The organism is Thalassobius sp. Cn5-15, from assembly GCF_022347685.1.
Classification (GTDB): domain Bacteria; phylum Pseudomonadota; class Alphaproteobacteria; order Rhodobacterales; family Rhodobacteraceae; genus Thalassobius.
In genome coordinates, this window is record NZ_JAKRGF010000001.1 from 914,513 (window position 1) to 970,811 (window position 56,299).

At 58.8% G+C, this 56,299-nt stretch carries 56 protein-coding genes (2 of these 56 cut by a window edge); 25 read left to right on the forward strand and 31 right to left on the reverse strand.

Annotation, left to right across the window (positions count from 1 at the left end):
* Positions 1-443, reverse strand: the 5' portion of a protein-coding gene (locus MHM86_RS04365; protein WP_239196242.1) for a nuclear transport factor 2 family protein. 334 nt of this gene lie to the left of the window's left edge; 443 of the gene's 777 nt are visible here — the first part of the coding sequence; its start codon is at positions 441-443; the stop codon falls past the left edge of the window.
* 191 nt (positions 444-634) lie between these two features.
* Here MHM86_RS04365 and MHM86_RS04370 point away from each other — a divergent pair, with 191 nt between their 5' ends.
* On the forward strand, positions 635-1,015 hold the full coding sequence (locus MHM86_RS04370) for a helix-turn-helix domain-containing protein (RefSeq protein ID WP_239196244.1): 381 nt from the start codon (positions 635-637) through the stop codon (positions 1,013-1,015).
* Positions 1,016-1,099: 84 nt separating this feature from the next.
* On the opposite strand, the gene MHM86_RS04375 is transcribed toward MHM86_RS04370, so the two are convergent.
* Complete coding sequence (locus MHM86_RS04375) at positions 1,100-1,693, reverse strand: hypothetical protein (protein WP_239196246.1); 594 nt, start codon at positions 1,691-1,693, stop codon at positions 1,100-1,102.
* 184 nt (positions 1,694-1,877) lie between these two features.
* Between MHM86_RS04375 and MHM86_RS04380 the strand changes: the two genes are divergently transcribed.
* Positions 1,878-2,633: a hypothetical protein gene (locus tag MHM86_RS04380; RefSeq protein ID WP_239196248.1), complete on the forward strand. Its 756-nt coding sequence runs from the start codon at positions 1,878-1,880 to the stop codon at positions 2,631-2,633.
* On the forward strand, positions 2,630-3,376 hold the full coding sequence (locus tag MHM86_RS04385) for a hypothetical protein (protein WP_239196250.1): 747 nt from the start codon (positions 2,630-2,632) through the stop codon (positions 3,374-3,376). Before MHM86_RS04380 ends, MHM86_RS04385 begins: the two co-directional genes overlap by 4 nt.
* Before the next feature lie 123 nt (positions 3,377-3,499).
* Here the strand turns inward: MHM86_RS04385 and rpoN are convergent, their stop codons facing one another.
* Positions 3,500-4,828: an RNA polymerase factor sigma-54 gene (rpoN, locus tag MHM86_RS04390; RefSeq protein WP_239196252.1), complete on the reverse strand. Its 1,329-nt coding sequence runs from the start codon at positions 4,826-4,828 to the stop codon at positions 3,500-3,502.
* Between the two features lie 183 nt (positions 4,829-5,011).
* A complete protein-coding gene (locus tag MHM86_RS04395; RefSeq protein ID WP_239196254.1) occupies positions 5,012-6,505 on the reverse strand; it encodes a flagellin in 1,494 nt (497 codons plus the stop codon).
* Between the two features lie 255 nt (positions 6,506-6,760).
* On the opposite strand from MHM86_RS04395, the gene MHM86_RS04400 reads away from it, so the two are divergent.
* The 3 genes from MHM86_RS04400 (at position 6,761) to fliD (ending at position 10,726) form a co-directional block, all read left to right on the forward strand.
* Positions 6,761-7,522 carry a motility protein A gene (locus MHM86_RS04400; RefSeq protein WP_239196256.1) on the forward strand — a complete coding sequence of 254 codons (762 nt, stop codon included), beginning with the start codon at positions 6,761-6,763 and terminating at the stop codon, positions 7,520-7,522.
* An 82-nt stretch (positions 7,523-7,604) separates the two neighbouring features.
* Positions 7,605-8,963: an OmpA family protein gene (locus tag MHM86_RS04405; RefSeq protein ID WP_239196258.1), complete on the forward strand. Its 1,359-nt coding sequence runs from the start codon at positions 7,605-7,607 to the stop codon at positions 8,961-8,963.
* A gap of 95 nt (positions 8,964-9,058) precedes the next feature.
* Positions 9,059-10,726, forward strand: a complete 1,668-nt coding sequence (gene fliD, locus MHM86_RS04410) for a flagellar filament capping protein FliD (RefSeq protein WP_239196269.1) — start codon at positions 9,059-9,061, stop codon at positions 10,724-10,726.
* A 198-nt stretch (positions 10,727-10,924) separates the two neighbouring features.
* Here the strand turns inward: fliD and MHM86_RS04415 are convergent, their stop codons facing one another.
* Entirely contained in the window at positions 10,925-12,172 is a 1,248-nt protein-coding gene (locus tag MHM86_RS04415) for an MFS transporter (RefSeq protein ID WP_239196271.1), read from the reverse strand.
* Between the two features lie 72 nt (positions 12,173-12,244).
* Here MHM86_RS04415 and MHM86_RS04420 point away from each other — a divergent pair, with 72 nt between their 5' ends.
* Complete coding sequence (locus MHM86_RS04420) at positions 12,245-13,111, forward strand: LysR substrate-binding domain-containing protein (RefSeq protein ID WP_239196273.1); 867 nt, start codon at positions 12,245-12,247, stop codon at positions 13,109-13,111.
* A 279-nt stretch (positions 13,112-13,390) separates the two neighbouring features.
* Here the strand turns inward: MHM86_RS04420 and MHM86_RS04425 are convergent, their stop codons facing one another.
* The 13 genes from MHM86_RS04425 to flgB all read right to left on the reverse strand — a co-directional run bounded on the left by MHM86_RS04425 (position 13,391) and on the right by flgB (position 25,805).
* Positions 13,391-14,461, reverse strand: a complete 1,071-nt coding sequence (locus tag MHM86_RS04425) for a sigma-54-dependent Fis family transcriptional regulator (RefSeq protein ID WP_239196275.1) — start codon at positions 14,459-14,461, stop codon at positions 13,391-13,393.
* Positions 14,462-14,626: 165 nt separating this feature from the next.
* Positions 14,627-15,484, reverse strand: coding sequence for a hypothetical protein (locus MHM86_RS04430; RefSeq protein ID WP_239196277.1), 858 nt, complete (start codon positions 15,482-15,484; stop codon positions 14,627-14,629).
* Positions 15,485-15,488: 4 nt separating this feature from the next.
* Positions 15,489-16,763: a flagellar hook-associated protein FlgL gene (gene flgL, locus MHM86_RS04435; protein WP_239196279.1), complete on the reverse strand. Its 1,275-nt coding sequence runs from the start codon at positions 16,761-16,763 to the stop codon at positions 15,489-15,491.
* A 15-nt stretch (positions 16,764-16,778) separates the two neighbouring features.
* The gene (locus MHM86_RS04440; RefSeq protein ID WP_239196281.1) at positions 16,779-19,106 is read right to left on the reverse strand and encodes a flagellar basal body rod C-terminal domain-containing protein; all 2,328 of its coding nucleotides are present in this window, start codon (positions 19,104-19,106) and stop codon (positions 16,779-16,781) included.
* The gene (locus MHM86_RS04445; protein WP_239196283.1) at positions 19,106-19,462 is read right to left on the reverse strand and encodes a rod-binding protein; all 357 of its coding nucleotides are present in this window, start codon (positions 19,460-19,462) and stop codon (positions 19,106-19,108) included. The genes MHM86_RS04440 and MHM86_RS04445 overlap by 1 nt, the downstream gene beginning before the upstream one ends.
* A gap of 32 nt (positions 19,463-19,494) precedes the next feature.
* Positions 19,495-20,628 (reverse strand): flagellar basal body P-ring protein FlgI, encoded by a 1,134-nt coding sequence (locus tag MHM86_RS04450; protein ID WP_370644030.1) that lies wholly within the window; start codon positions 20,626-20,628, stop codon positions 19,495-19,497.
* Between the two features lie 52 nt (positions 20,629-20,680).
* Positions 20,681-21,349, reverse strand: coding sequence for a flagellar basal body L-ring protein FlgH (locus MHM86_RS04455; RefSeq protein ID WP_239196285.1), 669 nt, complete (start codon positions 21,347-21,349; stop codon positions 20,681-20,683).
* A gap of 11 nt (positions 21,350-21,360) precedes the next feature.
* A complete protein-coding gene (flgG, locus tag MHM86_RS04460; protein ID WP_239196287.1) occupies positions 21,361-22,149 on the reverse strand; it encodes a flagellar basal-body rod protein FlgG in 789 nt (262 codons plus the stop codon).
* A 99-nt stretch (positions 22,150-22,248) separates the two neighbouring features.
* Entirely contained in the window at positions 22,249-23,016 is a 768-nt protein-coding gene (locus tag MHM86_RS04465; protein WP_239196289.1) for a flagellar hook-basal body complex protein, read from the reverse strand.
* A 42-nt stretch (positions 23,017-23,058) separates the two neighbouring features.
* Positions 23,059-24,309, reverse strand: a complete 1,251-nt coding sequence (locus MHM86_RS04470) for a flagellar hook protein FlgE (RefSeq protein WP_239196291.1) — start codon at positions 24,307-24,309, stop codon at positions 23,059-23,061.
* Between the two features lie 40 nt (positions 24,310-24,349).
* Positions 24,350-25,015 carry a flagellar hook assembly protein FlgD gene (locus tag MHM86_RS04475; protein ID WP_239196293.1) on the reverse strand — a complete coding sequence of 222 codons (666 nt, stop codon included), beginning with the start codon at positions 25,013-25,015 and terminating at the stop codon, positions 24,350-24,352.
* Complete coding sequence (gene flgC, locus MHM86_RS04480; RefSeq protein ID WP_239196295.1) at positions 25,012-25,416, reverse strand: flagellar basal body rod protein FlgC; 405 nt, start codon at positions 25,414-25,416, stop codon at positions 25,012-25,014. The genes MHM86_RS04475 and flgC overlap by 4 nt, the downstream gene beginning before the upstream one ends.
* A 5-nt stretch (positions 25,417-25,421) precedes the next feature.
* Positions 25,422-25,805, reverse strand: coding sequence for a flagellar basal body rod protein FlgB (gene flgB / locus MHM86_RS04485; RefSeq protein WP_239196297.1), 384 nt, complete (start codon positions 25,803-25,805; stop codon positions 25,422-25,424).
* 158 nt (positions 25,806-25,963) lie between these two features.
* Here flgB and MHM86_RS04490 point away from each other — a divergent pair, with 158 nt between their 5' ends.
* Complete coding sequence (locus tag MHM86_RS04490; RefSeq protein WP_239196299.1) at positions 25,964-28,504, forward strand: hypothetical protein; 2,541 nt, start codon at positions 25,964-25,966, stop codon at positions 28,502-28,504.
* Between the two features lie 27 nt (positions 28,505-28,531).
* Here the strand turns inward: MHM86_RS04490 and MHM86_RS04495 are convergent, their stop codons facing one another.
* Both MHM86_RS04495 and MHM86_RS04500 read right to left on the reverse strand, forming a co-directional pair.
* The gene (locus MHM86_RS04495) at positions 28,532-29,170 is read right to left on the reverse strand and encodes a tetratricopeptide repeat protein (RefSeq protein ID WP_239196301.1); all 639 of its coding nucleotides are present in this window, start codon (positions 29,168-29,170) and stop codon (positions 28,532-28,534) included.
* Positions 29,167-29,553: a hypothetical protein gene (locus MHM86_RS04500; protein ID WP_239196303.1), complete on the reverse strand. Its 387-nt coding sequence runs from the start codon at positions 29,551-29,553 to the stop codon at positions 29,167-29,169. Before MHM86_RS04500 ends, MHM86_RS04495 begins: the two co-directional genes overlap by 4 nt.
* A 266-nt stretch (positions 29,554-29,819) precedes the next feature.
* Here MHM86_RS04500 and MHM86_RS04505 point away from each other — a divergent pair, with 266 nt between their 5' ends.
* Both MHM86_RS04505 and MHM86_RS04510 read left to right on the forward strand, forming a co-directional pair.
* A complete protein-coding gene (locus MHM86_RS04505) occupies positions 29,820-30,338 on the forward strand; it encodes a hypothetical protein (RefSeq protein ID WP_239196305.1) in 519 nt (172 codons plus the stop codon).
* A gap of 71 nt (positions 30,339-30,409) precedes the next feature.
* Positions 30,410-30,604, forward strand: coding sequence for a hypothetical protein (locus MHM86_RS04510; protein ID WP_239196306.1), 195 nt, complete (start codon positions 30,410-30,412; stop codon positions 30,602-30,604).
* 81 nt (positions 30,605-30,685) lie between these two features.
* Here the strand turns inward: MHM86_RS04510 and MHM86_RS04515 are convergent, their stop codons facing one another.
* From MHM86_RS04515 to MHM86_RS04565, 11 genes are all read right to left on the reverse strand, one after another.
* Entirely contained in the window at positions 30,686-30,943 is a 258-nt protein-coding gene (locus MHM86_RS04515; protein WP_239196308.1) for a hypothetical protein, read from the reverse strand.
* 32 nt (positions 30,944-30,975) lie between these two features.
* The gene (locus MHM86_RS04520) at positions 30,976-31,311 is read right to left on the reverse strand and encodes a DUF4175 domain-containing protein (protein ID WP_239196310.1); all 336 of its coding nucleotides are present in this window, start codon (positions 31,309-31,311) and stop codon (positions 30,976-30,978) included.
* Positions 31,308-31,703, reverse strand: coding sequence for a flagellar export chaperone FliS (fliS, locus tag MHM86_RS04525; protein WP_239196312.1), 396 nt, complete (start codon positions 31,701-31,703; stop codon positions 31,308-31,310). Before fliS ends, MHM86_RS04520 begins: the two co-directional genes overlap by 4 nt.
* A gap of 414 nt (positions 31,704-32,117) precedes the next feature.
* Positions 32,118-36,374: an Hpt domain-containing protein gene (locus tag MHM86_RS04530; RefSeq protein WP_239196314.1), complete on the reverse strand. Its 4,257-nt coding sequence runs from the start codon at positions 36,372-36,374 to the stop codon at positions 32,118-32,120.
* A gap of 92 nt (positions 36,375-36,466) precedes the next feature.
* Positions 36,467-36,871 carry a response regulator gene (locus tag MHM86_RS04535; protein WP_239196316.1) on the reverse strand — a complete coding sequence of 135 codons (405 nt, stop codon included), beginning with the start codon at positions 36,869-36,871 and terminating at the stop codon, positions 36,467-36,469.
* Positions 36,872-36,941: 70 nt separating this feature from the next.
* Positions 36,942-38,702, reverse strand: a complete 1,761-nt coding sequence (locus tag MHM86_RS04540; RefSeq protein WP_239196318.1) for a methyl-accepting chemotaxis protein — start codon at positions 38,700-38,702, stop codon at positions 36,942-36,944.
* Positions 38,703-39,031: 329 nt separating this feature from the next.
* Positions 39,032-39,556, reverse strand: coding sequence for a chemotaxis protein CheW (locus MHM86_RS04545; protein WP_239196320.1), 525 nt, complete (start codon positions 39,554-39,556; stop codon positions 39,032-39,034).
* Positions 39,557-39,569: 13 nt separating this feature from the next.
* Positions 39,570-40,706, reverse strand: coding sequence for a chemotaxis response regulator protein-glutamate methylesterase (locus MHM86_RS04550; RefSeq protein ID WP_239196322.1), 1,137 nt, complete (start codon positions 40,704-40,706; stop codon positions 39,570-39,572).
* Positions 40,707-40,708: 2 nt separating this feature from the next.
* Complete coding sequence (locus MHM86_RS04555; protein WP_239196324.1) at positions 40,709-41,530, reverse strand: protein-glutamate O-methyltransferase CheR; 822 nt, start codon at positions 41,528-41,530, stop codon at positions 40,709-40,711.
* Positions 41,530-42,750: a chemotaxis protein CheA gene (locus MHM86_RS04560; protein WP_239196326.1), complete on the reverse strand. Its 1,221-nt coding sequence runs from the start codon at positions 42,748-42,750 to the stop codon at positions 41,530-41,532. Before MHM86_RS04560 ends, MHM86_RS04555 begins: the two co-directional genes overlap by 1 nt.
* Positions 42,751-42,822: 72 nt before the next feature.
* Positions 42,823-43,128, reverse strand: a complete 306-nt coding sequence (locus tag MHM86_RS04565; protein ID WP_239196328.1) for a hypothetical protein — start codon at positions 43,126-43,128, stop codon at positions 42,823-42,825.
* Positions 43,129-43,476: 348 nt separating this feature from the next.
* Here MHM86_RS04565 and MHM86_RS04570 point away from each other — a divergent pair, with 348 nt between their 5' ends.
* The 15 genes from MHM86_RS04570 to fliR form a co-directional block, all read left to right on the forward strand.
* Complete coding sequence (locus tag MHM86_RS04570; RefSeq protein ID WP_239196330.1) at positions 43,477-44,652, forward strand: sigma 54-interacting transcriptional regulator; 1,176 nt, start codon at positions 43,477-43,479, stop codon at positions 44,650-44,652.
* 27 nt (positions 44,653-44,679) lie between these two features.
* The gene (gene fliE, locus MHM86_RS04575) at positions 44,680-45,024 is read left to right on the forward strand and encodes a flagellar hook-basal body complex protein FliE (RefSeq protein WP_239196332.1); all 345 of its coding nucleotides are present in this window, start codon (positions 44,680-44,682) and stop codon (positions 45,022-45,024) included.
* 53 nt (positions 45,025-45,077) lie between these two features.
* Positions 45,078-46,796 (forward strand): flagellar basal-body MS-ring/collar protein FliF, encoded by a 1,719-nt coding sequence (fliF, locus tag MHM86_RS04580; protein WP_239196334.1) that lies wholly within the window; start codon positions 45,078-45,080, stop codon positions 46,794-46,796.
* Positions 46,797-46,804: 8 nt separating this feature from the next.
* Positions 46,805-47,821, forward strand: coding sequence for a flagellar motor switch protein FliG (gene fliG / locus MHM86_RS04585; RefSeq protein WP_239196336.1), 1,017 nt, complete (start codon positions 46,805-46,807; stop codon positions 47,819-47,821).
* 27 nt (positions 47,822-47,848) lie between these two features.
* On the forward strand, positions 47,849-48,676 hold the full coding sequence (locus tag MHM86_RS04590; protein ID WP_239196338.1) for a FliH/SctL family protein: 828 nt from the start codon (positions 47,849-47,851) through the stop codon (positions 48,674-48,676).
* Entirely contained in the window at positions 48,673-50,022 is a 1,350-nt protein-coding gene (locus MHM86_RS04595; protein WP_239196340.1) for a FliI/YscN family ATPase, read from the forward strand. The genes MHM86_RS04590 and MHM86_RS04595 overlap by 4 nt, the downstream gene beginning before the upstream one ends.
* A gap of 11 nt (positions 50,023-50,033) precedes the next feature.
* Positions 50,034-50,405: a hypothetical protein gene (locus MHM86_RS04600; RefSeq protein WP_239196342.1), complete on the forward strand. Its 372-nt coding sequence runs from the start codon at positions 50,034-50,036 to the stop codon at positions 50,403-50,405.
* Positions 50,406-50,505: 100 nt separating this feature from the next.
* Positions 50,506-52,098, forward strand: coding sequence for a flagellar hook-length control protein FliK (locus MHM86_RS04605; RefSeq protein WP_239196344.1), 1,593 nt, complete (start codon positions 50,506-50,508; stop codon positions 52,096-52,098).
* Between the two features lie 11 nt (positions 52,099-52,109).
* Positions 52,110-52,673, forward strand: a complete 564-nt coding sequence (fliL, locus tag MHM86_RS04610; RefSeq protein WP_239196346.1) for a flagellar basal body-associated protein FliL — start codon at positions 52,110-52,112, stop codon at positions 52,671-52,673.
* Positions 52,674-52,683: 10 nt separating this feature from the next.
* Positions 52,684-53,664, forward strand: a complete 981-nt coding sequence (gene fliM, locus MHM86_RS04615) for a flagellar motor switch protein FliM (RefSeq protein WP_239196348.1) — start codon at positions 52,684-52,686, stop codon at positions 53,662-53,664.
* Positions 53,665-53,709: 45 nt separating this feature from the next.
* A complete protein-coding gene (fliN, locus tag MHM86_RS04620; protein WP_239196350.1) occupies positions 53,710-54,051 on the forward strand; it encodes a flagellar motor switch protein FliN in 342 nt (113 codons plus the stop codon).
* A gap of 170 nt (positions 54,052-54,221) precedes the next feature.
* Positions 54,222-54,530, forward strand: coding sequence for a flagellar assembly protein FliO (locus MHM86_RS04625; protein WP_239196352.1), 309 nt, complete (start codon positions 54,222-54,224; stop codon positions 54,528-54,530).
* Positions 54,527-55,288 carry a flagellar type III secretion system pore protein FliP gene (fliP, locus tag MHM86_RS04630; protein ID WP_239196354.1) on the forward strand — a complete coding sequence of 254 codons (762 nt, stop codon included), beginning with the start codon at positions 54,527-54,529 and terminating at the stop codon, positions 55,286-55,288. Before MHM86_RS04625 ends, fliP begins: the two co-directional genes overlap by 4 nt.
* Before the next feature lie 3 nt (positions 55,289-55,291).
* Positions 55,292-55,558 (forward strand): flagellar biosynthesis protein FliQ, encoded by a 267-nt coding sequence (gene fliQ, locus MHM86_RS04635; protein ID WP_058319607.1) that lies wholly within the window; start codon positions 55,292-55,294, stop codon positions 55,556-55,558.
* A protein-coding gene (gene fliR / locus MHM86_RS04640; RefSeq protein WP_239196356.1) for a flagellar biosynthetic protein FliR crosses the window boundary here: on the forward strand, positions 55,558-56,299 show its 5' portion. The gene runs 80 nt beyond the window's last position; only the first 742 of its 822 coding nucleotides appear in the window; the start codon lies at positions 55,558-55,560; its stop codon lies off the right edge, out of view. Before fliQ ends, fliR begins: the two co-directional genes overlap by 1 nt.

Sequence of the window (56,299 nt, forward strand, 5' to 3'; positions counted from 1 at the left end):
AACCCCAGAACCAGCTGTTTGTTCTCCTCGGTCTTGTCCAGATCGGTGATGTCGACCGGACCGTCAGTCATGCCACGGCCCGATGCTGTGACCTCTGGGATCGGTTGCAGGTTGTCCCAGTGTTCAACCACCTTGCCATCCGCCACGCGGAACACGTCAAAGGCAGCAAGGCTGGGGGCGCCGAACGCTTCGGCGTTGTCAAATGTGCTGTGCAGCACCACCAGATCGCCTTCGGCAATCGTGCGGTGGGTGGTGACGGTCATGCCTGATTGTTGCACCAACGGGATCAGCGCTGACAGGCCATCGGCGCCGGTGGGCACCTGCGGATTGTGCTGGATGTAGTCGGGCGTCACCAGTTTACGCGCCGCCTCTGGATCGTGATCGATGAAGGCGGCGGTGAACAGAGCAAGGACAAGTTCTTTTGCGGTCTCAATTGCAGACATGGTGGTTTCCTCCGATGCATATCTGATTCGTATTCGATAGATACGTGGTAGCATATTGATACCACATCGCAATTACGTACCTTGAAGTGACCTAGTATGCTTGACCCTACCAACCCTTGTTTACAATGATTGCATTGACCTGTGCCCCGCTCTATGCTCGCACCAGTTCACAGCTAAAACCAGATATCAAAATGCTACCAATTGGCGTCGCCAACAAAGCCGAAGCGTCCAACTGCTCGATCCGCTCGATCCTGTCCAATGTGACGGGCAAGTGGCGAATGATCGTCATTTTGGCGCTAGAGGATGAACCGAAACGCTTCGGCGATCTGAAGCGTTGCATCGGCGACATCACGCAAAGCGTGCTGACCGAAAACCTGCGCGGATTGCAGCGCGACGGCTATCTGACGCGATCGGTCGATCCCGGCCCGCCGGTGGCCGTGTCCTATGAACTGACCCCGCTGGGGCGCAGCCTGCTGGCGATGCTGAAACCGCTTGTTTACTGGTCCCATGAACAGATGGACGAGGTGCGCGCGCAACGAATGAGCTATGATCGGGACCAGAAAAACGGCTAATCCAGTCGGCCGCTCTGCAATAAAAAACCGGGGCACGTGACCCCGGTTTTCTGTTTTTAGGGTGTGGTCCGCAGTACGCCCGGATCACCCCATGATCGGCATCACCTGCGCGCCCGCAGCCAGGCGCCGCGACCAGGCCTCTACATCATCTTCGAACACCTTGTGGATCGACGGGCTAAACCGCAAGAGCGAGGCGATCGCCAGTTCGCGCTTGTCCTCAAACTGCGTCATCAGGGTACGGTCCACCTCGGACCAGTTCGTATCCGGCATGCGCACCTGTGCACGGCTGCCATCGCGCGAAAACCGCAAATCCCACTCAAAGCCGAACAGCGTCAGCGACACCATATTGCCCGGCTCAAACGCACCGGAGCGGCGGATCATATGCATACCCACATAATCATGCAGTGCGTCAGAGGTATTGCGCAGCACCTCTGCCCCCACCTGACGCCAGCCTTCGTCCACATTGTGTTCCAGAACCTTCCACGCGCCATCACCAGTTTCGCGGAAGGCAAGCACCTCGCGGCCATCTTCCCGCTCTGCCTCTGGCTGTCCGGCTTTCACCGTACCGACATCAAAACTGCCCTCCCCGATGGTCAAACGGGCGAACGGTGCCACCTCCAGATCCGGCCGCGTGGCCACCGGTTCAGCATCATTGAATGCCGGCTCATGTATACTCATCACCAAACTCCTTGGGGCAAATTGAGGCACATCGCGATAACAAAAGACAAGATACGCCTGTCCCCCTCTCCAACGACGCAGATCATTTGCGTTTTATGCCTCCTAGAGTTTTCGCCTGCCCAGCACGATGGCAAGATGGCACGGAAGATGCACTCACCCTGCCAAGAGAGTACGGAGTGGCCGCATGAGCACCGAAACGCCAGATATTCAGGACGCGATCAAAATCGCCCTTGCCTCGGCAGATACCGCCGGGGACGCCGCCGTGATGGCGGAAAAAGAAGCTAAATCCATGTCGAACAAGGCCGAATGGGTGGACCGTAAACTGGTGCCCTTCGGCATCGGCACGCTGGTCGCTGTGGTGGTCTGCACTGGCCTCAGCGGTCTGGTGTATTTCCGCACCCTTGCGGATCTGCGCACCGCACGCGACACTCATGTGGAGGCGCTGCATCTGTTCACCCAGAAGGTCAACGACCTCAGCGAAACAGTGGCCCGCACCGAAGATCTGATCAACGGGCAAGAGGCGACCAAGACAGAACTGGCGGCCTCACTCGACGGGATGTCGAAACGGATGGCCGCGATGGAAGAGACGCTGCGGCAAAGCTCTGACGCAACACTCGCGGCCTTTGGCGCCGGTGCCGAGGGCTTTGCCGAGAAGTTGAGCCAAACAATGGATCCACGCGTGGACTCGATCCGCGATGAGGTGATGGCGGGCATGTCCGATCTGCATCTGGCCCTAAGCCAGAAACTGTCGGCGCTGTCAAAACAAGTGGGCGATAGCGCAAAAATGGCCAGTCAGCGGCCGCAGACCGCGGCGGACAAACAGGCCCGCGCCAAAACCGCAGCCAAACCGCGTCCGAAACCAGCGCCCAAGAAAAGCAGCACCGCGACCAAAAAGGTCAAAAAAGCCTCCGCCCCTAAGAACCCGTTTAGCTACCCATGATCCCCCTCTCCCCTACCCCGCCGCCGGAACCCAGCGACGTGCATCTGGAATTGCGCAAAGTGGGCGCCGCTGGTCACTCCCTTGGCCTGCGTTCCGGTGACAAACTGGTCGGGCTGGAGGGGCAGGCCTTCACCGGCGGTGGCGCGGAACTGAGAGCACGGTTTTCGGTGCGTGAAGACAAGCCGGTTGCAATGCACTTCAAACGCGCGGATGTGGATCTGACGGTGATTTCCCTGACGCCCAATCTGGGGCGCTGGGTCACCTGCCCCATTGCCGGAGAGGCCCACATTCCCCCCGTCGATGCCAGCCAGCTGGACAACTGGGAAATCCTGCGCAGCCGCGATGGCACCTATGATCTGTTCCGCCACCGCCCGTCGCCATTGGTTTGGATGATAACCCCCTTATGGATGGCACAAATGCGCCTGTGGCCGCATCTGGCGTCCTTTGTGGGCATGGTGGGCGTCTGCCTGCCTGTCGGCATGTGGATGAGTGCAACACTCTGGGTGCTGGCCTCCTACTACATTCACAAGAACTATATGCAGGTGATCCGCGCTGACCGGATTTCACGCGGCATGTTTCCCTATGCCATCATCGCCTCGCGGGGCGAAATGGGTGCACATGCAACATATCTGGCGATTCAGCCGGATGATGAGTTTGCCTTTGGTAAGATCATCCTGATGAACCAAAAACAGGATCCCACGCCCGAACCAGAGGGTGAGGATTACGACTATGTGCCGGTCTAGAGACCCGCGCAAAGGTCTAAAAACCATTTGAAATCAGCGCAATAAAACCAAAGAAGGGAAGTGGCGAACCACTCCCCTTCTTACTGCCCACCCGTCCCAGGTTGACCTTGAATTTTAGCGTCTTCAGCTTGCTTGCAACACGGCGTTACGGCGGCGCTGGAAGGACGACGGAATTTTCAGAATATCACGGTATTTCGCCACCGTGCGGCGCGCCAGATGGGTACCTTCGGAGGTGATGACCTTGGCAATCGCATCATCGCTGAGGGGGCGTGCGGGATCTTCATCCCTGACCAATTGTTGAATACGGTGACGCACGGCAGCGGCGCTTTCCCCCTCCTCGCCTTCTTCTTTGCGCAGCGAGGCAGAGAAAAGGTATTTCAGCGGGAAAGTGCCCTGCGGGGTCTGCATCAACAGATCGGTGGTCACCCGGCTGACGGTGCTTTCATGCACGCCGATCGCCTCTGCCACATCCTTTAGCGTCATCGGGGTCAGACCTGCAGGCCCCTGCTCCATAAACCCTGACTGACGGCGCAGAATTTCAGCGCCAACGGCCAGCGTGGTTTGGTTACGGTGTGCCACCGCACGACGCAGCCACAAAGCCACAGACAGGGTGTCGTTTACATAGTCGCCATGCGCTGGTTTCAGCTGCTGAGCCTTCTTTTCATTGACCAGAACACTGGGCAGCGTCGATTTGTTCAGGTCGACCATCCAGCCCTCTTCGCCTTTGGTGACGATCAGATCAGGGGCGCGCTGCGGCACCACAGGACCGTTAAAATCCGCGCCCGGTTTGGGGTTCAGGCTGCGCAACAGTTTCAGCGCCGGGCGCAGCTCGTCCATATCGCAATCACAGGCGCGCATCAGCGATTTCAGATCCGCGGCGGCCAGTTTTGGCAGATTGTCCAGAAGCGCGGCAAAGATCGGGGTCATCACCTCTTGATCAATCGCCTGCAGCTTCAGGCATTCTGCCAGCGAGCGGGCGAAAAGACCCGAAGGTTCAACCTGTTGCACACGGGTCAGCCATTCTTCGGCTTCCTCAGAGGTCAGACCGGTGCGCATGGCGATCACATCCAGCTCTTCACCCAACCAACCGCTTGGCTCCAGTGCTTCAAGAAAGGCGTCAGCAATCATACGGTCGCGCTGATCAGGGAACAGCATGTCGAATTGTGCCGACACATGTGCATAAAGGGAAAGGTCATGTTCTGCGATCCGGGCCAGAATATCGCCCTGATCAACCCCCGACCCGCCGCTGCGACTGCCAATACCGCGCATCGACTGCTGTTCGGCGCCGGGGCCGGGCTTTACGTCCACAAAGGGATTGTCTTCTGCTTCACTCTCAATAACCGAGGTCAGATCGACATTGCTGTACTGCAGCAGACAGATCGCTTTTTGCAGCTGCGCTGTCATGACGATCGATTGACGCTGACCAAGGTGTTGTACTGTTGAAATTTGCATGAGCATCTCCTTGTCGACAAGGATGCTCTCCATTTTAGCCCCAAACAACGTAAATCGTTTGACTTCACCTTCAGGGGGTATAACAGACGAAAGTATGGGTATTTAAGTCATTGAAAAACAAAGAAACCGGCGCTGAAACGCCGGTTTCCTGTCGGGCTGTCAGTTTCCTGACGCCATCCCTTATTAACCACGCAGCAGCTGCATTACGTTCTGCTGGCTGGAGTTGGCTTGCGCCAACATCGCGGTGGCAGCCTGGCTGAGGATCTTACCACGCGCCAGCGAGGTGGATTCCTGAGCGAAGTCCGCATCTTTCACCCCCGAACGGGCCGCTTCCACGTTTACCGTGATGTTGGTCAGGTTCGAGATGGTGCTGTCCAGACGGTTGGAAACCGCACCGAGGTCAGAACGCGATTGGTTGATCTTCTGCAGAGCCACGTCGATGGTCTTGATCGCTTTCGAAGCGCCCGCCGCAGTGGTCAGGTCGATCCCTGCAACGCTTTCCAGTGCAGAGCTGTTCGCATCAGCGCCGAAGAATTCGGTACCGTCTGCTGCACTCGAGGTGGTACCAACCGAGAAGCCTTTGGTCGAAGTCATTTCAACCTGACCGGTGATCACTGCCGAGGTCACAGCCGAAGTGGTGTCGGTCAGGGTCACGGCCGGAGTACCAGCGGCGGTGACACCGTCAGATTCCAGTGCGGTCACGGTCATCGTGGTGTCGTCAACGCCGGTGTCATAGCCGGTCAGTTCAATGTTGTTACCCTGGGTGTCGGTCAGGATAATTTCACCGTTGTTGTCACCCATGGTGGCCGAAACGCCAGTCTGACCTGCCTGTGTGTTGATCGCGTCCCGCAGACCACGAAGGTCGTTGGTGTCCGAGATGTTCACGTTCCCAATCGAGGTGCCGTTGACCTCAAAAGTGACGGTCGATGCGGCCGAGAAGCCCGACAGTTTTGCCTTCGACACTGCGGTCGCTTCAACACCGGTCGATGCCGAGGAAGAGTTGATCGCGTCTGCCAGCGATTTGGCCGACTGGCTGGCGGTGTTGGTGATGCTTGCCGAACCTGCGTGACCGGTTACGGTCAGAACCGCACCTGCTGCGATTTCCGATACAGCCGAACCTGCCGCCGCGGTGCCGCCAAAGGCGTTGACCGACGTGGATACAGTGTGAGCACCGATGTCGGTCGCTGCCGCGCTGTCCACGTCAATGTTCATAACCTGACCAGAGTCAGCACCGATCTGCAGCTGACGGCCGGTGAACGAACCATCAAGGATCTTCATGCCGTTGAAGGTGGTGTCTTTGGCAACGCGGTTGATCTCGGTGATCAGCTGGGTGCCTTCTGCCGCCAGGTTGTTACGGTCGGAAGAGGTGTTCGTGTCGTTCGCGGACTGAACAGACAGTTCACGCAGACGCTGCAGCATGTTCGAGATTTCGACGTGCGCGCCTTCGGTGGTGTCCACCAGGTTCTTACCGTCGGTGGCGTTGCGAACCGCTTGGCTCAGGCCTTTGATCTGGGCGGTCATCTTTTCCGAGATGGCCATGCCTGCCGCATCGTCTTTCGCTGCGTTGATGCGCATACCCGAGGACAGGCGCTCCATTGCAGTGGATTGTTCCATGTTCACGCGGGTCATTGTCGCTTGTGCCGACAGCGCGCCAATATTGGTATTAATGGTAGTCATGGCCGTCTCCTTGGCTGTAAATCAGTTTGCGCTCAGTTGCGCTTGTAATTGGGAACGTCCGGTGGCGAAAAAGTTTAAAGAAAATCGCGAAAAAGAGATTTAGCTACTGTTTTTAAACGATTTTTTATAGAACCCAAAAACAGCGCCAGAATTCAGGGGCGGTTTTTCCTATATATATGTATCGCAAAATCAGCCGCTTTGACGGTTGGTACGGCTCTTGCAGACCCAATCGCGTACAGTGATTGGAGCAATAGCATGGATCTCGCATCCCTTATCGGACTTCTGGGGGCATTGGGCATGATCGCCGGCTCGATGATCGCCGCAGGCGGTATCGGTCCTTTTATCGACGTCCCCTCCCTTCTCATCGTTTTCGGCGGTTCCTTCTTCGCCGTGATGTTCACCGCCCCGATGGGCACCTTCCTTGGCAGCTTTGGGTCGATGGCCAAAGCGTTCATGCCAAAGGCCCCCAAACACCCCGCCCTAGTGGAAACCATGGTGGAGCTGTCAGACGTGGCCCGCAAAGAGGGCATGATGGCACTGGAAAGCAAAGAGGTGCCGGACAAGTTCTTTGAAAAGGGTTTGCAGATGCTGGTGGACGGGGCGGATGAATCCAAAATGGTCAAGCAGCTGGAAGCAGAAATCAAGGCGATGAAAACCCGCCATGAAAATGCTCAGTCGGTGATCAAATCCTGGATCGACATCGCACCCGCGATGGGGATGATCGGGACGCTGATCGGTCTGGTGCAGATGCTTGGCAACATGGCCGACCCCAAGGCGATTGGCCCCGCGATGGCGGTTGCGTTGCTGACGACGCTTTATGGTGCGTTTCTGGCCAACGTGATCTTCGGCCCGATCAACTCCAAGCTGGAGGTCTACAGCGCAGATGAGGTGATCTACCGCGAATTGGTGGTTGAGGGTCTAACCAACATCGCCCGCGGAGAATCTGGGCGCAATGTGCAGGATCAGATGGTGGCCTCGCTGCCGCCCAAGGTCGCCGCCAAGATGTTAGCCGCTTAGCGATCCTAAATCCCCCCTGCCCGCCTGACACTGATCCGGCGGGCAACACCGCCCCTGATAAGAGACACCAAAGGCACGTATCATGGCAAAGAAACCCATCCCCCTTCCCGTGCTCCCGGTAGAGGAACCGAAACAGGAAGAACCGCCCAAGTGCCCGCCGGTGGGTGCGCCTGCGTGGATGGCAACCTTTGCCGACATCGCTATCCTGCTAATGGCGTTCTTCGTGCTTATTCTGTCCTTTGCGGAATTTAACCAGCCCAAGTTTAAAATGATCGCCGGCTCCCTACGCGAAAGCTTCGGTGTGCAGCGGGATATTCCAGTGGTCGAACAGCCGCGCGGTACAACTGTGCTGGAACTGAAATTCTCTCCCTCCTCGGAACCATCTATCACCAAAGAGCTGACGCAGGACACCACCACCACCGAGCAACCCAAGATACGGTCAGACGTGGATGATCAACAAAGCCGCTCGGATCACGATTCCAAACAGGCTGGCGAAGAAGGCAAAAGCGATGAGGAAAAGCGCGATGAAATGCGTCAAGAACTGGCGCAGCTGCTGAAACAGGCGCTGGAGCAGGGTGAGCTGACCGCTAAGGTCGAGGATGATCAGGTGGTTCTGGACTATCAGCCCGCCTCAGGTGGCGAAGGATCGCTGGATCAAACTGCATCAGGCGAAGGCGGCACTGATCAGTCGATTTCCGAAAACCGCTTCCTCGCCGAGGAACGTGCGCTGCAACAGCAACAGGCCCAACAGGCCGCCAACAATAGTGCGACAGATCAGCAGGACGGGTTGCCGCAAACGGATCCGCTGACCGGCCTGCCGCGCAGTGATGCCGACAGCGGCCTGCCCCAAACCGCCGACGCCACCACTGCCCAGCAAAGCGAAGAGGCCCTGATGGCCGAATTGATTGATCGTCTGAACGATGTGGCCCGCGACGCGATGCAGGCCACGGAGGACGGCGATCAGGGTGGGACCGCCGGGGATGGTGGCCGCGAACAGGCAGGCATTGCCGCTGAACGCCTGGCCGCATCGCTGCACCGTGAATTGGGCGAAGGTCTGGTTGAGGTGGAACAGCGCGACGGCAAGGTCTTTGTCACCGTGGGCGCAGGCGGCGCCTTCCCCTCCGGCACCGCAGATCTAACCCAGGGTGCACGAGAGATTATGGACCGTATCGCCTTTGCCGCGATGAATGATGCCTCCAGCATCACTGTCACGGGGCATACAGATGACGTGCCTGTCTCTGCCGGGTCGCAGTTCCGCGACAACTGGGGACTTGCCGCGGCACGTTCCGCCAGCGTGGTGCGCGAACTGGCCGGATCCGGTCTGATTGATCCGGCGCAACTGACCGCCACATCGATGGGCGAAAGCCAACCAGTTGCCGACAACGCAACTGCGGCAGGCCGCGAAGAAAACCGCCGGATAGAAATTGAGATCAGCTATTGATCCGCCACCCCACCCCCGCGCCGAAAGCTTGCGTGCGGGGGCGGATTTAAACAAAACACCACACCGGTCGTTTCTTAAGGAAACCGGAGAGCACCATGTCTGATATCCTATCAGCCCTTAATACCAACGGGTCGGGCCTGAACATCTCAGAGCTCGCACGCAATCTTGCCTCGGCCGAGGTAGAGCCGCGCAAAAACATTATTGAGCGTCGCCAGACAGAAACCGAGGTCTCGATCTCGGCGCTCGGCGAAGCACGGATGAAAATGCAGGAGTTGAACGACGCCCTCGGTGTGATCAGCCGCGACCCGATTTTGCAAACCAAGTCCTCAAATGATGGCATCAATGCAATTGTCGCCGACACCACCAAAGTCGAAGCCGGTAGCGAAAGCATCAACGTGCTGGCATTAGCACGGGAACAGGTGCTGGAATTCAAAGGTTTCTCTTCCGAATCTGCCACGGTGCAGGCGGGCACCGTCACGATTGATTTCGGCGTCTGGACCGCAGATGATCCGCCGGTCTTCTACGCAGGCGAGCGCCCCGGTTTTGACATGATTGTGCCCGAAGGTGGCACACTGCAGGATCTGGCGCAGCAATTTGACAGCATCAGCGGTGTCACCGCATCGGTGATTGATGTGGGTGACGGCACCTATACGCTGGGTATTCTGTCAGACACCGGCGGCCAAAACAGCATGCGTTTCACCGTCAATGCAACTGGTGCGGCGGCAGACGCGGCGCTGGCGGATCTGGATACATCAACCACCATCAGCGACCATCAGGTGCGCGCTGCCTCTGACGCGGTTCTGGAATACAACGGCATTCAGGTGTTCCGCTCGACCAACCGTGTGGACGATCTGATCGACGGCGTCGAACTGGAACTGCTGGGCGTGACCGGCGGAGCGGCCACCATCACCACCGACGTTGACGCCGAAGACATCTACGCCCGTGCCGAAGTGTTGATCGCCAAGGTAAATGAGACACTAGAATGGTTGGACGAACAGACCACCCGAGGCGTGATTGAAGGCACCGAGGCTGGCGCTCTTGCGGGGGAAAGCTCGATCGAGGGGATCAAAAATTCGCTCCGTTCCTATCTGCGCACTGAGATCGAAGGCTTTGGCGACGACAACGGCTATCTGTCTAACTTCGGCATCACCATGCAGCGAGACGGCCGCCTCGCGCTGGAGAAGGACAATCAGGACAATGAACTGATCAAACAGTATATCGCCGACGATCCACAACGTTTTGCCGCGCTGTTTGAATCGCAAGTCACAACCGACAATGGCGCCGTCACCGTGGCAGGCCGCCCAACGTCCACCGCGACCAGCGGCACCTTTGAGTTTACCCGCGACCCCAACACTGGCGACGCCTATCTGGGCACCGCCAAACTGGAAAGCCTGTTTCCAGGGGATGGCGTGACATTCTACATCGTGCCCTCGGGGCCGATGTCAGGCCTGTCGCTGACCGTGCCCGATGGCACCGACGAATTTGAACTGACCTACGGGCGCAACTTCACTTCGGGCCTGATTGAGCGGATCAACGGCCTCTTGGACAGCGACAATGCGCTCAGCTCCCGCGAAGCCGAACTGGAAGCGTCGGTCGAAGTGAACGAGCTGGAAATCGAGCGGATGGACGCCAAATACGAGGCACTGGAAGCCCGCTACCGTTCCCGTTTCACCGCGATGGAGCAAATGGTGACACAGCTCAACAGCACCGGTTCGTATATCACCGCCCTACTGGACGCACAGGCAGCTGCCGCGCGTGGGTAAATAGCACAAGCGGCTAGGTGGGCACGCCCCGCAGGGTAGTGTGTGTGACAGGCGAACAAAGTTTCTATAGCCGCCGCATCTACGAATGGCAACATTGGCCTGAACCGGTCATTTATTCCGATGACTAAATAGCCGTAGAGCGGGACGAAGCACCATTTCGCTGCAGCGGCCCCAAGGTCCGCTTTCGGTGAGATGCCTTCAATCGAGCCTCACTGTGGTATCGGCCTTGAGGCACAAATTCCAGTATCCGATCAACGCTGCTCCAATCACTGCCGCCATGCAGCCAAATGCAATCTGGAAGGCGTTTTCCTCGGTAACGCCGATACCACGCGCGAGGTCCAGTACGAGACCGAATGCAGTCTGCATCACCGGAATTGCTCCGGTCGCTATCAGGAGCTTGAGCGCATTTGCGCGGCCAAAAGCTGCGGCGGGAACTGCATCTCTGAGTTGGACCCCCAACGGTATGTAAAACTGCTGAAGGAAAACGGAGCCTCCCATCAAGATAAGCGCCGCCCAAACTGGCGGTGATGGTAATAACGCAAGCGTGACGAGACATGTCGCTGATCCAAGAGCCGTCAGTAAAACGACACCGCTACGCCCTCGCCCTATGCGATCTATCCGACCGAAGACGAAACCGGCTGCGATTGTCGTAGCGAACAATCCCATGAGAGCTTGGCCCGAAGTCTCAGGACTGAGGCCGTGAACATCCTGAAGATATGGCCCGCCCCAAAGTCCCGTAATCGTGACAATCGGCGCATAGGTCACTGCTCCGAGGCACAACACACCCCGGAGTTTGCGGCCTCGCAACAGAGCGAAGAAGCTAATATCAGAATGAGTATGGTCGGGTGATGCTGGCTTCGCGTCCGGCAATAAAGTGGACACAATGATCATCACAAAAACGGCCAAACCGGCACCAACACCGAAGACCAGCCGCCATGAAAAACTCTCGAGGGCAACGGCCAATGGCCAGGTTCCAACCAGACCTCCAATTCCGCCCAAAGTTACAAGGAGTCCGGAGGCATACCCATAATCTCCTGATGGCAGATTCTGTGCCAATGCCATCTGGACGCTTGCACCAGTCGCGGCAAGGCCTGCACCAATCAGAACGCGGGCTAAGATAAGTGTTGGCCAAGTGCCGTTGTTCAGATCAGGTGCAATCGCAAAGAGCGCAGTCCCGAGAGCGACAAGGGCAAGGGCGTAGAGCAGGACATGTCTAGGGCCGAAGCGGTCAAGCGCGACTCCAGCGGGCGCTTGAGATACCAAGGTAGCGGCAAACATGGCTGCAACCAACACACCCAACGCCGTCGCGGGAATACTCAAAGTCTCAGTCAGAACGGGTCCAAACACACTTCCCGATGCCCGTTGAAACTGCCCTAAGGCGAATACAGAAATGCAGGCGACAAGAAGCGGAATTGCATTTTTCGCAGAGTTCATCTCGGATTTCATGTTGCGGGTCTATCGCAGTCTCCGAGACCAAGATAATATCAATAAAATCTCAGATGATATAATGGTTGGATCATGTGTTATGTGCTCGATCACCGTCTCCTCCGTCATTTTGTTGCCGTGGCTCACGCGGGTGGGCTCAGAGCGGGCGCTTCCGCGTTGAACATGAGCCAACCGCCACTGTCACGGACGATCAGTGAATTGGAAGCTGGATTGGGGGTCGCGGTTTTTGAACGTTCGAAAAGTGGCGTATCACTTACCGATGCTGGCCGCATTCTATTGGAAGAGGCCGAAGATATTCTCGCTGCACTTGACCGCGCAGAAGCCCGCGTAAGCCGTATGGGGAGGCAGGCGCGGCCATTGCGCGTTGGTTTCGTGTCGGCTGCGCTTGATGCGCACTTGCCGGACCTTCTGTCGCGCATTGCCGGGAAAGGCTGGCCCGCCCCGCAACTCATAGAGGTTTCTTCCGACCCGCTGGCAAAAGCCATCGCGCGCGCGGAACTGGATCTGGGGTTTCTACACCCGCCTGTTGATGTCGCGGCGGGTCTTACCATTGCCCCTCTCGGTGAGGAGGGATTTTGCGTCGCCCTTCGGAAGGGGCACCCCTTGAGCGAATGCGACAGCATTCGGACATCTGATCTGACGAAGTATCCACTTGTCCTTTTCCCAAAGTCGCAAGGGCCGGTACTACATGCAGCAATCAAAGGAGCTATTGCTCCCGACAGCGATCTGGAAGTGGCGGCAGAGGCAGCACGCAGCCATACCCAACTGGCTCTCGTCGCTGCCGGAGCAGGGATTGGCCTGATTGGCGACTCTGTTGGACGAACGATCAGTTATGATGGCGTAGTAACACGCCGCTGGACTGATCGGCCAAAGGCGGTTGCACTACAAAACGCGATCTTGGGGGCGGACGCCTTAATGGCTGATCTCGGATACATCTGATTTCCCAAGACCGGACATTGGTGCGCCGTGCAGCATTGGTCACTCTGGGCTCGAAGCCGACATTTTCTGCACCATCACGATTGTCTGCTGGTCGAGTACAGCACCAAGCTTTGCTAAGTCCGCTTCCCGCGGGCGAAAGCTATTCAAACACCCAAAGGCATCAAACGAAACAAACCTACCGCCCCCTTCCCAAAAAAAGCCCCACCTCTTTGCAGAGGTGGGGGTGTCAGGTGACAAGTGCTGATGCAACCACGCATCAGCTAGGGGAAAGGGGTGGGATCAGGCGTTTTTGTTGATCCCGTATTTCTTGATCTTCTCGATCAGTGTGGTGCGTTGCAGGCCCAAAGCCTGTGCGGCGCCAGTCACGTTGCCTTCGACCTTTTTCAATGCCGCTTCGATCAGGCTGATTTCCAGATCCCGCAGGATCAGACGGATGTCGATCTGGCCAGTGTCTTCCAACATTTTCAACACCGCCGCCTGATCACCCCCCATGCCCATGCCGGGGGTCGCGCCAGCGCCCTGCCCGTCATTTTCACTGAGCAAGAGGAAGTTATCCACCTCTGCCGCGTGCAGCATGCGACCGGGGAACATCACGATCGCACGGTCAACGACGTTGCGCAGTTCACGAATGTTGCCAGGCCAGCTGTGGCCCTGCAGGCGTTCAATTGCGTCCATGGCAAAATGCGGCAGGTTGGCCTGCGGGTTCTGGCGGGTGTGGTCTTTCAGCATCCGGTCGATCAGTTCGGGGATCTCTTCCAGACGTTCGGACAACGACGGAACAGGCACTGGCAGCACGTTGATACGATAGTAAAGGTCAGCGCGGAATTTGCCCTCGGCCACTGCTTCGGTCAAATGGCGGTGGGTCGCGGTGATCAGGCGGAAGTTTACTGCGATATGTTCGCGACCGCCGACACGCTGGATTTCTCGCGCCTCTAGAACACGCAGAAGTTTTGCCTGCAATGCCAGTGGCATATCGCCGATTTCATCCAGAAACAGCGTGCCGCCATCAGCCATTTCGATCAGGCCGACGCGTTGTTCATCGGCGCCCGTAAAAGCGCCCTTTTCGTAGCCAAACAGTTCGGATTCCAGCAACTCCCCCGGAATGGCTGCACAGTTCACCGCCACCAGTTTACCCGCCCGCCCCGAGGCCGCATGAATAGCCGTTGCAGCGCGCTCCTTACCGGATCCCGTGTCACCAGACAGCATCACCGGCGCGTCACTGGGCGCCACGGCGGTCAGCATCTGTTTCATCCGCCGCGTCGCAGGGGCAGAACCGACAACATGCGCGTCGACCTCATAGAGGATCGGCGCTTCGGCATCGAAAAACAGGTTACTGTACTGGTTGGTCATAATTTGGTCTGCCTTGGGGTGTAAGACGCAACTGGGCCGCGTCTGATTTCCCTCTCAGACTAGTCAAAATGCCGACGTACCGCCACGTATCGGACGGCGACGTGACGCTCTCTTTCGGGCGCGCATACATACTTTGGTCTATGTTAATTCGGTCTATACTGCCTCTTAGCGGGCGAATTCACGGCGCAAGTGCTGGACCAAATCCTGACGGGCGCTTGACGCACGGCTGTAACGGTTTTGACGTTTCGTCTTTCGGGCGCTTGTCTGTAAGACGGTCAGCTCCGGGCGTGGACTGTCAGGAAGAACGACACTGCGCCGCGCGCCCATCCAGGCCGTCGGCGTTTTCGGCAAGCTGACCAGCACGGAATCCTGTGAATGCCGGCCTCTCCCCTGCCCACCGCGAGCCACCTGTGCCCCCGTCGCGCCAGCCGCCGTCGAGGCAACGAAAGAAGGCTGCACTTGTGGCAATCGCGCCAAGACGCGGTGTACGCGGCCAAGGTAAGCGGTGCCACGTGTCCGATCCGAGGAATGATAGTATTTCGTCGCCACCTCCCAGCTGCCATGACGATTTTTCAACCGTGTCAGGAACTTGGCAGCATAGGCGGTGTTAGCCTCAGGCGACATCATCTCTTCGACCGAGGCGAAGTTTTCCGCGTGCCAGCGATAGTTGATCTGCATGCAACCGACATCGACGTTGCGCACGCCAGCATCCAGCACCGCACGCAGTTTCGCCAATGCCTCTTCCCGCGTTTTGAAATAGTAGCCCTTGCCCTGCACATTCAGCGTCCAAGGCCAGCCGCGCACGCCGCGCTCGCCCTGCTTGAGCCCCGTCTCCACACGTGAAATCGCGGGCAGCAAGCCCTCTGGCAGTCCAAAACGCGCACCGGTCTGTGCCGCCATGCCTTCGCAATCGGGAACGCGGGCCAGCGCGGCGCTGCTGATTGCTGCCAGCGCAATCAGCAGCGCCGCGCCCTGCCCAAAACAACGCAGCACCACGTCCATACGCTGGCGTCTCCTGTTCATCCGGTTAGCCTAGAAAGTCAAACAGTGTGCGCGAGGAGATTTGCGCATAGGTCTGCTGCGCGGCCTCGCGACTCATCATCATTGCCTGCAACTCTGTCACGGCGGCCGCGATATCCAGACCCTCGTATCCGGCAAGAGCGCGCTGCACCATTTCGAACCGTTTATCGAGGCCAACCCGGTGGCGTTCGCCCACCTGTTGCAAAGCACCGATCTCCCCGCGTGCATCCGCAATGTGATCGAGGGTGGAGTTGATCTTGTCGATCATGGCGTTCGACGTCTCATCCGACGGCACAATGATGAAAGGTGTATCCGCATCATCGCCTGCCAGCGGGGTGATCTGGACCATGTTGTCGTGCCGGTTGTTGCCTGCGTTGATGTCGGTTTTACTGATCGTAATATCACCGCTCGCATCCAGCCGGATCGCGGTAGGATCTGCGGGATCAATCATCGCGGTGATGCCGGTGGTCGCGGTTTCTGCGTTGATCGCGGCGATCAGAGCGTCCTTTGACTGCGCCATATAGGGCGCTGAAATCTCTGCTGTGCCATTCGGACCTTCGATGGTCATACCCACCTGCCCAGTGGTGTCGCCCAGTTGCAGGCGCATCGCGTCGGGGCCAGTGATGCTATCGCGACGTGCGCCGCCACCCGGCGTCAGCGTATGGATCAGGTCATCTACGACAGAAAACAGATCGCGCACCTCCGGCCCATCGGCGCCGGGGACCTCAATCTCCATGAACAGTTCCTGGCCGTTGAGGCCCGATGCCATCATCGCGTTTTCCGACACGCGCAGCGTATGACGCCCACTGTCGCCCGCATAGACCACCCCATTCGGACCGTCGATAAAGGGATCACGGTCGGTCTTGTAACCCCCAAACAGGGCGCGCCCGGTGCTGTCGCGGCTTTGTGCCATCGACACCAGACTGTCGCGCAACTCTACCGCCTCAATGCGCAGGGATTCGCGTTCAGATGGTGACACCGATCCACTGGCACCACGAATGGCAATCTCTGACAGGCGATTCAGCGTTTTGCCAACTGTGCCCAGAACGGTATCGCCCATGGTCAGCCGCGCATCCGCCCGTTCCAGGTTTTCAGTAAACTGTTCCACCATCGCGCTTTGGTCGCGGGTGGCCGACATGTTGAGCGACCGCACCGGATCGACAGAGGCACGCGGGTCCGCCTTACCTTTGGCGATTTCAGCCTGCAGGTTGGAAATATCGGTATCCAGACGGGTGAAATGCCGTGTGGCCAGTTGGTGGTGTAGTGAGGTGCCGATGGTCATATCAATACCCTCCTATTACCGCAGCGAAGTCATCAGGGTCGAAAACAGCTCTTGCGCCACTGTCATGATCCGTGCGTTGGCCTGATAGGCCTGTTGGAATTTCATCAGGTTGGCCGCCTCTGTGTCCAGATCAACGCCCGCTGCCGCCTGATGGGCCGTCAGGGCAGCCTCATGCTGAGCCTCGGTCACCTCTTCTTTGATCTTGGCGGCAGATGTCAGCCCGCCCACTTCGGTGCGGATTTCGGTCAGAATAGAATGGAACCCGCCCAGACCGCTGGAATTGTCGCGGGTGCGCAGTGCCGCCAGCGCACTGAGGCCGCGCGCATCACCGGTGCCGGAACTGGACGCGGTGACATCAAACTGATCGCCCGTGGCATAGCCCGCCGCCAGTGTCAGATCAAAGCCCGCGATTTGCGCATTGCCGCTACCGTCCAGAATGCCGCCGCCCAAACGGTGACCAGTGGTCTGATCCACCACCGCAACTTCGCCCGTTGTGGCATCCACCACCTGTACCGTCACAGCGCGGTCGCCTTGTTCAGCCAGCGCGCCAGTGGTGACAGAGCCGCCAATTTCCAGATTGCCCGCGCCTGCAACCACAATCAGATCCTCGGCCGGCAGATCACTGAGACGGAGCCATTGCGTCGCAGCTGTACTGCCGTCCGTGGACAGTTTGGTGCCCAGATAGTTATTCGCCTGACCGGTCAGCGTGCTGTCATAAATCGCCCCGTCAGCAAAGCCGTTCGCCGTCGTCAGCAAAGAGGTCGCCGCCGCGCCGCTGAGAACAGGACCTGCGATTTGCGTGCCTTCGCGAGTGAACACCATAATATCAGATGCAGTGCCACTGCCTGCCAGCGATGCCAACGAAACCTCGGTGGCATCCGCAGGGATGATTCCGACCACGCCCGCAGACAGCAACCCCTGCGAGGAGCCATCGGTGGGCAACAGACTGGCCACAGTGGGCAGGCTGGTGAAACTTTCGTTTGCGGGTTCAGCGATCAGTGCGCTGGTGCCGGTGTTGGCCACATTGGGGCTGATCACCAGTGCCCCGCCTGATGCAATCTGGTCAGTGTCGGTGAGCAGAAAACGCATGTTTTCTGCCGATCCATGCGTCGGCTCCAGCGTGATCACATCGCCATCCACCGCCGCACCGGTAAGCTGCACCTCGACATTGCCGAGGCTGATAGAGGTGGTGCCGCTGCCAAGCAGGGTATTGCTGCTGTCATAGGCGTTCCATGCACCTGCGGTGCCGTCATAGACCAACTTGATGGGATCGGTTGGTGGGGCCTGCCCCTCCACCTCTGCCGCAACAGCCAGTGTACTGCCCGCGTTGTGCGGGCTGGGCACCGCGTCCCACCCATTGAGCGAAAACATCCGCGCACCCGCCGCCCCGTTGCCATCGCGCGAGCTTTGGTGGATGACGTTGATCTGATCGGTAACTGATCCGGCAAAGCCCGCCAGATCCGACAATGTCGCCTGTACCGCGCTATAGGTGGCGTAGAGCCCGTGCAACTGCCCCGCCGAAGGCGAGCGGGTGATGGCATCCGCTGCCAGCGATCCAGCGGTCGCGCCACGCACATTGAGTGACAGATCCGCATTCAGCGTCAGACGCGCAGGTCCGTCTTGGCTCAGTAAGGTTGGGCCACCCGGCGCACTGCCAAGGGTAACGGTGGCCACGCCAATGTTGTTATATTCAACGCGAATATCGACCAGCTCTGACAGATCATTCAGCAGTTTATCACGGCGATCAAGCACCGCGTTATCTGCCCCGGGAACAGACGAAAGGCCCATCTGCGTCTGCAGTTTATGCGCCTCTTTCAGCAGGCCATTGATACGATCCAGTACCTGCCCGCCCTGTGCGTGCATATATTCGCCCAGGTCACGTACATCCGTGGCCATATCGGCAATCGCCGTAGCCAGCCCGCGCCCCGATTCCAGAACGACAGCGCGCATACCCTTATCTTCGGGGTTGGCGGCCAGTCCTTCGATCGCCTCGAAATAGCCCGACAGCATCTCCTCAACGCCCCCCGCATCGGGCAGCAGCCGGTTTTCCAATTGCTCCATGGCCGGATGCATGGTGCTGGCCGAGGCCACAGCCGATCCGGTGTTGCGCACCTGCGCCACCACCAGTTCGTCAAAGGCGCGGCGGATGTCGTCCACCAACACCCCCTGCCCACTGGCGTTGGCGTAAAACGGGCTACTGGCACTGCCGGCCGCCTCTTTGGTGATCACACTGCGCCGCGCGTAGCCGTCGGTATTGGCATTGGCAACGTTTTCCGATGTCACCGTCAGCGCGGCGCGGAACGCCATCATGCCGGAACGGCCGATGTTCAAAATATCTGCCATCAGTCAGCTTTCTTTACCAGGGGTGCGAATTGCCGCACGATTGCATCCGCCAGACCTAGTCCGGCCTGGTTGGCAGCATTCTCGGTCAGGGTTTCATCCAGCATGCCCTGCATGCGCTCTACCCCGCTCCCCCCAAGGAGGTCATCGCCCAGCGAGGCTGCACGCCCCGCCTTCAGCATCTGTTGCAGAAACAACGCCTCAAACCCTTCGGCGGCCTGACGCATACGCGGATCTACCGCACCGGTGTCAGAAGCGCCCTCTGCACGACGGGCCGCAGCGGCCTGCGCGTTGTGGCGGTGCACTTCCAGCGAACTGGAGATGTCCATCATCGGGGCAGAAGGGAGAGAGACTGACATGAAAACTAAACCTCTTTCTTATACGACGCGCATCAGATCACGATCAGTTCCGCGCGCAGTGAACCGGCGCGGTGCAGCGCCTCTAGGATGGCAACCAGATCTGCCGGGCTGGCGCCCACTGCATTGATCGCATCCACCAGCGAGCTGAGACTGACACCAGGGTCAAAGATAAAGGCAGGCGCGTTTTCCTCGGTGATCATGATGTCGCTGTCGGGGGTCACGACAGGTTCGCCCGGCGCAACAATCACGTTGTCACCATTGGCCACCACGCTGGCACCGCCCTGATCAACGTTAAAATCCTCATTCACCCGTACGGTAAGCGATCCATGACTGACCGCAGAGGGCGTCACGCGCACCGATCCGCCAATCACAACGGTGCCGGTGCGGGCGTTCACGATCACCTGCGCTGCCGCTTCGGCTGGTTGCACCTCGATGTTTTCCAACAGGCCCATGAAGGCCACACGCTGTGCCGGATCGGCAGGCGCGCGCACACGAACAGACGTACCATCCAGCGCCACCGCAACACCTTCACCGAACATTTCATTCACCGCATCAACCACGCTGGCCGCGGTGGAAAAGTCAGAGCGATTGAGGTTCAGAACCAGATATTCCGCTTCAAGAAATGGGGTTTCCACCATGCGTTCAATCGTTGCACCACCGGGCACACGGCCCACGGTGGGCACATTGACCACCAACGACGATCCATCACCGCCCTCAACCCCCAGACCACCAACCACAAGGTTACCCTGCGCAATGGCGTATACCTCACCGTCGGCACCCATCAAGGGCGTCATCAACAGCGTGCCCCCTTTCAGCGATTTCGCGCGCCCTGCGGTGGACACGGTCACATCCAGCGATTGACCGGGCTTCATAAAGGGGGGCATTTCCGCCGTCACCATCACAGCGGCGGCGTTTTTGGTATCCAGATCCCCCGGTCGCGTGTCCAGCCCAAGACGAGAGATCAGCGATTGCATCGACTGCTGCGTCAGCTTTGAACCGCCATCGCCCGTGCCCGCCAGGCCCAGTACCAGACCGTAGCCCACCAGCGCGTTCGACCGCACGCCTGCAACCGAGGCCATATCCTTGATCCGGTCGGCCATAGCGCCACCCGCAGATGCAAAAATGCAAAGACTGGCGACAAATGCGCGGATGATTTTGCGTGTCATGGGGAAACCCTCTGTTCTCTTCGTGCCCGATCCGTGGTCCGTTGCGGCCGGATCAGATCGGCGAAACCGCGTCAAAGCCACGGCGCAGCCAGCCCTTCTTGCCGGTGTCCGCCACATCGCCTGCACCGACATATTTGATCTCGGCGTTGGCCAGGCGATTGCTTTCGACAGTATTATCGGCACTGATGTCGGCCTGACGGACAATGCCGCGCAGGCGGATGTATTCATCGCCGTTATTCAGCGTCATCTTCTTCTGACCGATCACCTCAAGGTTGCCACCGGGCAGCACCCGCACCACCGAAACAGACATGCTGCCAGTGAGGGAGTTCGACTGCGACGCACGACCATTGCCATTGAAAGTCTTGTTCGTGCCTGCAGTCAGCTGTGAATCATTGATATTGAGGATGCCGGGGGTGTTCACCTGAAAGGCGTCCGCCTTCGACGAGGATGCATTCTGCGCCTTGGAGGCCTGGAACTTCTCCTGCAGCACAACGGTCAGGATATCACCTACCTGAGAGGCGCGGCGGTCGGTGGCAAAGAGCCCCATCTGGCCGCCATTGAAAATCGCGCCACTGGCCAGCTGTGCGGTGGGTTGTGGCAGCGGCTGTTGATAAACAGGCGCCCAATCGCGTGAGGCGGCGGCTTCTTGTTCGACGGTGCAGCCCGCGACGGTCAGTGCGGCGGGCATCATGCCCAGACAGATGATTTTGCGAAAGTTCATCACAACGATCCTCAGAGTTTGTTCGACAGGTAGCGCAGCATCTCGTCCGTGGCCGAGATCGACTTGGAGTTCACTTCATAGGCGCGCTGCGCCTCGATCATCTCCACCAGTTCCTGCACAACGTTTACGTTTGATGCCTCCAGCTGGCCTTGCAGCAGACGCCCCGCGCCTTCGACGCCGGGGACCGAAACAATCGGTTCACCGCTGGCCTGACTTTCGACCGAGAAGTTTTCGCCGATCGGCGTCAGACCACGTGGGTTCACAAAGCGGGTGACCGAGATCTGGCCCAACTCCTGCGGTTCCACATCGCCGGGGGTGGTGGCACTGACGATCCCATCCGCCGAAATCGAGATATTGGTCGCATCAGACGGAATGGTGATTTCGGGCTGCAGGATATAGCCCGACGAAGTGGTCATCACCCCATCTGCATTCATGCCAAAGCTACCGTCGCGGGTGTAGCCCATGCGACCATCCGGAAGCAGCACCTCAAAGAAGCCGTTGCCGTCAATGGCCAGATCCATCGCGTTGTCGGTGCTCATCAGGTTACCCTGACTAAAGGTCTTTTCGGTGCTGACCAGACGCACCCCCGTCCCGATGGACGAACCAGAGGTCAACTGCGTGCTTTCAGAGGTTTGCGCACCCGCCGGACGCCAAGTCTGGTAGAGCAGCGTCTCAAAGTTGGCACGATCCCGTTTGAAGCCAGTGGTGTTCACGTTGGCCAGGTTGTTCGAAATCACCTGAATCCGGGACTGTTGGGCGTTGAGGCCGGTTTTGGCCACGTGCATCGCGCTGCTTGACATGCCTGTCCTCCTTTAGGGTGGTGGCTGGAACCTATTCTTACCCAAAGAGGTGCAAGGCCCGTGCCAATCCCCGCCAGAGGCGCGACTTAAGCGATGATTTTAGCTGTCAGGAGAACGCAGCAGGCGGGCGGAGGATTCATCCAGCTTCTGTGCGTTGGACACAAAGCGGATGTTCAGCTCGAAATTGCGCTGCATGTCGATGGAATTTATCAATTCCTCGACCGTGTTGATGTTGCTGCCTTCAAGTGAGCCTTGATTGACCTTGGCCAACTGATTGGGGAAAGGCACCTCGCCATCGGGGTCACGGATCTGGCCATCTGGGCCTTTGCGCAGCACGGTGCCCTCTTCGGGCACCACGGTGGCGATGACACCGGCCAGAACCGGTTCGGCGCCGGGCTGTGCGTTTGCCGGCACAATCCAGATCTCGCCAATGTCGGTGATGGTCAGGTCGCGGTATTGTTCCAGCTGGATCGGGGTCATGGTCTGGTCAAGGATCGCATCCCCTGCCCCGTTGACCAGCGTGCCCTCCACATTGCGACGCAGGTCGCCGCGCCGGGTCAGGGCAACATCGCCGTCACCATCGGGCATGGAGAAGAAATAGCCTTCATCGACGATGGCCAGATCCAGTTCCGCGCCGGTCTGCTGCAACGGGCCTGAGGCCGAGGAAAACCCGGCCGGTCCCAGCTCTGTCTGGAAGGCGCGCACAGTGGCGGTTTCCATCGCGGTGGCAAAATAGGTGCGCCCTTCGTTGGGCAGATCGCGGCGAAAGCCCGGCACGTTCATGTTGGCCAGGTTTTGCGCCTGCGTGATCCGTTGATCGCGCTGGTTCGAAAGGGCATTGAGTGCCGTGTAGATCATGCGGTCCATATCAGTGCCCTTTCGTGTTTCGTGTCAGTGCCAGATCAGCGCTTAGGCGCGGATATTCATGATGGTCTGTGCCATCGACGAACTGGTCTCCAGCGCCTTGGCCGAGGCCTGATAGTTCCGCTGTGCGGTGATCAGATCCACCAGTTCTGAGGTGAGCGAGACGTTGGAAAGTTCCAGCGCGCCACTTTCGATATTGCCGAGGCCATCGGAACCAGCTGCACCATAAACCACATCACCCGAAGCATTGGTCGCCGCATAGCTGGCATCGCCCAGACTCTTCAGACCCTGCAGATTGGAAAAGTTGCCAATCGCCAGTTGGCCCAGCGCAATCGCACGGTCGCCCGCATAAGACGCCCACAGCAGACCGTCATCGCCGATCTCCAGCCCCGAGAGGCCACGCGGGCGATCGCCATTGTGGGCCGATGACTCCACCGAAAAGCTCTGATTGCTCATCTCGGTATCATCAAGGTTCAGCGCCATGTTCCAGTTGGTGCCAGAGAAGTTCATAGTCGAGAACGGTGCCGACGGATTGCCTTCGTCGTCAAAGGTGATGCTTGCAGGGCTCGCAGTCATCGTTTCGCCGTCAATCACCATACGCACCTCATACGACGTGGTGGGGGCCGCCAGTGTCGGATCGGCGGTGCGCACAAAATAAACCGCTGCGTTCACCGGATTGCCTTCGTCATCCATAACGTTAATCGGCGCCGTAGAGGCATAGGTGGTGTCATCCGTTGGATCAAAGGCAAGGGCCGAAGGCACCGCCGCCTGATTGCCATGACCTTCAGAGCCGAATTGCAAATTGACCTGCAAATCCACAATCGTCGTCTGGGTCGCCTCGCCATATGTTGAAGGCACACGAATACGGCCGATATCAGTCTGATCGCGGATACTGCCATCCATGTTGGTCGGAAAACCCTGCAGAAAGCCGCCGCCAGCGTTCACGATATACCCGTTCTGATCAACGCCAAAGGCACCAGCTCGGGTGTAGCTCATGTTGCCGTTCTGTACCGCATCCGACACGGTAAAGAACCCCTGCCCCTGAATGGCCAGATCCAGTGTATCCGCAGTTTGCGACACCGCACCTTGGCTGAAGCTCTGGCGGACGTTCTGTACGCGAACACCCGATCCCATCGCGGTACGCGATGCCGCATAGGGCGAGCGGGTGAAAAGGTCCGAAAACTCGGTCCGGCTGGCGCGGAAGCCGCCGGTGTTCACATTGGCGATGTTGTTAGAAGTGGCGGTCAAATCTGCCTGCGCGGCATTCAGACCAGACAATGCGATAAAGCTACTCATCTTTCGTCCTTTTCAGGTTTGATCCTTGAAGCACTGCACATCAGCGCAGGGCAGTGATTTCTGAACCCAGATACTGACCGTAATCCTGCACCTGCAGGATCATGCCGTTATTGGTGGGATCGATCTCGACCCCTTCGATCAGGGCATATAGCTGTACGCTTGCATCTTGCGTGCCACCTTCGTTGCTGATGGTGGCGGAAACGCGAATTTCGCGCCCGTCACTGGGTGCCTCGTCCCAGGAAAAATCGGCTTTGCCCGCGAATTGATCGCTAAGAACCTGACGATGCAACACCTCGCCAGAATTCGCATCCGTATAGGTCAGCGTCACCTCCGACCCGTTGTCAGGCACCAGAACGCGGCCATCCACACTGCCCTCATGGGCGCGGGTGGAGGACCCATTGATCAAAGCGCGCTGACCCAGCATCGAAGAAGCCTCGGAGATCATCGAGTTGCTCATCGCATTCGCAACGGAAGTCATCGTGGTATTGAGGTTCTCAATCCCACTGACGCTGGACATCTGTGCCAGCTGCGCAAGGAACTGTTCGTTCTGCATCGGCGACAGCGGGTCCTGGTTCTGCAACTGTTTGGTCATCAACAGCAGAAAGTCATCCGAACTCAGTTCTGTCTGACCGTTCGGTGTCGCCTTCCGGTTCATTTCATCAAAGGTCCGCAGACCGGCGGCGTTATTGGTGGTGTTTACTGTCATTGACCCATCCTTGTGGTTTTGGACATGAGGTTGCGCAGTGTTGACACCACCTCCAGCGTATTTTGGTACTGACGGCTGGCCTCCATCATCTCGACCATCTCTTCATCGGGATTGACGGCGGCCTGATAGACATAGCCTTCGCCATCCGCCAACGGGTGGTCTGGCTGAAAGCTTTGTGTTGGGGCACGGTCCAACTGCACGATCTCTCTCACATCCACGGTGGACAGACCGGTCTGTTGCATCTGATCGGCAAACTGCGTCTCGAACACCGGGCGCATCGGCTTATAAGCGCCTTCGCGGGTGCTGGAGACGGAATTCATATTGGCCATGTTAGAAGCCACGGTGTTCAACCGCAGCATCTGCGCACTCATCGCGCGGGCTGAAACGTCAAAAACGTTCATTCTTCTTACTCCCCTCTAATCGCGCCTTTAAGACCGCGGATTTTACGGTTCAGAAATTCAAGACTGGACTGGTAACGCAGGGTGTTCTGGGCGAACTCCATCTGCTCCACCGCGATCTCGACGGTATTGCCGTCCAGCGCCGTGGTGGTAGGCTTGCGGTAAAGCATGCCATCCCCTGCCCCATTCCCCACCGGCATATGACCTGCATGGGTCGTCTTCAGCTCACCCGCACCAATGGCGCTGCTAAGCGCAGAGCTGAAGTCAATGTCACGCGCCTTGAAACCAGGCGTGGCGGCATTGGCGATATTAGAGGCCAGAACCTCGTTTCGCTTTTCGCGCAGCTGCAGCGCCTGAGCGTGCAGGTTCAGATGATTGGCAATTGCAGACATGACTGACCTCACGGTTTCTGTGGGTTTCGGTTTTTATGACCCTTAAGCGTCGAGTGGCTGCAGTTGGCGCGATACTTGCTGATCTGTAGCAACTCCGGCAGGGCCGTTCGCCTGGATCCCTGCAAGGACAATGCCAAGCCAGCGAAACGAGGATAATCATGGCCCGCACCACCAAGCGCGCAAAACCCAAGGTTCCCCCGGTGATCACCAAGCTGTTGAAAACAGTGAACACCCTGTCTGTCGAAGAGGCGGTGGATGAGCTGCAGCTGGCCTGGGAAGAAGAACCTTCGTTGGACAAGAAACGCACCCTGATGAAGGCGCGGATCAAGCTGCTGGAGGACGCCCAGAAACCCAAGCGCGGTGGCAAGGGCGGCACAAGCTGGTTGATCAGTAAACCGGTGAAAGTGCCGGCGGGGTCGAAAAAAAGGGCCACGAAAGACACTGACGAAGAGGTTCTTGAGGCCGAAGAGGTCGCCGCGGCACGCAAGAAGGGCGGCACCGGCACGGTCACGGCATTGGACCTCAACGATCTGGGTGCCATGATGGGATCCAGCGAAGGCGAGGACGGGACAGACGGCAGCAGCGCGAACGAAACTGGCGCAGAAGGCGGCGAGGCCGCACAGTCGCAGGCCGGCGCAGGTGCTGCAGGTAACACTGCAGCTGCAAGGGGTGACGCCGCTGCCGGTGCAAATGATGCCATCGCAATGCCGCCGCCAGAAGGCGACCCGACAGCAGGCGGGGACGCAGAAGCCGCCGAAGCACAAGCCGCAGCAGAGGCGGAGGCCGCCGCCGAGGCTGCCGCTGCCGAAGCGGCCGCCGCCGAAGCAGAAGCCGCAGCATACAAAGAACAGCAACTGGATGTGCCTGACTATGCCAAGGATGAGATGTATCAGCAGATCTGGAAAGAAATGCAGCAGGAAGGCATCGACAAACTGACCAAGGTGCGCCTGTCAGAGGAAGATTTTGACGCCCGCCTTGAACAGGCGCGCAAGGATGCAGACTGGCTGGGCTTTGGCGCAACGCGCATGGGCGACACAGATTGGGCCAATGCCGCCAATTCCATCGTCTTTGACTGTGACAGCATCAATGCGGATTGGCAGCTGGACCAGCGCCTGAACAAAGGCATCACCGATATGACTGCCCTGCAAGGTGCAGATGCCCCCAATCTGCCAGATGTCGAGGTCCCCGAAGGCGCCGAAGAGGCCGCCGCGACACCCGACCCTGAACCTGAACCCGCCCCACAGCCTGAACCGGAACCCGAAGCGCCCGCCGCAGAGGAAAAGCCCGCCGCGAAACCAACGGAGCCAGTGCTGGACCCGATGGCCAATATGGATGCGCTGTTTGCAGAATTGGGCGACGGTGACGCAGCATCCGAACAGGCTGGCGATGCGCCGGAAGCCGCAAGTGAGCCCGAACCTGCGCCTGAGCCAGTCCCAGAGGCAGAACCCGAGCCAGAATCCGTGTCGGAGGCGGATCAAACGCCTGAACCGGACCAGACGCTGCCGGAGCCGACAAAAGAGGCCCCTCCGCCTGCCCCACCTTCTGCCCCGCAAGCCACTGACGATGAGACAGAAGGTGAGGAAGAGATCGTGGTGGTGTTTGACCCCACACCAATCTCTCGCTTCTCCGAGGATCATCAATATATGCAGATCTGGGAGGAAATGGTGGTCGAAACCCTGCAGGCGCTCGGACTGGCTGAGACATGGAAGGCCGAATTTGACGCCCGCTTGAAACGGGTTGACGACAGCGCTGCGCGCCTCCTTCATGCCGCGCGCCAGATGGAATTTGACGATTGGATCCACCTGTTAGAGGATTTCAATTTCGACCTGCCCGCAATTGGGGACGATGCCGCGCTGAACGCTGCCGTGGCCAAGATCCGCGGCGACCTGCAAGCCCTGCGCGGCGATAAACCAGAGGTGAGCCTGCCCGCAGAAGACACCTATCTCCCCCCCAAAGTCACCGCAAATCCGCAGACCGTAAGCGCACACAAAGAGGACGCCACTGCGGGTAATCCAGCGGCAGACATGCGCAAACCGCCCAAACCCACGGTGACTGACACCGATGAAAGCGGCCAGATCCGCGACGACTGGGAAAGCGAGGATTTCTGGTCATGGGATGACGAGGATGCCACTCCAAGCACCGAAACGCCGCCACCGGCAGAGCCAACGCCTGAAGTCACCCCCACGACAGTCGACGCTTCGGGCGCCCCCACGGACAACGCGGCGCCAGTTGACAGCTTTGATCAGGACCCGGGCTTCCGCGGGGTGTGGCAGGATATCGTGCAAGAAACCCTTGAAGGTCTGCGCATTCAGCGTGGCAGCGCCGCGCCTTTGGATGACCGGCTGAGCGGCGCCAAGGCGCAGGCGGATCGTTTGCTGCATGCGGCGGAACAGATGGGCTATGCGCCTTGGGTGGAGACGCTGAAAAGCTTCCTCACAAAAACACGCCTCATCGGTGAGGCCGTGATGTTGCAACAAACCATCGACAGTCTCTTGGCGGATCTGGAGTTGCTGCATTCAGGTGCAGCCGCCGTGAAGGATCTGTTGTCGCAGGGCGCGACTCAGGGTGCCGCTCAAACCCCACCGCCTGCCACCCCTGCAGTGTCGCGCACCAAAGAAGAGGCCCGCGCCGCCGCGCAATCGCGCAGCGGCAAGGCAACGCTGGATGATATCTACAAGTTCTTCCCGAAACCGGAATAGGGAGAAGGTGTGGTGTACGCTGTCAGGTCAGCTTTTATAACTGCACAGGTCAGGGTATCCCGCTCCGTGGCCGTCACACCATTGTTGGTAAAGGCTTGCCGCCTTCTGCTGCGCCCCCAGACGTGTTTCACGGTCCAGCTTGCGCCCTGTCACGTCACGCCACTTGCTGGCGTGGGGCACCTGCATTGCGGCCGCCATCGTGAACCAGACCAACGCCTGTTCATTGTCGGCCGGCGCAGCCACCTCCAGATAGGCCCGGCCCAAGGACAGCATGGCGTCTTTATTGCCGTTGTTCACCTCTTCCAGCAGATCCGTCTGCAGACGTTTTTGCACCTTTTCCAGCAGGCTTTCAGGCGACCCGTGTCCCAGATAGCTGGTCAGCGACTGCGCTTTGTGAACACCGGCAAAGCGCGCCTTCCACGCCCAGTAGAGCGCGGTTTCATCGTTTTGCGTCACACCAGAGCCCAGTGCATACAGCACCGCCAGATTGAACTGGGCCGGACCATTGTGATCATCCGCCAGACGCTGAAACATCTGCACTGCCTGCGCCGCCTGCCCTGCACGTGCGGCAGCGACCGCTTCGGCAAAGGCATTGGACTGCGCGGGCTGGGCCAGAACAGACAGGCTGACACACAGCCCCAGGATATGGGACCACCGCGATGTCATCTGCCCGCCATCATCACCAGTTGCAGATACATCAGGCGCTTGGGCAGCGCTCCGCGCACTTGTTCATAGACCACCACTTTGGACCGCTCACCGGGATCAGTTTCGACCGACACCAGAATATCTTCAGGCAGGTGAACGTGATAATCCGACAGCGTGTCTTTGGGCGCCAGATAAAACTCCTGACGGAACCCTTTGTCGATCCAGCAACGCGCCAGCGCGCGGCCCAAAATATCGGGCAGAAACCGTTCGACTTGCGAAACATTCGACAGGTGTGTCTCCTGACGCACCAGTTGAAAATCTTGATGTGTGTCTTCCGCGCCTTCATTCACCGTGCGATACCTGCCAAGGTTACGGGTGAGCGTGCGCACCTTTCTGGATGACATAAATTTATCCTTCTCGGAACAAAGCCCTTGCTGGTCATTTCTTTAAACGTCCCAAGGTCTGCCTGTCTTAGTACTTTATTCCTAAAAGCGCGGTTTTTTAGTCACATGCGCGCCAGTTGGCATCGCCTTTGCAACCCCGGTCCTTCGGCCAGTTATGACACGATGCAGGAAAATTTCTGCCGTGGTGACGGTTTGGCATCGACCTTGCTGACACAGGGGCAAAGCGCTGGTCCATCACCTGCGCCGTTCAGCAGAAGAGGTCCAAAATGGCCGAACCCGAAGTCGAAGACGAAGGCCCAAAGCCCCCAAAACCCCCGATCCTGCCCGGCGTGGCGGCTTTTAGTCTGCTGGTCGGGGCCTTTGCCATTGGGCAATTCACCATGACCACGCCCGAAGACGTCGCCCTGCCCGAACCAGAAATGGTGGACGAAGAGGTCGTCGAGGACGACGGCCCACCAGAGCGACGCTATGTGTCTTTTCCGGTCAGTTTGACGGTGAATGTGCCGCGCTGGGGAACCTTGCTGATCGATATCGGCATGGCGGTGAACGATGTCTTACCCCAGAATGTGACCGAGGCGTTTTTGACCGATAGCGCCCCCTTGCTGGGCCCGATGACCGACGCGATGGTGAAAGCGGTCGAAGATCCTGACGCCACCGATCTGGAGGCCCTGCAGCGCCTGCTGCCGCCGCTGTTGCGCGATGCGCTGAACGGCGTTCTTAGCACAGAAGATCTGATTGACCCGGTGCTGGAGGTTTATGTGCTGAAGCTGATCACCTCCGGCTAGAACCCGACGGTTTGGCACGAAAACTGCAACCGTCAGGTCAGGACAACACCAACCGCGCAAAGGAGACTAAAATGCTAGATCAGCAAAACCGGACCGACGCGACCCAAACAACCACTTCGCTCGACGGAATCGTGGTTGAGGTGGTGACCTATGACACGACAGGCACCGCCCGTCCTGCAACGCGCGCGACCCTGCACGATTATCTGCGCCCCTTCCGTGATGTGCCCGGCACTCCCCCCCGCCGCGCCCAACCACGCCTCGGCTAATCCCCCTAGCCACGACGCGCAGAAAAAACGGCGCCGCAGTGATGCGGCGCCGTTTTCTATGAAGCTGAGGATCGGTGAGGATCAGTGGCGTGTCGAATGCGCCCGGCGCTGCTGCGCCGCCTCCACCCGCACCATTTCAGCGCGGTGGGCCTTCAGGCGGCGATAGAACGCATAAGAACCGCCCAGCATAATCATCATGCCGATGGTCATCGGTGACGGCATCAACCCCGCCACTTTCTGCGCCTGCTCAGGACGCAGTCCAATCAGCAGGATCGCCACAAAGGCGCAGCCCAGATAGATGCGGATCAACTGGCATTTGCGGCAGGTGGTGGCGAACATCGAAGACTCCTTAACGAAAACTGGTGTGGGGATCACAACCGCGCCGTGCCGCGCGAATAGGCCAGCCGCACCTTGCGATCATTGCCCTTGCGCTGTTGCAGCTTGCGCCGGTCCTGTTCAATCTCATCTGCGGTGGCGCCCAGTTTGGTCACCGCCGAACGCAGGGCGTCAAAGTAATGCACTTCATCCGGTTCCGCTGCCGGCATCGCCGCGATCAAAGCCATCGCCATATTGCGCAGCTGGTGGTCAAGCGCGCGGAAGGCGGCCATATCGCCGTCGCGTGCGGCCTGCTGGCATCGATCCAGCATCGCCTCAAACTCCTGCACACGTTCCCGCGCGCTGAGGGTATTGATCGGCTCCGTGGTCATCCAACCTGTCTCACTTGCGGGCCGATCTCTGTCCAGGCATCCAGAATGCCCGAAATGGCATCTGCCGAGGCAGCCAATTCAGCCCCCTCTTCCTTGCGGAAGGCGGCCAGAATGTTCTGACGGCAGAACTCATACAGCTCAAACAGCGACACTGCGATGTCTTCGCCCTTGTCGAAATCAAGGCTGGATTGCAGCAGATAAATCGCCCGCAGCGCCTTGTTCACGTGATCCGGCGGATATTCGGTGCCAGCGGCATGGGCCGCTTTCATGACGTTCAAGGATTTTTCCAACTCGGTTAGGATGACGCGGATGATCTGGTGCGGATCATCAGGGACACTCACTCCTGAGTTACCTGTTTGACGATAGGTCGAACGTGCCTGAGTAAAGGTCATCTGGCGTCTTTCCCTTGGTTTCCTGAATTGCCGTGTTATTTAAAAGAACGGCAATTCCGACGGAAAGCTTTAGACCTGCGGCCTATTAATTTCATCCGCCTGCCCACCATGCATCCAAACCGGCACATACAGATCCCGCCCACCTTCAAGACGACGGCATTCCTGACGCGGGGCCTCGCCCACTGTGTGGGGCACGTGCGCTGCGTGCTGCCGGGCTGCATGCACGGTGCGGCGTTGCTTTGAAGCAGGCGAGACCAGCTGTCCCTTCCCCCCCTGTCTCATGCCCCCATTTTTCACCCGCCAAGGCGTCAGAACCACGCGCAACGCAATCTGGGCCAAAAGGCCCAGAAATCCAAGGTGTCGACGAAAACTGTTATGCATAGCGGGCCTCATCATTGGGGGCCGCTATGGGAGTTAGGCGGCCTCTGCTAGGCGATCTACTGCAACGACCATGCCGACTTCGCCGCCCGACAGCAGCGCCAGCCCCATCATATTGCGAATGCCAACCAGCGGCCCCTGCAGCGGACGCAACAGAACCAGTTGCTGGCCCAGCATTTCATCCACCGGAATGGCGAAACGACGATCCTCGTTGCGCAGCACTACATAGAGACTCTGGGTTTTCTTGCCCGATGCTTTGGCACGGCTGGCCTGTTCGCCCAATCCCATACCCCCGTCGATGACACTCAGTTGGCGGATCGGGGCCAGTTCACCGGTATCCGTGCGCAGCATCGCGGCGTTTTTCTGCGCCGGGATCGGCAACAGCGCATCAGAACTGCCCAGCTGGATGCGTTCAATCGCACCCACCGGCACCACATAACGCACCTCCCCCACACGCACGACCATCCCTTCCAGAAGGGCCATGTGAACCGGCAGCCGCAAATGGAAACTCTGCCCGCCCTGGGGCACAGGTGCGACGCGGAATTCACCGCCCTGATGCACTGCCTCTGCTTCAAGATCCTTGATCAGCTCGCCGTCAAGCGGAGCTGTGCCATCATCGCTAAGAACCACGCTGACGCTGTTATCGGACCGGCTAAGGCCAAGGTGCATTTTCGTCGCCGCGCCCTCTTTCACCAGACGCGAACGGATCAACCGTTTCAGAAACCGCTGCAACCCATCCATCATCGCCTGATCAACAACCACATCACCGCCGGAATGGCTCATCCGTGCTTCGCGTCCGACGGTGCGCGAACGTGCTTCAACAAAAGCCGCCAGCGTGCGCAGCAGGATCGAGGCCTTGCGTTCGCGCAGCTTCGCGGTTTCTTCCTGCAGACGGCTCATTTGGGTATTCAACTGATTTTCAGCCTCTGCCGCGCGAGCCACCTTCTGGGCGTATTCCTCCACCACACCGCGAATGGCGCTTTGGGTCACGGCATCCATTCCGCCTTCGAACTGCTGGGCTTTGCGGCGCATGATCGTATCAACCGACTGCACAATATCGGTGGCCATCAGTTCATCCAGAATGTGATGCACCATCGCCTGTCCGGCAGAAATTTCGCCGATGGTTTCCATCATCGACAGGCTGATACCTGCGCCGTCCCCTGCGCCGGCTTCGGCCTTGGGACTTGCTTCTTCCTGCAGTTCCTCTTCGATGCTGGTATAGTCGGGATCCAAGACCTGACGCATAAAGAGGTTGCTGGCGGACGGATCCATATTTGTCATCGCCGCAACCAGACCGTCCTGTTCCAAATCAGAGGCCAGCAAGAAGTCAAACAACGTCTTCTCATTCTGGAAGACGGTCACGTTAGTGATCATCTGCGCATTTCCTGCGCCGATCCATTCAAGGAACTTTTCTGCCAGCACCTCATCTTCGTTCAGGTCGGTGCGGATGATGTAGAAACTTTTCTTCTCTTCCAGCGCCTTATGAGCAGACTTCACACTTTCAGGACTGAGGACGCGGTGGAACTCTTCCGGCAGGCGCAGCTTGCGTTCAATCGTGCGTGCCGACACCACACCGCCCTGCTGGAAGGTGATGTTCGTCGCCTCTTCAAACAGCTCTTCGACCCTGTCCATATCAGGTTCATCGCCCTGATCCAGCGCGTCAAACACCAGTTCAATAGTGTCAAGGAAGCCACGTGCCATATGCAGCATCAGGGCGTCTGCGACGTTAGTGCTCTTCTTCACCCGCCCGAAAAGGTCAACCAGCGCCATAGTCAGGTTGGCGGCAGTTTCCATACGATAGTGGTTACAGGCGTGATAGACCAACCGCATCTTGTGGTTAAAGCCCGCAAACCATGCATTGCCTTCGGCAGCGAGGGTTTCGCGGTCGATCTTGTGGCGCAAACCGTTCAGCGTCTCAAATATCTGATCCGTCGCCCATTGGCGCACCAGATTGGAGGGGCGGACAATCAGATCACCAGCGATACGTTGGTCCGCAGGCATGATCTCTTCATATCCGATCAGCTCTTCGTAGAAGGTCAGCTGTTCAATACGGGCCTTTTTAACACACTCGGCCTTGGCCAAACGCTGAATTGAATCAATCGCCCGTACCAATCCGTGTGGTTCGATCAGTTCGATCACGGTTGCGGCCAACTTGTCCAGTTCTTTGCGCGCCTCTGCCGGGTTTTCGTCGACAAACATCACCGCTTCGGTGATGGCGGCATAATAAGGTTCCAGCTGACGAAACAGATTATCTGCCTCGCTGGTCTCTGCCGAAGGTGCAATGCCGCCAGTCACATTCAGCGCCTCTGCGTCGGCCATAAGACCTTTCAGCGCACCGTCCAGAGCGGCCAGATCTGCGAACCCTTCAAGTTTCGCCTCGAAAGATTCCAGCAGGTCAATCCAGCTGTCGAAACCCATTTGATTGGCCGCGTGCAGCAACCCATCACACTGCTTGAGCAGGTTGACCTTGCGATCCCCGATCGCCGCGTCCGAGGCCAGGTCGTCCTTCAGATGATCCAGAAACTCTTCGCACATCTCTGCAAAAATGGCGCGATAGGTCGGATCGTCAGACAATTTCTTGGCTTCGCCGCTCGTGCAGGCTTCCTGCGCGGCAATGCTGCTTTCGGCTTGCAGATCAGTGGCGGATTTTTCCGCCACAGGTGCGGGCGCGTCTGATGGTTCTGGTGCGGGCGCAGGGTCTGCGGCCGCTGGCGCCGGTGGGGCTGCAGGTGATGTTTCAGGAGTTGGTGGCATCTCTCGCGCGGCGGCTTCTGCCTGTACCTCGGGAGTCCCGCCTTGCTGCAGCACATCCAGATCCGCAATCAGCTTGTCCACCGCGGCGGGCGCTGCTGCATCGGATAGATCCGCGGCAGCGGCATCAAAGGCCGCAAGGGTGGTGACCCAAGCGTCAAATTCCATCTGACGGGCCGCATGCAACAGACCACCAACCTGCGCCAGCGCCTCTTCTTTGCGCTCTGCAGGTACCTTGCCCGTCCCCTTTTTCAAACGAGCGATCAGATCATCCGCCATTTCCGCAAAGATCGCGCGATAGGAGGGATCATCGGACAGTTTCGCATTTGGGTCCGGTTCCACATGGCCGTTGGCGGGGACATCTGCCGCCGCATCCGTGTCAGGCTCCGAAGGTTTATCCACAACAGGGCGGGCACGGGGTGCATCGCCAGCTTTAAGCGCCTCCATATCGCGCATCAGACCATCAATCGCACCAACCAGACCATCGACGTCGGCAATTGCCGGGCAATCGAAGGCGAAATCCTCCAGCAGGGACACCCAGTCGGGAAATCCCATCTGCCCTGCCGCATGCAAAAGACCATCGACCTGCCGTTCAACTTGCAGTTTGCGCTCCTCAAACCCTTCTGCCGAGGCTTTAATGGCAGAGAGTTTGGCCACCAGATCCTCGGTCATTTCGTCCCATATTTTCATATAGGTGGGATCTTGAGCGAAGTTGTCGATCGGGGTTTCGTCGATCTCAACGGTGGAGGTGACGGGCCCATGCTGAACGGGGCGCTCTGCCTCCGCCTCTTCCATATCAACGGCTTTGGCGGCTTCTTTGGCAGCCAGTTCTTCTTCGCTCAGATCCTCATCGAAGCTGAGGGCGTCGTCATCATTTTGAAAACTGCTATCGCCCATTTCAGCAAACAGCGCGTTCATATCTGCCATGCCCCCCGCAGGAACGGCGGCAGGTTCAGGTTCAGGAGCTGGTTCAGGTTCGGGCTCGGGCACCACCTCTGCAACGGGTTCAGGTTCGGGCACAGGGTCCGGTTCAGGCACGGGGTCAGGTTCGGGCGCCGCAACAGGTTCGGGCGCGGCCGCAGGTTCTTCAACGACCTCCTCGGCCACCGCCTCCACCGGGGCATCAGCGGGGTCAGCTTTGGGATCGACTTTGGCAATCATCGCTTTCAGCTGGTCCAACAGATCCTGCGAGGGTTCTGGATCCACGTCAGCGCGGTTGGCGGCCACATCTTCCAGCATAGACCGCAGGGTGTCACCGGCCAGAAACATCAGGTCCAGAATATCTTCGTCAAGCGGCACGCCATCATCGCGCACCAGACCGATCAGATCCTCGGCGAGGTGGGCGCGACTTTCAACCACTGCAAGTCCCAGTACACGGCTGTTGCCCTTGAAGGTGTGCACGGCACGAAACAGCGCCGAGATATGTTCGGTCGGGTCTTCAGCACCGTCTTGCAGAGCATCAAGGGCAGCCTCCATTCCGTCCAGCGCCTGCTGGCCGTCATCAGCGAAGAGTTCCCAGATTTCGTCCATTTCGCTCGACATATGTCACCCATAGATACTCAATAACTAAACTGCGTCAGCGACGCGGACCAACGCCCAAACAGGCGGGCGTCGATCATTCACAAATAGGACGCTTAGGCCGCGACGAGACGGCGCATGGTTTCGCGCAGTTCATCGCCGGTCTTTTCTTCCAGATCGTGAGACACGGTGCCGGAGGGTTTCGCGACCACACCATCAGCGCCAAGTTCGCGCGCTTTGGCGGCGTGGGGCGAGCCCTGCACCGTCACCGACGACAGCATGCAGATCTTGGCGCGGGTTTTCAGTTTGGCGTGGCGCAGAAACTCCAACCCGTCCATCACCGGCATTTCAATGTCCAACAGGATCAGGTCCAGATCGGGAATATCGGCTAGCTTGTCCAGCGCCTCCCGCCCGTTTGCCGCCTGCGCGGCCACCTTGAAATCCGGAAGGGCGTTCAGAAAGCTGGAGATGTAAAGCCGCATCATCGCTGCGTCATCTACGATCATCACTTTGTAAGCCATATTAAATGCTCTCCTCGTGGGGTCTTGTGCCCCCTCCTGAGCGGGAGGGGGCGAAACAGTTTTCGGTCACTCAGAAATCGAGGAAACCGCGTTCATCATGGTCGGTGTCACCACCCGGTGGCTGTGCCGCGACGCCGCCTGCACCACCGCCCAGTTTAGCGCCCATCATTGCTTTCAGCTTGGCCAGCATTTCCGGCGGCAGGTTTTCCATGCCGTCCACCATGCCAAAATCAGCCGAAGAAGGTGTCACCGGACGCAGCTTGTAGCGCGAGATTTCGCGGCTCATGCTTTCGGTCGCGGCCGTCATTTCAGCCGAGGTTGCGGCCAGTTCATCCGCCTGCTGGCTGGTCGCCAGCGCGGTGCGGGCGACCTCACCGATGGCCGAGTTAATCTGTGCCACACCGCGCGACTGCTCTTCAGAGGCGCGGTTGATGGTTTCCACCAGCTCCTTCACCTCTGCGATATTGACCGCAATCTTTTCAAAGCTCTCCGAGGTTTCAGTCGCCAGACGCACACCAGAGGCGACGCGCCCGTTGGCCCCTTCGATCAAATCGGAGGTTTCGCGCGCCGCTTTGGCCGAGCGACCAGCGAGGTTGCGCACCTCTTGAGCCACCACAGCAAATCCACGACCGTGTTGACCTGCGCGCGCGGCTTCGACCGCAGCGTTGAGCGCCAGCAAGTTGGTTTGGAAGGCAATTTCGTCGATCACCTTGATGATTTTCGCAATGTCCTGCGACGAGGCGTTGATGCCTTCCATCGCGGTGACCATTTCGTCGATCTTACTTTTGCCTTCGGCAGCCACATCCGCGTTCTGGGTGACCAGAATTTCAGCCGTGCGCGCGGCGTCGGCATTTGCCTGCACCTGCACATCGGTTTCCTCGGCCGAAGCCGAAACATCATCCACCGAGGTTGATGCAATCTGCGAGTTGCTGGCCAGTTCCTGACTGGCCGCGCTCATCTGGCCAACAGTCTGGCTGACCTGCCCCACCTGGGCGCTGATTTCGCTGAAGGCGCTGTTTAGGCCGACAAAGGCGCTCTCAAAGCTCTCGATGATCTCGCGGAAGGCGCCTTTGAAATTGTCGGTATTACCGCGCACCTCCAGATTGCCTTCGACAATCGCATCAGACAGGCGTTTGATCTCGCTGTTGATGTTAGTGAAATTGTCGCGTGTACGGTCAATCGCCTGATTGAGCGCTGCCTTTTCACCCGGCAGCGGCGGCATGTTGGCGGAAAAATCCCCTTCGGAAAAACGCTCGAAGACGCTGATGCCTTCTAGGATCGCGGCCAGGTGATCCTCGACCATTTTGTTAACCTGCTCACCGGCCGAAACAATGTAGGGCAACTGGAAATCGTCGGTTTTGATCCGTTCGCGCACCAGGCCGGCATTGTGTGCCTCTGCCATATCCGTAATGCCCTGCAGCAGCTTCTTGGTTTCGTCCTCGATCTGCGTTTCGGCAGATTTATCCTGAAACTCAGCCACAAAGCCCAAACCATCCGGCGTGCGTTTGGTGGTGATATCCCAGGCAAAGCCCGGCAAACGGATCGCTGCCTGATAAGAGCCTTTCAGACCTTTCAGCAGATTACGCTGATGGCTGGGGGTTTCGTGGAAATCATCGATGCAGGTGCCAATAAGCGATCCCGCGGAAAAATGAGGCAACATGCCCTTCAGCGTCTCTTCGGCGCCGGCAAACATCTCCATCGCAGCGGAGTTAGCAAAGATAATGACAAGGTCGTTGTCGGTGATCAGGACCGGCTCGGAAATCATATCGAGAGTATGATACGCTTCGACTGGGGGGCGGTCAGAAGCGGCTTCCGGTTTCGCTTTGGTCATCTGAGTTGTCCTTTCTGGCGAGCTGTACATTTAATAGCGACCGGGCTGGAAATTTCTTTAGCCACGCGGTGCGCTTAAGTCTGGATTTTCGGAATTTCTGGCTTTCGGGCAGCGATGGGAAAGAGCTTTGCGATGCGCCAGACTGTACAGTCCGGGCGGATGGGGTCCGCGCGTGCTCAGTGGCACTCTCCTTGGGTTACTAAATCACTTGTTCACTAAACTGGCGAAACAGACCGCCAGCGGGGGGGGTGGGCAGGACAACCCTGCCCTTGTCTTAAACCATGTCTCAGGAGCCGCCTCAGGGGCGGCACCCATTGCCCAACAAGGCCTTAGGCACTCATCGCTTCGGGCATGGCCAGTTCGGTGTCAGACACCAACAGGCCAGAGTTGAGGATGATCGCCACGTTTTCACCAACACGGCCCAGACCATGCACCAGGCCCTGACTTTCGCCGCCACCCAAACCGCTGGCGCTGTCGATGTGGTCATCCGCGATTTCCAGAACTTCAGACACGCGGTCGACAATCAAACCAACGGGCGAAGTGCCAAGTTCGAGCACGATGATCACCGTACGGTCGTCATAAGCACGCTCTTCCAGATTGAAACGCAGGCGCACGTCCATCAACGGGATTACTTTGCCGCGCAGGTTGATCACGCCTTTGATGTATCGCGGCACATCCGGCACCGTCATGATGCGCTGCATGCCGACAATCTCTGTCACCACGGCGATGGGTACACCGTAGGTTTCTGTGCCGATGGCAAAGGTGAGGTACATGTTTTCGATGTTGTCATCATCGCGCAGCAGTGCCTCTGCGTCTGCGGGGGTAGTGCCTTGATCAGTGGTCAACTCGGTCATCCTCTGGATCCTTTCAAACTCGATAACTTTCCTGTCCTGCTGGGGCGGCGGCACTGGGACATGACGCCATCAACCAGGACGGTATTTCACTCAACGGGACCAGTTTTTCTGGTGCCCCGAACTCATAGGCGGCTTTGGGCATGCCATAGACCACACAACTGGCTTCATCCTGCGCCACACAGCGCCCGCCAGAAAGGCGAATGGCCAACTGACCTTCAGCGCCGTCGCGTCCCATGCCGGTCAGAATGGCCGAAGAGACCCGGCCCTTGGCGTGGCGCGCAACGGATTTAAACAACACATCAACCGCAGGACGGGAAAAACAGACCTCTGGCCCCTCAACCAGTTCCACCGCCAAACGATCGCCCTTGGGCTGAACACGCATATGGCAGAGGCCGCCCGGCGCAATCAGCACGTGCCCGGTTTGCAACACGTCGCCATCGCGGGCCTCGCGCACCTGCATGGCGCAGGTCTGGTCCAGACGACGGGCAAAAGAGCCGGTGAAGCCTTCAGGCATGTGCTGCACAATGACAATCGGCGGCGTGTCGGCAGGCAGCGACTGCAACACAGCCGTCAGCGCCTGCACACCACCGGTGGACGCGCCGATGGCAATCAGCCAATCCGGTGCTATTGTCGGCGCGGCGGTTGGCGCGGTGCTGAACGATGGGCGCGGCATCTCTACCTGCGCTGGCGCCATTGGGGTCTGTTCCACTTGTGCTTTGGCGGCAACCTTCACCCGATCTGCGATGCTTTGCATCATGTCGTTCAGACCACCGCCCAACTCCATCTTGGGCTTAGCAATCACATCCACCGCACCGGCGGCCAGCGCGTCAACGGTGGCCTGCGCCGAACGCTGGGTTTGTGAGGAAATCACCACCGTCGGGATCGGTGCCTTCGCCATCAAGCCGCGCAGGAAGGTCAGCCCGTCCATATTGGGCATTTCCAGATCCAGCGTAATCACATCAGGCCGGTCCTTGACCAGATATTGCATCGCGACACGCGCATCAGCGGCGGCCCCCATCACCTCGATCTCGGGATCCTGACCCAGACCGATCGACAGGATTTTACGCACCATTGCGCTGTCATCGACGATCAACGTTCGGATCTTGCGCGGGGCAGGTTTGCGTGTGCGTGGGGCAGAAGCGAACGTCATTCTCAACCCCTCCGGTAGATGCCGGTGGTGACGGGGATCCAAGCATCGCACAGATCACGCACCGCTTCGGTGACAGAAGTCACAAGGAAACCGCCCGGTTCTGTCGCGTCATAGATAGCACGCAGAGTGGCTGCCTGATCCTCTGGCTCGAAATAATAAAGGATATTGCGGCAAAACACGACTTGGAACTGCTTGGCAAAGGGGTAAGGCGTCGCCTTCAGATTGAGGCGGCGGAAGGTGCAGGTTTTGCGCAAAGGCTCGTTTACCTGAAACATCCCCTCCCCCGCTGGCGTCATGTAACGCGACCGCATGGCAACATCCATCTGGCTCAACGCACGATCGGAAAATACCGCTTTTTCAGCGCTTTCCACCACCGGCGCCGAAATATCAGTGCCCAAAATCGACAATTTTCTCAGCGCGGCCGGCCCCAGCTTTTCCGCCACCAGCATCGCAATTGTGTAGGCCTCATCGCCGGTACTTGCTGCGGCGGACCAGATGCGAATTTCGTCGCGCCCTGCCAATTGCGGCAAGATGTTTTCAGCAAAAACATCTAGGACTTCAGGCTCGCGGAAGAAGAAGGTGTGGTTGGTCGATGCCGCATGCATCACCGCCAACTCCACGTCCTGGCGGTCGCCTTTGGTGATCGCACCAGCCAGTTCATTGAGGTCACGCAGCGCATAGGTATGCGTCACCCGCGCCAGTCGCTGGCGCAGCAGATTGGCCTTGTGATCAGGATAAGAGATGCCGCAGCGATCCCCCAGCCATGCGCGGATGCTCTCATAACCGACAGAGTCCTGATGCGGCAGACCATGGGCCATCGTCATCAGTTTTCCTCCCCTGCGGCCAGACGATCAGCGTCCAGAACCAAAGCCACCTCACCGGTGCCCAGCAATGCGCAGCCCCAGCTGGCGCGGACCTTGGCCAGCACCCCCGAAAGCGGCTTCATCACCACCTGCTGACGGTCCAGCACCTCATCCACCGGCACGGCGATCTGACGTGAACCGGCGTTCAGCACGATGACCACGGTATCGTTCAGCGGCTTCAGATCCTGCATCACATCGCCATAATAGGTTTCCAGACGACACACCGGCACATGGGTGTCACGCAGACGCAGCATTTCCGCGCGCGAACCAGCGGAAATGGTCATGCTGTTTTCAATGCCAGGGTTCACAATCTCGGCAATATCTTCGACCGGCACTGCGAACAGATGGGTGCCCTGCCGCAGCAGGATGCAATCAAGGAAAGCCAGCGACACCGGAATATGCAGCGACACATTGGTGCCCTTACCTTCCCAGCTGTCCACGGCGATCCGACCGCGCAGATCCCGCATGGTGGAGTTCAAAACGTCCATCCCAACCCCACGGCCTGACAGGTTCGACACCTGTTCAGCGGTGGAGAAACCCGGTTCAAAGATCACCTTCCACAGCTTGCTGCTTTCGGGTTCTTCATCGGGGCCATAGAAACCACGCTTGCGCGCAATCTCTAGGATCTTCTTACGGTTCAGTCCACGACCGTCGTCACCGACAACGATCTGCACCTCGCTGCCGACCTGCGCTGCAGATAGGGTAATGGTGCCCTTCTCGCTCTTGCCCGCAGCCAGTCGTTCTTCAACGCCTTCAAGACCGTGGTCGGCAGAGTTGCGCAAGACATGCAACAAAGGATCATAAAGGCGGTCTGCCACCATTTTATCAATGGCGGTATCGGCACCAACAATATTGAGGTTGATCTTCTTCTTGGTCTGGCGCTCCAGCTCACGGATCATCCGTTTCAGGCGCTTAAATACCTCATCAACCGGCACCAACCGCAATTCGGTCGCCGCGTCTTGTACTTCGCGCACGATCATCGAAAGGCGGTGGGCGGCGGCTTCAAAGTCGGTACGATCGCCGTTGCTGTTCACCAAATCAGGGGAGTTCACCGTCTCAGACACACTGAGCGACAATTCCCCAACAAGATCCATCAGCCGGCTGATCTTCTGCGACGAAACCCGCAGCAGAGCACCGCCCGCCGCCTGTTTGTCTGTTCCGGTATCTGCCTCTGCTGACATCTGACCTTGATCCTTTATTTACACAACATACGCCCGACGTGGGCGCCACTCATTACGAAATGATCGCGAGGCTTAAGCCGCGTCTTCGTTGCCGTCGAAACTAAAGATGCACACCCCGTCAAATCCCGTAGATTTGAACAGAAAGGTCTTCTTCATCATATCGACAAAGCCGCCGTGTTTCTTTTCGAAGTTCTTCAGATCAGCCACGGTGGGGAAAAAGACATTAACGGAAATGTCACCTTCCTTACTGATCAGAACCGTGAGGCCGGACAAACGACACTCTGGGATAGCGTTCCCCAACGTCTCGGTCACAAAAGGCGCCGCGATTTGCGCAGCGTCGAGGCTGGGAAATTTAAGGTGGTAAGTTTTTGACAACATAAACAGGGCCTGCGGATTTGTTTTTCGTCTGCAAAGTCAAACGTCCGTTAACCACAAAAGTTGATGCCCTTATTTTGGGAAAACGCACCCCACAAAGTATAGGTCGTCGAGAATTTGGAGATATGACAGTGTCGTCAAGTTTCCGACAGGTATCAAAACCCCGTCAATATAACGAATCATGCGGGTAGATGCCCCCCATACCTAGGGCGTTAACCTTTTATATACTTTAGTTAATTTAGTTTTTAATTTCATTAAATATCAATGGCTTGTGATTTTTTCGAATCACATCTCTGCTGTTTGGTACGGCTCCTGCTTCTTAGAAACCGACAGCAATCGCAGGAGGCACCAATGGCCAAGATCTTCATCATCGCACAAGAATTTGACGACGCGACCGCAGTGGCGGATCTGTTGCAGCGTCGCCGGATCGACACGGTGTTGATCGACGCACTGGGCGTACCTGACACCAACCCTGGTAAAGGCAACACGCTGGTATGTTCCGCTGCCGCCGAGAAAGCCGCCGGTGGTCAATCCGGTCTGGTCTCTGCCGCACGTGCCCTTGGCATCGCGCAGATGGTGATTGTGGAACCGGGCAAAGCCTTCTCTGTCACCGCAGAACTGGGCGGCCGTATGCAGCGTGTAACCCTGCCGCTGCGCGGCTCTGCCATTCCGCCTCTCAATGCCCCGTCGCTTCTGGCGCTGACCGATCTGATCGCCACCCCCCACGGTGGCATGGTCGCCGCCGCTGACAGCACCGGCGCGCTGATGGATCTGGCGGCCCGTGTGGCCCAGACCGATGTCACCGTCTTCATCAACGGCCCGACGGGTTCCGGCAAAGAGGTGCTGAGCCAACTGATCCACGACCGTTCGCCCCGCGCAGGCAAGCCGTTTGTGGCTGTGAACTGTGCGGCAATCCCCGAAAACATGCTGGAAGCGATGCTGTTTGGCCATGAAAAGGGTGCCTTCACCGGTGCATCAACTGCCAACCGCGGTATCTTCCGCGCCGCAGACGGTGGCACGCTCTTGCTGGATGAAATCTCGGAAATGCCGCTGGGCCTTCAGGCCAAACTGCTGCGCGTACTTCAGGAAAAGAAAGTCACCCCGCTGGGCAGCCAGAAAGAAGAGCAGGTTGATGTGCGCGTGATCGCCACCTCCAACCGTGACATGCTGGCCGAGGTCGAGGCAGGCAACTTCCGCGAAGACCTGTACTACCGCCTGAACGTCTTCCCGCTGGCGACACAGGAACTGGCCGCGCGCGCGCAGGATATCCCCGCACTCGCAACCGCTATGATCCGCCGCCACACCCCCGAAGGCACAAACCTGCCCCTTCTGGCAGATGAGGCAGTGATCGCCCTGCTGGCCCACGACTGGCCCGGAAATGTGCGTGAACTGGAAAACGTCGTTCAGCGTGCACTGGTTCTGCGCACCGGTGATGTGGTCAGCGCCGCAGACATCATGCTGACCGCCAACGCAGCCATGATCCCCGGTTTCAACATCAGCGCCCCGATGGCAGCACACGCCGCCTAAAAAAGAGGGCAAATATTGAGGTAAGCCATGACTATTTCGAGCCTTTCTGGAAATTCGACACTGGCCGCTTTGAATGCGCGTGCAGCGGCTTCGCTGCAAAACACGACCTCGGCGATCCCCTCTGCCCTGCCCAATCCGGCTGAGCCGCAGGCCCCCAACTTTGCCGAACGGCTGGGTGACGCGATCAAAGAGGTGAACAGCGCACAGGATAAAGCGAACAAATCCGCCTACGCCTATGAGACCGGCGCCACGGACAATCTGGCTTCGGTGATGGTGGATCAGCAGGTGTCGTCGCTAGGGTTCCAGATGACCATGCAGGTCCGTAACAAGGCCCTGACCGCTTACCGCGATATCATGAACATGCCGGTGTAATCCGGCAACTGATCCTCAACAGGATCTAACGGCAAAATAGAACGAGAGTTTCGATGGACAGCACAACCAATCCAGTTGCCCCCGCCGAAGGCAAGTCCCCCGCCCAACAGGGCCGGGCCTATCTGGAACAGGCACAGGAAATGATGGCTCAGCCAGCGGTGCGACGCGCCCTGCCTGCAATCATTCTGGTTGTGGTGGCGGTGTTTGGCCTTGTGGTTTACATGATGCTGGCCCAGCCCAAACGGCTGAGCCTCTACACCGACCTGCCCGAAGCGGACAAAGCCCGCGCGGTTGAGGTGCTGACTGGCGGCGGCATCGACGCCATCATCGACCAATCCACCGGCGCCCTGCGCGTCACAGAAGCTGATTATCACAAAGCCCGCATGATGCTGGCCACCGAAGGCCTGCCGGCAGGCACGCCTGACGGGATCTCGACCCTCAATGACATGCCGATGGGGGCGTCGCGTTCGGTGGAAGCCGCCCGCCTGCGCCGCATGCATGAACTGGATCTGGCCCGCTCGATCACCGAATTTTCCAACGTGACGTCTGCGCGTGTGCATCTGGCGCTGCCGGAACAAACCGCCTTTATCCGCGACACCAAACCGCCGCGCGCCTCTGTCTTTGTGCAGGTGGCCCCGGGCCGTGCGCTGGATGACGGACAGGTCAGTGCGATTGTCTCGCTCGTGTCCACCTCCGTACCCGGAATGACCCGCGCCAATGTATCGGTTGTCGATCAGACCGGCCGCCTGCTGTCGCGCGAAAGCAACGATCCCCTGAGTGCGCTGTCGACCCAGCAGCTGGGCCACCGCAAGCAAATGGAAACCCATTACCGTCAACGGATTGAGGCGCTGCTTTCGCCCATCGTCGGCGCCGGAAATGTGGCGGCAGAGGTGACGGTGGATATGGATTTCACCCGCTCCGAGATCACCGCAGAACAGTACATGCCCAACGGTTCGGTCATTCGTTCCGAGCAGAAGATGACCCAGCAGAACAACACCCAGCAGGCACGTGGCATTCCCGGTGCGGTGTCCAACACCCCGCCGCAGGAAACCCAGCTGGTGGAAAACGGCCCGACCAGCTTTGCCGGTGGGCAGATCGAAAACAACACTGAAAACTCGACCCGCAACTATGAGGTCAGCCGCCGCGTTGAAACCAAACAACCCTCCAGCGCCCAGATCGTGCGCATCCATGCCGCCGTGCTGTTGCGCACCCCTGCAGGCACGATGGCCGAAGACGGATCGCTGGTGCCCGGTGCATTGCCCGAGTCGGTGATGAAAGACGCAGAGGCGCTGGTGCGTTCGGCCATCGGGTTTCAGGGCCGTCGCGGCGACACTGTGACCCTGTCCGCCCAACCCTTTATCGATACCTTCTCTGAGGTTTCGATGCCCTGGTACAAAGAAGCATGGGTCATGGACACCGCTCGTTATGGTGCACAGATTGCCGTCCTTGCCATCGTGGTGCTGGGTCTGGTGAAACCGATTGTTGACCGCCTGCTATTTTCTCCTGCTGCACCAGCCTCGCCCCTGGGGATGGGTGCCCCGATCGGTGGCGCACCCGGTGGTCTGGGTGATGTGATTGAGGTGGGACCCGGGGAAACTCTGGCCGAAGTGCGCGCGCGTCTGGATGGGTTCGAACCCGTCGGCAACCCTTGGTCCCATGTGTCCTACGAAGAAAAACTCGCCCTGATCCGCGACCTGACCCACAGCGACGGCGACCGCATCGCCACCGCGTTTAAGTCGATGATCGAAGAAGACTCCTCTCAGCTGAAGTGATCTGAACAATGCCCAAGCCCCTGACAATCGACGACCTTGGCGGCACCCAGAAAGCGGCCGTGATGATGATGCTGTTCGGCGAAGACGCCGCCGCCAAGATCCTTGGCTATCTCAACCCGCATGAGGTGCAACAACTGGGCACCGCAATGTACATGGTGCGCAATGTAGAACATTCGACCGTCGATGCGGTGCTGAACGAGTTTCTGCATGACCTGCGCGAACAGACCGGGCTGGGCGTGGGCGTGAACGCTTACATCAAGGATGTGCTGACCAAAGCTCTGGGCAATGACAAGGCACATTCGGTCCTCAGCCGGATCCCACGTACCTCTTCGGATCGTCCGATCGAGATCCTTGAATGGATGGACGCGCCCGCGGTGGCGGAACTGATTGTCGATGAACACCCGCAGATCATCGCGCTGGTCATTGCCTCGCTGGAGCCGGTCACCGGCGCAGAGGTGTTGAAACTGATCCCTGAAGATGTGCAATCCGATATCATCCACCGGATTTCCAACCTCGCCAATGTGCAACCGGAGGCGTTGAAGGATCTGGAACAGGTGATCCAGAAAAAGTTCCAGGAAAACACCACCCTGCGCGCCAGCCAGATGGGCGGCGTGAAAGCGGCCGCGCGGATTATGAACTTCACCAAGCAGGACATGGAAAGCCGCATCATGAAGGACGTGCAGAAGCAGGACAAAACGCTGGTTACTGCACTGCAGGACAACATGTTCGTCTTCGACAACCTCATCAAATCCGACGATCGCGCCATTCAGACACTGCTGCGCGAAGTGGAAAACCGCACGCTCGTTCTGGCGCTGCGTGGCGCCGACGAAATTCTGCGCGACAAGCTCTTGGGCTGTATGTCCACCCGTGCTGCCGCCGCCATTGTGGATGAGATGGAGGCGCTTGGTCCCGTCCGTCTGACCGAAGTGCAGACCGCACAGAAAGATGTTATCGCTGTAGCCCGTCGCCTGTCGGATGAGGGCACCATCACCCTTGCCGGTCGTGGCGGCGAGGTCATGGTTTAACACCCCGGCTGAGAAGGAGAGAGCACAATGGGCTTTCACAAGGACCTATCGGTTCAGGCGCTGGACATTGAATCGATCAATGACATCCTGCGCAAAAACCGCGATGGCAACTTCCGCCCGCGCGCCTTTGAAGAGGTCAGCATAGACGACATGCCGGCGGAACATATCCCCGTCGGCACGCCAGCTGATGCCGCACTTGAGGCAGCGGGGGTAGGTCAGCCGATCCAGACGCGCGATGCAGATGACACCGCTGCCGACGCTCCCGCCGAAGAGGATCCCGCCGCCAAAGAAGCCGCGGCGCGCAAGGCAGGCTACACTGAAGGCTACGCCGAAGGATATCAGAAAGGGCTCAGCGAAGCACCGCCTGCACAGGCCCCCGCCCCTGCCGGCCCCTGCCCCGAAGCTCAGGCGCAGATGGAAGAGGCCGCGCGGCTGTTCACCGATCTGACCACGTCGCTGACCGATCATGCCGCCGATCATCACAGCGCCCTGCGCAACGCGATGGAACAGACGTTGCTGACGCTGGCCAGCGATCTGGCCGGTCAACAGATCGACGCCCTGCCCGCTGCCTTTGCCCAGAAAGTGGGCGAGTTGGTGGACCGTGTGGGCAAAACCGTTGACTGCACCCAGATCCACCTGAACCCCGAAGATCTGAACGCGATTGAACCCACCCTTGAAGGGTCTGAACTGATCGAGGGCTGTATCCTGCAGGCCGATGTCGCCCTGCCCCGCGGTGCGGTTGATATCCGCTCTGGCCCCAACCGCGTACAATCAGCGTTGTCCGATTTTGCCGATGGCGCCCTGCCGGTGGATTGGGACGACAGTGATTTGCAGATCGAAGGCAAAACCGCATGAGCCCGACAGTGATGGAACGGCTCAGCCATGATCTGGCCACCCTGCCCGAACGTTCTGCCCCTCAGATCAGCGGTCAGGTGGTGCGCTATGACGGATTGGTGGTGGAATGCTCGGGCTTTCCAGCCTCTCCCGGGGATCTGTGCCTGATCTATCCGCGCCACGCTGGTCCCGATGCAACGCCTGTAGAGGGCGAGGTTGTGGGCTTTTCCGATGGCAAGAACCTCCTCTTCCTCGACACAGCTGGGGCACAGATCACGCTAGGCGATCCGGTGGTGCTACGCCGTGCAGGACGTTTGTGTGAGGTAGGGCCGGAACTCCTTGGCCGGGTAATTGACGCCAGTGGTGCGCCGCTGGACGGACGGCCAGCGCCGAAACCTTCGGACCTCTGGCCTCTGGCCGGAAAACCGCTGAACCCGCTGGCCCGTGGCCCGGTGAAGGACGTGCTGGATGTGGGGGTGCGCATCCTCAACTCCTCCATGACCATCGGACGCGGGCAACGCGTGGGGATTATGGCGGGATCGGGTGTGGGTAAATCCGTACTGATCGAAATGATGACCCACAACACCACCGCCGACGTGATCATCGTGGGTCTGATCGGTGAACGGGCGCGTGAGGTGGGCGATTTTGTCAGCCGCGTGATGACCCCAGAGGCCGCCGCGCGGGTCTGCGTCGTCGCCGTGCCTGCGGACCGATCGCCGCTGTTGCGCCTGCGCGCTGCGAACCGCACGACCGCCATTGCCGAGTATTTCCGCGATCAAGGCAAGGATGTGCTGCTGATCATGGACAGCCTCACCCGCGTGGCCCACGCCAAACGCGAGGCGGGACTGGCGCTGGGGGAACAACCCACCGCGAAGGGCTACACACCTTCGGTGATCTCGATGATCCCGTCACTGATTGAACGCTGCGGCCCCGGCCTGCCCGGTCAGGGGACGATTACCGCGCTTTATACCGTTTTGGCAGATGGCGATGACACCACCAACGATCCGGTGGTGGATTCAGCCCGTGCGATCCTTGACGGCCACATGGTCCTAAGCCGTGCACAGGCGCAACGCGGAATATATCCAGCAATTGACCTGCCGGCTTCCGTCAGTCGGGTGATGAACGACATCGTCCCACCGGAACATGTCACCGCCAGCCAGCGGCTGCGGCGCCTCATTTCTCTTTACAATGAAAACCGCGATCTGATGTTGATGGGCGGCTACAGTGCCGGTCAGGACAAGGATCTGGACGCCGCGATCAAGAACTGGCCGCAAATCGAAAGTTTCATCTGCCAGATGAAGCATGAAAAGGTCACCTTCGCTGAAAGCCAGAAACAGCTGATCGAGCTGATCGGCATGACCGCCTGAGAACGTGAAAGATGACGAAACCAAACGGCAACCACCTGCATCTGATGGCCAAGGCCGAAACGGTCAAGCAGGCCGATCTGGCCAAACGCCTGCGCCGTGCGCAGGACGAGATGAACAACATCACCGCACAGGCAGGCTCCATCAACCGGATGCTTGATGAACATGGCGGGCAATTGCGGGCAGCTAAAACGTCGGCCCAACTGGCGGGGGCGTTGCGCCTTGGTCAGCAGTTGGAGGGCTTTCGCAGCACACTGAGCCTGCAAAAAGCACAGTCAGAGCGGCGCCTGAAAAAGGCGCAGACCGAACTGGCCCAGAGCGGTCACAAATTGGACATGCTGACTGACAAAGCCAACAAGCTGTCCGCTCAGCAAAATTCTGACTGAACACACTACACTTGAACAAAATTACAACGGGTTTGTGTCGCCTTGGCACGGATGCTGCAGCGGATAGTGCAAATCCAGTTTCAAGGACCCGAAGTCACTCATGCAAAACCCTGTTGCATCCTCTCCCAGCGCCAGCCAAAGCCCCACCCTGCCGATCCACGGCGCAGCCGCGGCAACCACCTCTTCTTTGGCGATGGCCTCAACCACCGCACCTGCGGCCGATTTCGCCGCCCTGATGCAGGGCGCGCAAGCGGTGGGCGACGGTGCGGGCCTGTCCCTCGGCGCTGGCGGTGTCAGTGCTGAAGGCATTGAAACACTGGACCCAGACGCACTGGCACTTCTACAGGCGGGCAGCGAAGCGATCGACGGCTTAACGCCTGAACAGGCAGCCGCAGGTGTTATGTTCACCGTCGGCGGCGCGGCCATCGCCACCCAATCCGGGACCCTCTCTATCGCGCCGCTCAGTGATGAGGCCGCAACGGAGGCAGGCGATGCCGTTATGCAGAAACTGATGGCTGAGGGCGACGCCGCCCGCAAGGCCGCTGGTCAGACGCCGATCACTGCAGCGCAACTCTCCGGGGCGCAAGTGGCCGAACGTCAGGCCCTGATGCGCAAAGCTGATGGTAAATCCCTGTCCGCAGGGCAGACCCCAACCACAGAATTGAGTGCAGAGGCATTGGACGACATGGCTGCCAAAGCCGCGGCTCAGGCGACAACCACGCAAACCTCGGCCAATACCCGCCCCGCGGCTATGGCAGAAGACGCACTGCGCGCTGCGTTGGCAGATAAACTGCCAGCCAGTACAAAGGCAGCAGAGGCTACACAAAACGCCGTACCGGCAGCGGCTATGACACCGCAGGCCCAAACCGCGATTGCCCGCATCACTCAGGCACAGGCTCAGGCGCACTCAGCGCAGGCCCAAAACCCGCTGACACAGTCGACTCCAGCGCAGTCCACAGGCCCGAGCGCAGACATGCCCCTGACCGAAGCCGCCTATGATCCCACCGCCGTCAAACCGGCAGGATCCGACACCGGCATGATGGCCGAGCTGAAGGCGGAACTGAAACTGACCACCACGACCGCGCAAACACCTGCGCAGGTCCAACTACAAGCCCAGACCGCTCAAACCAACGTTCAGACAGCCGAGCAGCCGCTAAACGTCACCCAATTGGGTCAAACGCAGGCTATGAGTGCGCCAGAGGTGGCACAGGCCCAACTCAATCCCGCGCAAGCCGCCCCGCTGCCCCGCAGCCTGGTCATGACAGATCGTGAATGGCCCACACAGCTGACCGCGATGATCAAAGAAGCGCGTGACCTGACCCAGGGCGATATTGAAATCGCTCTGCAGCCCGAACGTCTGGGACGGATGACCATCCGCATGGAAATGCGCGAAAACGCAGTTGCGGTGACAATTGTTACAGACAATGACGCTTCGGCACGATTGTTGAATGACAACCAGGCGCGGCTTGCCGATCTGATGTCGAAGGCGGGGCTGGATCTGAGTCAGCATAACGCCTCTTCGGGTCAGCAAGGTGGTGCGCAGACAGGATTGGGGGGTCAGGGCGGCAATGGCGCGCCCGGGCAAGACCAGTCCGACGATACGAATAGCTTGGCCACCGCACAGGTTCTGGGCGGCGAGGCTGGGCAGATGAACACCGCCGACGATGACGACGGCATTGATATTTTGGCCTGAGGAAAAAGGTAATGGCAGACGCAACAGCAAACGCCCCCGCCAAGAAAAAAGGCGGCGCAGTCAAAATGATTTTGCTCATGGTTGTGGGCGCGGGTCTGGCCGGTGGCGGCTTCTTTGGCGGCAAGTATTTTGCCGAATCCAGCATGAGCCCAGCCGACGAAGTTTTGCGCCTGATCGAGGAAACCGGCCCCGCCACTGAGGAGATGGGCGAAGAAGGCCCGATGAAAGTTTCCAAGGAACTGCCCGAAGAGCCGATGTTCGTCACCCAATACTTCGAGTTTCCCGACCCGCTGACAACCAACCTCAAAGGGTCCAGCAGGTTCCTGCAGTTGGGCATCGGTCTGTCAACGCAATATGACGAAGCGGTGCTGAACAACGTCCAGACCCATGAAATGGCGCTGCGCTCGGACATTCTGGCCGTGCTGTCCACGTACACAGAGGCAGATGTCGAAGGCACCGATGGCCGTGACCGTCTGTCAGAAGAACTGCTGACGGTGGTAAATCGCCGTCTTGAAACGCTGGAAGGGTTCGGCGGCATCGAAAGCGTCTTCTTCCCCACCTTCGTGATGCAGTGAGGCCGCACTGATGGTTGGGCATAAACTTTCCAGTACCGAGCTTGCCAATCTTGTTGGCGACCTTATGAACCTCGACGCCGACGAAAACGGCGAAATGCTCGATGGTGACATAAGTTATAAGCCGTACAAATTTGGCGATAACAATCTGTCGCTGATGGGCGACTACTACGGGTTGCGGATGATCAACGAACGGTTCTGCCGATTGGCGCGTTCGGTTTTCCTGCCGATGCTGCGTCTACAGCCGCGGATTTCGTCATTCCCGCCTGAGATCAAGACCTTTTCTGACTACACCGATCAGGTAGAAAACTTTGTCTCGCTGACCACCAGCCGGATTGAGGCGTTGCGCGGATCGCAGATGCTGGTGATCCCGCCGGATTTCGTGTCGATGCTGACCAACAGCTACTATGGCGGCGATATCAGTTCGCTGCAGGTGGCACGTACCGAATTCACCGGCACCGAACAGCGGGTGATCGAACTGGTGTCTGACGGGTTGAACAAACAGCTGGAACTGGCCTGGCGTGACCTGATGCCGATCAATTTTGAACTACAAGCACGTGAGGAAAACCTCAGCTTTGCCTCCTTCGCCGATGCCGAGGATATGGTGATCAACTGCTCCTTTATGGTGCAGCTGCCCGATACCGATCCGGCGAACTTTGATGTGATTTATCCGCTGCAGACGCTGAAACCCATCGCCGCGCAGCTGCGGTCGCGCATGCACTCTGACCTGATGGAAGAGGACATGACATGGCGCGAGAAACTGGAACAAGCGGTGCTACAGGTGCCGCTGGATGTCACTGCCATTCTGGCTGAACCGCAACTGCCGCTTGGCCGCATTGGCCAGGTCGCGGCAGGCGATGTGGTTCCGGTGGCAATGACCCCTGCCCCGAAACTGATCGTCGAAGGCCGGCCGCTGTTTGACGCCGACCTTGGCGAAGCCTCTGGCAAATCTGCCCTGAACCTCACCCGCCGTCTGGCGGAAACCACCTCTTAAGATGCCCAAAACCGGCCAAGACCCCGAAGTAAAAGGATCGTTGTGATGAGTGATGACACCGTGATGGAAGAAGCCGCTGGTCTGCCCGCCACCTCTGGCGCGGGCTTGCCCGATACCACGGATCAAGGCCTTTTGGGGGGCCTCGGCGTTCTGGACTCGGTCAAAGTACGGCTAACAGTGGAGGTCGGCCGCACCCAGATCACGATCGAAGATCTGTTGAAACTGAACGAAGGATCGGTTGTAGAACTGGACCGGATGGCGGGTGATCCGCTGGATATCCAGATCAACGGCACCACAATCGCCAAGGGCGAGGTTGTGGTGATCGGCGAACGCTTTGGCATTCGGTTTGGCGACATTGTCGATCCAAAAGATCGGGTGAACATCTGATCTGATCCGCAAAACCTGACATCAGGGGGCCCTCGTCCCCTGCCAGCCCCCTCAAACACACGCAGGCCCAGCACCCGCGCGAATTTTGCTGCGCACGTGGCACATCGCGCGACCACTTGGCACGAAACATGCCCCCAATTGGTCATCGAGGCCGATAGGAGAGGCGTGTTATGGATATTGTCACAATCGATCAGCTGCTGACTGTAGGAGGCTTTCTGGCCGTCCTTCTGGCGGCGCTTTATGTGGTGCAAACCAACAAGGGCAAGCTGAAGGGCAAACTGTCCACAGATCGTCGCATGGCGATTACCGAAGTGACCGCACTGGGCGCTGACAGCCGCGCGATGCTGCTCAACGTGGACGGGCAAGAGTTTCTGATCGTCACCGCGAAACGTCAGGCTCCTGTTGTGACCCCGCTGAATGCCAAAGCCGCAAGCGTCACGCCTGCAGAGGTCGCCCAGATCGCACAGGTGGCCGCATGATGCGCGCGACTGCCCCCCTCCTCCTCATCGCGGCGGCAACGCTCACCGCCTCCCCCGCTCTGTCGCAGGGCCTGCCCGCGCTGGAACTGATCGGCCCCGGCGGCGGTGAAAGCACGAAATACTCTCTCTCCCTGCAGATCCTTGCGCTGATGACCGCGTTGACGGTACTGCCGTCGATTGTCCTGGGGATGAGCGCCTTTACGCGCATTATCATCGTCCTGTCGATCCTGCGTCAAGCACTGGGCACACAGCAGACGCCGCCCAATCAGGTGCTGGTGGCGATCGCGCTGTTCCTGGGCTTCTTTGTTATGCAACCGATGCTGACACAAGTCTTTGACAGCGCCGTTGCCCCCTATCTGGACGGCAACATGGCCGCGCCCGAGGCGATCCAACGCGCCCGCGTGCTGATCAGCGGCTTTCTGATCGAAAACACTCGCCAAAACGACCTGATGATGTTCATGGACCTGTCGGGAAGCGGCCCTTACGAGACCAACGAGGACGTGCCGCTGTCAGTGATGTTGCCGGCCTTCATCACCTCGGAGCTGAAGACAGCGTTTCAGATCGGATTCCTGTTGTTCCTGCCGTTTCTGGTGATCGACATGGTGATCGCGTCGATCCTGATGGCACTGGGTATGATGATGCTGTCGCCGATGTTGGTGTCGCTGCCATTCAAGCTGCTGCTGTTCGTGCTGGTCGATGGCTGGGCGCTGACCATGGGGTCTCTTGTCAACTCATTCGCCAGCGGTGTGGGAGCATAAACAATGGATTTTGACGCAAATATCGAACAGCTGCAGATCGCCTATTGGAAGATCCTGATGACCGCAGGCCCCGTGCTGGGCATCGCGCTGGCCGTCGGTCTGACCGTTGGCATCATTCAGGCTGCCACATCAATCAACGAGGCGACACTGTCTTTTGTCCCGAAACTGGCCATTGTGCTGCTGACCATGGGACTGGCATCCGGGTTCATGCTGACCACGATGTCAGACTACTTCATCCATATTTTTGAACTGGTTGCGAATATCCGCTGATGTTTATTGATCTGGTCACATATGACTCTGGCGTGCCTGGGATCGAGATTTCAAGACTGCTTGATATCCTGCTCCTCTTCATGTTTGCGATGATCCGCATCGGCGCCTTTATCATGGCGGCACCGATCACCGGCGCGCGTTTTGTGCCGGTGCAGGTGCGCATTGTGACCTCTGTCATTCTGACACTGCCGGTTATGGCCTACGCCCAGCTCCCCACGGTCGAGGCACTGACCAGCCCCGCCATCGTCGGCATGGTGCTGGGCGAGATTGCCCTTGGAGCCTCCTCCGGCCTGATCCTGTCGATCTTCTTTGCCGCCGCCGCCGTGGCAGGCGACCGAATTGCGACCACCGCGGGCCTTGGCTTTGCCTCGCAGGTCGATCCAACGAACGGTGCCACTGCGCCGGTCATTTCTCAGTTGTTCAGCCTCGGCCTGCTGGTGTTGTTTGTCTCGACAGACAGCCACCTGACCGCGTTTCGTCTGGTGCTGGACAGCTACAACCACATTCCCCCCGGCACGGTCTTTGACTTCTCCGGTGTGGCGCAGGCAGGCATTGATGCAGGCGGGCAAATGTTTGCCCATGCGACCAAACTGATGATGCCGGTCGTGTCGGTCCTGCTCTTGGTGAACATGGGTATCGGCGTGATGACCCGGTCGGCCCCGCAGCTGAACATTTTCTCATTCGGTTTCCCCCTCACCCTCTCGGTCACCATGGTTCTTTTGTACCTTGGCGCACCAGTGA

What these genes read in the sequence shown, in the direction of transcription:
- MHM86_RS04370 (WP_239196244.1), top strand. Translation starts at nt 635, where the DNA reads ATGCTACCAATTGGCGTCGCCAACAAAGCCGAAGCGTCCAACTGCTCG.
- MHM86_RS04375 (WP_239196246.1), bottom strand. Translation starts at nt 1,693, where the DNA reads ATGAGTATACATGAGCCGGCATTCAATGATGCTGAACCGGTGGCCACG.
- MHM86_RS04380 (WP_239196248.1), top strand. Translation starts at nt 1,878, where the DNA reads ATGAGCACCGAAACGCCAGATATTCAGGACGCGATCAAAATCGCCCTT.
- MHM86_RS04385 (WP_239196250.1), top strand. Translation starts at nt 2,630, where the DNA reads ATGATCCCCCTCTCCCCTACCCCGCCGCCGGAACCCAGCGACGTGCAT.
- rpoN (WP_239196252.1), bottom strand. Translation starts at nt 4,828, where the DNA reads ATGCAAATTTCAACAGTACAACACCTTGGTCAGCGTCAATCGATCGTC.
- MHM86_RS04395 (WP_239196254.1), bottom strand. Translation starts at nt 6,505, where the DNA reads ATGACTACCATTAATACCAATATTGGCGCGCTGTCGGCACAAGCGACA.
- MHM86_RS04400 (WP_239196256.1), top strand. Translation starts at nt 6,761, where the DNA reads ATGGATCTCGCATCCCTTATCGGACTTCTGGGGGCATTGGGCATGATC.
- MHM86_RS04405 (WP_239196258.1), top strand. Translation starts at nt 7,605, where the DNA reads ATGGCAAAGAAACCCATCCCCCTTCCCGTGCTCCCGGTAGAGGAACCG.
- fliD (WP_239196269.1), top strand. Translation starts at nt 9,059, where the DNA reads ATGTCTGATATCCTATCAGCCCTTAATACCAACGGGTCGGGCCTGAAC.
- MHM86_RS04415 (WP_239196271.1), bottom strand. Translation starts at nt 12,172, where the DNA reads ATGAAATCCGAGATGAACTCTGCGAAAAATGCAATTCCGCTTCTTGTC.
- MHM86_RS04420 (WP_239196273.1), top strand. Translation starts at nt 12,245, where the DNA reads ATGTGTTATGTGCTCGATCACCGTCTCCTCCGTCATTTTGTTGCCGTG.
- MHM86_RS04425 (WP_239196275.1), bottom strand. Translation starts at nt 14,461, where the DNA reads ATGACCAACCAGTACAGTAACCTGTTTTTCGATGCCGAAGCGCCGATC.
- MHM86_RS04430 (WP_239196277.1), bottom strand. Translation starts at nt 15,484, where the DNA reads ATGAACAGGAGACGCCAGCGTATGGACGTGGTGCTGCGTTGTTTTGGG.
- flgL (WP_239196279.1), bottom strand. Translation starts at nt 16,763, where the DNA reads ATGACCATCGGCACCTCACTACACCACCAACTGGCCACACGGCATTTC.
- MHM86_RS04440 (WP_239196281.1), bottom strand. Translation starts at nt 19,106, where the DNA reads ATGGCAGATATTTTGAACATCGGCCGTTCCGGCATGATGGCGTTCCGC.
- MHM86_RS04445 (WP_239196283.1), bottom strand. Translation starts at nt 19,462, where the DNA reads ATGTCAGTCTCTCTCCCTTCTGCCCCGATGATGGACATCTCCAGTTCG.
- MHM86_RS04450 (WP_370644030.1), bottom strand. Translation starts at nt 20,628, where the DNA reads ATGACACGCAAAATCATCCGCGCATTTGTCGCCAGTCTTTGCATTTTT.
- MHM86_RS04455 (WP_239196285.1), bottom strand. Translation starts at nt 21,349, where the DNA reads ATGAACTTTCGCAAAATCATCTGTCTGGGCATGATGCCCGCCGCACTG.
- flgG (WP_239196287.1), bottom strand. Translation starts at nt 22,149, where the DNA reads ATGTCAAGCAGCGCGATGCACGTGGCCAAAACCGGCCTCAACGCCCAA.
- MHM86_RS04465 (WP_239196289.1), bottom strand. Translation starts at nt 23,016, where the DNA reads ATGGACCGCATGATCTACACGGCACTCAATGCCCTTTCGAACCAGCGC.
- MHM86_RS04470 (WP_239196291.1), bottom strand. Translation starts at nt 24,309, where the DNA reads ATGAGTAGCTTTATCGCATTGTCTGGTCTGAATGCCGCGCAGGCAGAT.
- MHM86_RS04475 (WP_239196293.1), bottom strand. Translation starts at nt 25,015, where the DNA reads ATGACAGTAAACACCACCAATAACGCCGCCGGTCTGCGGACCTTTGAT.
- flgC (WP_239196295.1), bottom strand. Translation starts at nt 25,416, where the DNA reads ATGAACGTTTTTGACGTTTCAGCCCGCGCGATGAGTGCGCAGATGCTG.
- flgB (WP_239196297.1), bottom strand. Translation starts at nt 25,805, where the DNA reads ATGTCTGCAATTGCCAATCATCTGAACCTGCACGCTCAGGCGCTGCAG.
- MHM86_RS04490 (WP_239196299.1), top strand. Translation starts at nt 25,964, where the DNA reads ATGGCCCGCACCACCAAGCGCGCAAAACCCAAGGTTCCCCCGGTGATC.
- MHM86_RS04495 (WP_239196301.1), bottom strand. Translation starts at nt 29,170, where the DNA reads ATGACATCGCGGTGGTCCCATATCCTGGGGCTGTGTGTCAGCCTGTCT.
- MHM86_RS04500 (WP_239196303.1), bottom strand. Translation starts at nt 29,553, where the DNA reads ATGTCATCCAGAAAGGTGCGCACGCTCACCCGTAACCTTGGCAGGTAT.
- MHM86_RS04505 (WP_239196305.1), top strand. Translation starts at nt 29,820, where the DNA reads ATGGCCGAACCCGAAGTCGAAGACGAAGGCCCAAAGCCCCCAAAACCC.
- MHM86_RS04510 (WP_239196306.1), top strand. Translation starts at nt 30,410, where the DNA reads ATGCTAGATCAGCAAAACCGGACCGACGCGACCCAAACAACCACTTCG.
- MHM86_RS04515 (WP_239196308.1), bottom strand. Translation starts at nt 30,943, where the DNA reads ATGTTCGCCACCACCTGCCGCAAATGCCAGTTGATCCGCATCTATCTG.
- MHM86_RS04520 (WP_239196310.1), bottom strand. Translation starts at nt 31,311, where the DNA reads ATGACCACGGAGCCGATCAATACCCTCAGCGCGCGGGAACGTGTGCAG.
- fliS (WP_239196312.1), bottom strand. Translation starts at nt 31,703, where the DNA reads ATGACCTTTACTCAGGCACGTTCGACCTATCGTCAAACAGGTAACTCA.
- MHM86_RS04530 (WP_239196314.1), bottom strand. Translation starts at nt 36,374, where the DNA reads ATGTCGAGCGAAATGGACGAAATCTGGGAACTCTTCGCTGATGACGGC.
- MHM86_RS04535 (WP_239196316.1), bottom strand. Translation starts at nt 36,871, where the DNA reads ATGGCTTACAAAGTGATGATCGTAGATGACGCAGCGATGATGCGGCTT.
- MHM86_RS04540 (WP_239196318.1), bottom strand. Translation starts at nt 38,702, where the DNA reads ATGACCAAAGCGAAACCGGAAGCCGCTTCTGACCGCCCCCCAGTCGAA.
- MHM86_RS04545 (WP_239196320.1), bottom strand. Translation starts at nt 39,556, where the DNA reads ATGACCGAGTTGACCACTGATCAAGGCACTACCCCCGCAGACGCAGAG.
- MHM86_RS04550 (WP_239196322.1), bottom strand. Translation starts at nt 40,706, where the DNA reads ATGACGTTCGCTTCTGCCCCACGCACACGCAAACCTGCCCCGCGCAAG.
- MHM86_RS04555 (WP_239196324.1), bottom strand. Translation starts at nt 41,530, where the DNA reads ATGACGATGGCCCATGGTCTGCCGCATCAGGACTCTGTCGGTTATGAG.
- MHM86_RS04560 (WP_239196326.1), bottom strand. Translation starts at nt 42,750, where the DNA reads ATGTCAGCAGAGGCAGATACCGGAACAGACAAACAGGCGGCGGGCGGT.
- MHM86_RS04565 (WP_239196328.1), bottom strand. Translation starts at nt 43,128, where the DNA reads ATGTTGTCAAAAACTTACCACCTTAAATTTCCCAGCCTCGACGCTGCG.
- MHM86_RS04570 (WP_239196330.1), top strand. Translation starts at nt 43,477, where the DNA reads ATGGCCAAGATCTTCATCATCGCACAAGAATTTGACGACGCGACCGCA.
- fliE (WP_239196332.1), top strand. Translation starts at nt 44,680, where the DNA reads ATGACTATTTCGAGCCTTTCTGGAAATTCGACACTGGCCGCTTTGAAT.
- fliF (WP_239196334.1), top strand. Translation starts at nt 45,078, where the DNA reads ATGGACAGCACAACCAATCCAGTTGCCCCCGCCGAAGGCAAGTCCCCC.
- fliG (WP_239196336.1), top strand. Translation starts at nt 46,805, where the DNA reads ATGCCCAAGCCCCTGACAATCGACGACCTTGGCGGCACCCAGAAAGCG.
- MHM86_RS04590 (WP_239196338.1), top strand. Translation starts at nt 47,849, where the DNA reads ATGGGCTTTCACAAGGACCTATCGGTTCAGGCGCTGGACATTGAATCG.
- MHM86_RS04595 (WP_239196340.1), top strand. Translation starts at nt 48,673, where the DNA reads ATGAGCCCGACAGTGATGGAACGGCTCAGCCATGATCTGGCCACCCTG.
- MHM86_RS04600 (WP_239196342.1), top strand. Translation starts at nt 50,034, where the DNA reads ATGACGAAACCAAACGGCAACCACCTGCATCTGATGGCCAAGGCCGAA.
- MHM86_RS04605 (WP_239196344.1), top strand. Translation starts at nt 50,506, where the DNA reads ATGCAAAACCCTGTTGCATCCTCTCCCAGCGCCAGCCAAAGCCCCACC.
- fliL (WP_239196346.1), top strand. Translation starts at nt 52,110, where the DNA reads ATGGCAGACGCAACAGCAAACGCCCCCGCCAAGAAAAAAGGCGGCGCA.
- fliM (WP_239196348.1), top strand. Translation starts at nt 52,684, where the DNA reads ATGGTTGGGCATAAACTTTCCAGTACCGAGCTTGCCAATCTTGTTGGC.
- fliN (WP_239196350.1), top strand. Translation starts at nt 53,710, where the DNA reads ATGAGTGATGACACCGTGATGGAAGAAGCCGCTGGTCTGCCCGCCACC.
- MHM86_RS04625 (WP_239196352.1), top strand. Translation starts at nt 54,222, where the DNA reads ATGGATATTGTCACAATCGATCAGCTGCTGACTGTAGGAGGCTTTCTG.
- fliP (WP_239196354.1), top strand. Translation starts at nt 54,527, where the DNA reads ATGATGCGCGCGACTGCCCCCCTCCTCCTCATCGCGGCGGCAACGCTC.
- fliQ (WP_058319607.1), top strand. Translation starts at nt 55,292, where the DNA reads ATGGATTTTGACGCAAATATCGAACAGCTGCAGATCGCCTATTGGAAG.